53 protein-coding genes (1 of these 53 running past the window's edge) are annotated in these 57671 nt (G+C 46.4%); 26 read left to right on the top strand and 27 right to left on the bottom strand.

Annotated features, from left to right (window positions below; all coding sequences use genetic code 11):
- Together BLU98_RS09020 and BLU98_RS09015 are read right to left on the bottom strand one after the other, a co-directional pair.
- Window positions 1-1370, bottom strand: partial view of a RecQ family ATP-dependent DNA helicase gene (locus BLU98_RS09020; protein ID WP_092723706.1) — the 5' portion only. 538 nt of this gene lie to the left of the window's left edge; only the first 1370 of its 1908 coding nucleotides appear in the window; its start codon is at window positions 1368-1370; its stop codon lies beyond the left edge, outside the window.
- A 2-nt stretch (window positions 1371-1372) separates the two neighbouring features.
- Complete coding sequence (locus tag BLU98_RS09015; RefSeq protein WP_092723705.1) at window positions 1373-3487, bottom strand: heavy metal translocating P-type ATPase; 2115 nt, start codon at window positions 3485-3487, stop codon at window positions 1373-1375.
- Window positions 3488-3607: 120 nt separating this feature from the next.
- On the opposite strand from BLU98_RS09015, the gene tsaE reads away from it, so the two are divergent.
- Complete coding sequence (gene tsaE / locus BLU98_RS09010) at window positions 3608-4042, top strand: tRNA (adenosine(37)-N6)-threonylcarbamoyltransferase complex ATPase subunit type 1 TsaE (RefSeq protein WP_257574851.1); 435 nt, start codon at window positions 3608-3610, stop codon at window positions 4040-4042.
- A 51-nt stretch (window positions 4043-4093) separates the two neighbouring features.
- A complete protein-coding gene (locus BLU98_RS09005; RefSeq protein WP_092723703.1) occupies window positions 4094-5308 on the top strand; it encodes an alanine dehydrogenase in 1215 nt (404 codons plus the stop codon).
- A gap of 120 nt (window positions 5309-5428) precedes the next feature.
- Here the strand turns inward: BLU98_RS09005 and BLU98_RS09000 are convergent, their stop codons facing one another.
- From BLU98_RS09000 to BLU98_RS08950, 11 genes are all read right to left on the bottom strand, one after another.
- Window positions 5429-6547, bottom strand: a complete 1119-nt coding sequence (locus BLU98_RS09000) for an efflux RND transporter periplasmic adaptor subunit (RefSeq protein WP_092723702.1) — start codon at window positions 6545-6547, stop codon at window positions 5429-5431.
- A complete protein-coding gene (locus BLU98_RS08995; protein WP_092723701.1) occupies window positions 6540-9836 on the bottom strand; it encodes an efflux RND transporter permease subunit in 3297 nt (1098 codons plus the stop codon). Before BLU98_RS08995 ends, BLU98_RS09000 begins: the two co-directional genes overlap by 8 nt.
- Before the next feature lie 8 nt (window positions 9837-9844).
- On the bottom strand, window positions 9845-11257 hold the full coding sequence (locus tag BLU98_RS08990; RefSeq protein ID WP_092723700.1) for a TolC family protein: 1413 nt from the start codon (window positions 11255-11257) through the stop codon (window positions 9845-9847).
- Between the two features lie 81 nt (window positions 11258-11338).
- Entirely contained in the window at window positions 11339-12004 is a 666-nt protein-coding gene (locus BLU98_RS08985; RefSeq protein WP_092723699.1) for a FadR/GntR family transcriptional regulator, read from the bottom strand.
- Between the two features lie 89 nt (window positions 12005-12093).
- Window positions 12094-12342, bottom strand: coding sequence for an acyl carrier protein (locus tag BLU98_RS08980; protein WP_092723698.1), 249 nt, complete (start codon window positions 12340-12342; stop codon window positions 12094-12096).
- A gap of 77 nt (window positions 12343-12419) precedes the next feature.
- Window positions 12420-12812: a DUF1634 domain-containing protein gene (locus tag BLU98_RS08975; RefSeq protein ID WP_092723697.1), complete on the bottom strand. Its 393-nt coding sequence runs from the start codon at window positions 12810-12812 to the stop codon at window positions 12420-12422.
- Window positions 12809-13639: a sulfite exporter TauE/SafE family protein gene (locus BLU98_RS08970; RefSeq protein ID WP_092723696.1), complete on the bottom strand. Its 831-nt coding sequence runs from the start codon at window positions 13637-13639 to the stop codon at window positions 12809-12811. Before BLU98_RS08970 ends, BLU98_RS08975 begins: the two co-directional genes overlap by 4 nt.
- A gap of 13 nt (window positions 13640-13652) precedes the next feature.
- Complete coding sequence (locus tag BLU98_RS08965) at window positions 13653-14252, bottom strand: 3-keto-disaccharide hydrolase (RefSeq protein WP_092723695.1); 600 nt, start codon at window positions 14250-14252, stop codon at window positions 13653-13655.
- Window positions 14253-14266: 14 nt separating this feature from the next.
- Window positions 14267-15598 carry a Gfo/Idh/MocA family protein gene (locus BLU98_RS08960; RefSeq protein ID WP_092723694.1) on the bottom strand — a complete coding sequence of 444 codons (1332 nt, stop codon included), beginning with the start codon at window positions 15596-15598 and terminating at the stop codon, window positions 14267-14269.
- Window positions 15599-15622: 24 nt separating this feature from the next.
- Window positions 15623-16606, bottom strand: coding sequence for a formylglycine-generating enzyme family protein (locus tag BLU98_RS08955; RefSeq protein ID WP_092723693.1), 984 nt, complete (start codon window positions 16604-16606; stop codon window positions 15623-15625).
- Window positions 16607-16673: 67 nt separating this feature from the next.
- Window positions 16674-17618 (bottom strand): FAD:protein FMN transferase, encoded by a 945-nt coding sequence (locus BLU98_RS08950; protein WP_092723692.1) that lies wholly within the window; start codon window positions 17616-17618, stop codon window positions 16674-16676.
- 75 nt (window positions 17619-17693) lie between these two features.
- Here BLU98_RS08950 and BLU98_RS08945 point away from each other — a divergent pair, with 75 nt between their 5' ends.
- The 8 genes from BLU98_RS08945 (at window position 17694) to BLU98_RS08910 (ending at window position 27507) form a co-directional block, all read left to right on the top strand.
- Window positions 17694-18623 carry a hydroxypyruvate isomerase family protein gene (locus BLU98_RS08945; protein WP_026769041.1) on the top strand — a complete coding sequence of 310 codons (930 nt, stop codon included), beginning with the start codon at window positions 17694-17696 and terminating at the stop codon, window positions 18621-18623.
- A gap of 57 nt (window positions 18624-18680) precedes the next feature.
- Window positions 18681-19358, top strand: coding sequence for a response regulator transcription factor (locus BLU98_RS08940; protein WP_092723691.1), 678 nt, complete (start codon window positions 18681-18683; stop codon window positions 19356-19358).
- The gene (locus BLU98_RS08935; protein WP_092723690.1) at window positions 19355-20638 is read left to right on the top strand and encodes a sensor histidine kinase; all 1284 of its coding nucleotides are present in this window, start codon (window positions 19355-19357) and stop codon (window positions 20636-20638) included. The genes BLU98_RS08940 and BLU98_RS08935 overlap by 4 nt, the downstream gene beginning before the upstream one ends.
- Before the next feature lie 56 nt (window positions 20639-20694).
- Window positions 20695-21948, top strand: a complete 1254-nt coding sequence (locus tag BLU98_RS08930) for a TolC family protein (protein ID WP_092723689.1) — start codon at window positions 20695-20697, stop codon at window positions 21946-21948.
- Window positions 21949-21953: 5 nt separating this feature from the next.
- Window positions 21954-22892 carry an efflux RND transporter periplasmic adaptor subunit gene (locus BLU98_RS08925; RefSeq protein ID WP_092723688.1) on the top strand — a complete coding sequence of 313 codons (939 nt, stop codon included), beginning with the start codon at window positions 21954-21956 and terminating at the stop codon, window positions 22890-22892.
- Between the two features lie 8 nt (window positions 22893-22900).
- Complete coding sequence (locus BLU98_RS08920) at window positions 22901-25945, top strand: efflux RND transporter permease subunit (protein ID WP_092723687.1); 3045 nt, start codon at window positions 22901-22903, stop codon at window positions 25943-25945.
- 56 nt (window positions 25946-26001) lie between these two features.
- Window positions 26002-26415 carry an EamA family transporter gene (locus tag BLU98_RS08915; protein WP_092723821.1) on the top strand — a complete coding sequence of 138 codons (414 nt, stop codon included), beginning with the start codon at window positions 26002-26004 and terminating at the stop codon, window positions 26413-26415.
- A gap of 63 nt (window positions 26416-26478) precedes the next feature.
- Window positions 26479-27507 carry a YncE family protein gene (locus tag BLU98_RS08910; RefSeq protein WP_092723686.1) on the top strand — a complete coding sequence of 343 codons (1029 nt, stop codon included), beginning with the start codon at window positions 26479-26481 and terminating at the stop codon, window positions 27505-27507.
- Window positions 27508-27513: 6 nt separating this feature from the next.
- On the opposite strand, the gene BLU98_RS08905 is transcribed toward BLU98_RS08910, so the two are convergent.
- The gene (locus tag BLU98_RS08905) at window positions 27514-28713 is read right to left on the bottom strand and encodes an anhydro-N-acetylmuramic acid kinase (protein WP_092723685.1); all 1200 of its coding nucleotides are present in this window, start codon (window positions 28711-28713) and stop codon (window positions 27514-27516) included.
- Window positions 28714-28823: 110 nt separating this feature from the next.
- Between BLU98_RS08905 and BLU98_RS08900 the strand changes: the two genes are divergently transcribed.
- From BLU98_RS08900 to BLU98_RS08875, 6 genes are all read left to right on the top strand, one after another.
- A complete protein-coding gene (locus BLU98_RS08900) occupies window positions 28824-29567 on the top strand; it encodes a DeoR/GlpR family DNA-binding transcription regulator (RefSeq protein WP_092723684.1) in 744 nt (247 codons plus the stop codon).
- Window positions 29568-29587: 20 nt separating this feature from the next.
- A complete protein-coding gene (locus BLU98_RS08895) occupies window positions 29588-32701 on the top strand; it encodes a SusC/RagA family TonB-linked outer membrane protein (protein WP_257574849.1) in 3114 nt (1037 codons plus the stop codon).
- Between the two features lie 18 nt (window positions 32702-32719).
- The gene (locus BLU98_RS08890; RefSeq protein ID WP_092723683.1) at window positions 32720-34015 is read left to right on the top strand and encodes a RagB/SusD family nutrient uptake outer membrane protein; all 1296 of its coding nucleotides are present in this window, start codon (window positions 32720-32722) and stop codon (window positions 34013-34015) included.
- Between the two features lie 85 nt (window positions 34016-34100).
- Window positions 34101-37463, top strand: coding sequence for a response regulator (locus BLU98_RS08885; protein ID WP_257574848.1), 3363 nt, complete (start codon window positions 34101-34103; stop codon window positions 37461-37463).
- A gap of 1 nt (window position 37464) precedes the next feature.
- The gene (locus BLU98_RS08880) at window positions 37465-37719 is read left to right on the top strand and encodes a hypothetical protein (protein ID WP_092723681.1); all 255 of its coding nucleotides are present in this window, start codon (window positions 37465-37467) and stop codon (window positions 37717-37719) included.
- A 3-nt stretch (window positions 37720-37722) separates the two neighbouring features.
- A complete protein-coding gene (locus tag BLU98_RS08875; protein ID WP_092723680.1) occupies window positions 37723-38835 on the top strand; it encodes a sensor histidine kinase in 1113 nt (370 codons plus the stop codon).
- Window position 38836: 1 nt separating this feature from the next.
- Here BLU98_RS08875 and BLU98_RS08870 read toward each other — a convergent pair whose 3' ends face one another.
- From BLU98_RS08870 to BLU98_RS08850, 5 genes are read right to left on the bottom strand one after another with little or no spacing between them, the layout of a single operon-like run.
- Entirely contained in the window at window positions 38837-39448 is a 612-nt protein-coding gene (locus tag BLU98_RS08870; RefSeq protein WP_092723679.1) for an ABC transporter ATP-binding protein, read from the bottom strand.
- Between the two features lie 24 nt (window positions 39449-39472).
- Window positions 39473-40270: an acyl-ACP--UDP-N-acetylglucosamine O-acyltransferase gene (gene lpxA / locus BLU98_RS08865; RefSeq protein ID WP_026773935.1), complete on the bottom strand. Its 798-nt coding sequence runs from the start codon at window positions 40268-40270 to the stop codon at window positions 39473-39475.
- A 52-nt stretch (window positions 40271-40322) separates the two neighbouring features.
- Window positions 40323-41729 (bottom strand): bifunctional UDP-3-O-[3-hydroxymyristoyl] N-acetylglucosamine deacetylase/3-hydroxyacyl-ACP dehydratase, encoded by a 1407-nt coding sequence (locus BLU98_RS08860; RefSeq protein WP_026769058.1) that lies wholly within the window; start codon window positions 41727-41729, stop codon window positions 40323-40325.
- A 39-nt stretch (window positions 41730-41768) separates the two neighbouring features.
- On the bottom strand, window positions 41769-42824 hold the full coding sequence (lpxD, locus tag BLU98_RS08855) for a UDP-3-O-(3-hydroxymyristoyl)glucosamine N-acyltransferase (protein WP_026773934.1): 1056 nt from the start codon (window positions 42822-42824) through the stop codon (window positions 41769-41771).
- 39 nt (window positions 42825-42863) lie between these two features.
- A complete protein-coding gene (locus tag BLU98_RS08850; RefSeq protein ID WP_092723678.1) occupies window positions 42864-44078 on the bottom strand; it encodes an HD domain-containing protein in 1215 nt (404 codons plus the stop codon).
- A 120-nt stretch (window positions 44079-44198) separates the two neighbouring features.
- Here BLU98_RS08850 and porX point away from each other — a divergent pair, with 120 nt between their 5' ends.
- The 5 genes from porX (at window position 44199) to BLU98_RS08825 (ending at window position 48867) form a co-directional block, all read left to right on the top strand.
- Window positions 44199-45758 carry a T9SS response regulator signal transducer PorX gene (gene porX / locus BLU98_RS08845; RefSeq protein WP_092723677.1) on the top strand — a complete coding sequence of 520 codons (1560 nt, stop codon included), beginning with the start codon at window positions 44199-44201 and terminating at the stop codon, window positions 45756-45758.
- A gap of 65 nt (window positions 45759-45823) precedes the next feature.
- The gene (locus tag BLU98_RS08840) at window positions 45824-46093 is read left to right on the top strand and encodes a hypothetical protein (protein WP_026773931.1); all 270 of its coding nucleotides are present in this window, start codon (window positions 45824-45826) and stop codon (window positions 46091-46093) included.
- The gene (locus tag BLU98_RS08835) at window positions 46090-46869 is read left to right on the top strand and encodes an MBL fold metallo-hydrolase (RefSeq protein ID WP_257574847.1); all 780 of its coding nucleotides are present in this window, start codon (window positions 46090-46092) and stop codon (window positions 46867-46869) included. The genes BLU98_RS08840 and BLU98_RS08835 overlap by 4 nt, the downstream gene beginning before the upstream one ends.
- Before the next feature lie 54 nt (window positions 46870-46923).
- Window positions 46924-47580 (top strand): ComEA family DNA-binding protein, encoded by a 657-nt coding sequence (locus tag BLU98_RS08830; protein WP_092723676.1) that lies wholly within the window; start codon window positions 46924-46926, stop codon window positions 47578-47580.
- A 144-nt stretch (window positions 47581-47724) separates the two neighbouring features.
- Window positions 47725-48867, top strand: a complete 1143-nt coding sequence (locus tag BLU98_RS08825; RefSeq protein WP_092723675.1) for an acyl-CoA dehydrogenase family protein — start codon at window positions 47725-47727, stop codon at window positions 48865-48867.
- A 76-nt stretch (window positions 48868-48943) separates the two neighbouring features.
- Here BLU98_RS08825 and BLU98_RS17790 read toward each other — a convergent pair whose 3' ends face one another.
- From BLU98_RS17790 to BLU98_RS08795, 8 genes are all read right to left on the bottom strand, one after another.
- Window positions 48944-49105 carry a hypothetical protein gene (locus tag BLU98_RS17790; protein ID WP_198018829.1) on the bottom strand — a complete coding sequence of 54 codons (162 nt, stop codon included), beginning with the start codon at window positions 49103-49105 and terminating at the stop codon, window positions 48944-48946.
- Window positions 49106-49130: 25 nt separating this feature from the next.
- The gene (gene clpX / locus BLU98_RS08820; RefSeq protein ID WP_092723674.1) at window positions 49131-50372 is read right to left on the bottom strand and encodes an ATP-dependent Clp protease ATP-binding subunit ClpX; all 1242 of its coding nucleotides are present in this window, start codon (window positions 50370-50372) and stop codon (window positions 49131-49133) included.
- A gap of 84 nt (window positions 50373-50456) precedes the next feature.
- Window positions 50457-51080: a ClpP family protease gene (locus tag BLU98_RS08815; protein WP_257574845.1), complete on the bottom strand. Its 624-nt coding sequence runs from the start codon at window positions 51078-51080 to the stop codon at window positions 50457-50459.
- 30 nt (window positions 51081-51110) lie between these two features.
- Complete coding sequence (locus BLU98_RS08810; RefSeq protein ID WP_026769067.1) at window positions 51111-51803, bottom strand: ClpP family protease; 693 nt, start codon at window positions 51801-51803, stop codon at window positions 51111-51113.
- A 151-nt stretch (window positions 51804-51954) separates the two neighbouring features.
- Window positions 51955-53316 (bottom strand): trigger factor, encoded by a 1362-nt coding sequence (gene tig / locus BLU98_RS08805; protein ID WP_092723673.1) that lies wholly within the window; start codon window positions 53314-53316, stop codon window positions 51955-51957.
- Between the two features lie 140 nt (window positions 53317-53456).
- Window positions 53457-53582: a PIN domain-containing protein gene (locus BLU98_RS17785; RefSeq protein ID WP_257574844.1), complete on the bottom strand. Its 126-nt coding sequence runs from the start codon at window positions 53580-53582 to the stop codon at window positions 53457-53459.
- Window positions 53583-53611: 29 nt separating this feature from the next.
- Entirely contained in the window at window positions 53612-53857 is a 246-nt protein-coding gene (locus BLU98_RS17780; protein WP_257574843.1) for a PIN domain-containing protein, read from the bottom strand.
- A complete protein-coding gene (locus BLU98_RS08795; RefSeq protein ID WP_092723672.1) occupies window positions 53851-54096 on the bottom strand; it encodes a hypothetical protein in 246 nt (81 codons plus the stop codon). The genes BLU98_RS17780 and BLU98_RS08795 overlap by 7 nt, the downstream gene beginning before the upstream one ends.
- 134 nt (window positions 54097-54230) lie before the next feature.
- Between BLU98_RS08795 and BLU98_RS08790 the strand changes: the two genes are divergently transcribed.
- From BLU98_RS08790 to BLU98_RS08770, 5 genes are all read left to right on the top strand, one after another.
- A complete protein-coding gene (locus tag BLU98_RS08790) occupies window positions 54231-54806 on the top strand; it encodes an RNA polymerase sigma factor (protein ID WP_257574842.1) in 576 nt (191 codons plus the stop codon).
- The gene (locus tag BLU98_RS08785) at window positions 54803-55510 is read left to right on the top strand and encodes a HEAT repeat domain-containing protein (RefSeq protein ID WP_092723670.1); all 708 of its coding nucleotides are present in this window, start codon (window positions 54803-54805) and stop codon (window positions 55508-55510) included. Before BLU98_RS08790 ends, BLU98_RS08785 begins: the two co-directional genes overlap by 4 nt.
- Window positions 55511-55528: 18 nt before the next feature.
- A complete protein-coding gene (locus BLU98_RS08780) occupies window positions 55529-56398 on the top strand; it encodes a DUF4097 family beta strand repeat-containing protein (RefSeq protein WP_092723669.1) in 870 nt (289 codons plus the stop codon).
- Between the two features lie 10 nt (window positions 56399-56408).
- Window positions 56409-57236 (top strand): DUF4097 family beta strand repeat-containing protein, encoded by an 828-nt coding sequence (locus BLU98_RS08775; RefSeq protein ID WP_092723817.1) that lies wholly within the window; start codon window positions 56409-56411, stop codon window positions 57234-57236.
- 130 nt (window positions 57237-57366) lie between these two features.
- Window positions 57367-57606, top strand: coding sequence for an HYC_CC_PP family protein (locus tag BLU98_RS08770; protein ID WP_092723668.1), 240 nt, complete (start codon window positions 57367-57369; stop codon window positions 57604-57606).
- Window positions 57607-57671: the final 65 nt, after the last annotated feature.

The following is a 57671-nucleotide window of genomic DNA, read 5'->3' as shown; positions in this document are numbered from 1 at the left end:
GATACGCGGTTGTCGATAATGCCTTCATAAGTGCGTAGCAAGACTTTAATAAGCGGATCCAGTTCGGGATGCGCAGTTTCAAATGCTTCAAGCAATTCCCTGGAAGCAGTGAACGCTACCTGCGTGGGTAGAAAAATGGTTTCCTCAAAACTGAGATGGCCCTCCAGTTCCAGCACTTTCAACGTATTCATCACCAATAACGGATCGAGGTTGAAATTGCGCGTAAAAGTGGTGAAATCAAAATCATAATAATTGCCTTCTCCCAACCCAACCGGTATCTGTAAATAATCTGCCAGTGACTGGTAAATTTCTTTGATCACGGCAATGGGCGGAAAACGTTTATCGGGCATGGATTCCAACTGTTCTTTGTCTTCCTGCTGGTACAAAAGTACTGCATAAGACTTTGCCCCATCTCTTCCGGCCCTTCCTGCTTCCTGGTAATAATTTTCCAGGCATTCCGGTATGGTGTAATGAATCACAGAACGTACATCGGGTTTATCGATGCCCATGCCAAAAGCATTGGTGCATACCATCACCCTCAAGTTACCCTCGATCCAAAGTTGCTGTTTATTTTCTCTGTCTTCCTGCGGTAATCCGGCGTGGTAATGATCGGCGCTGATACCCTGTAATTGCAGCAAGTAAGCGAGCTCTTTGGTGAGCCTGCGGCTGTTCACATACACAATGCTGCTGCCATGCACTTTCTGCAACACATCCATGAGTTTATTGAACTTGCTATCGGCCTGGAAGCAACTGTATGATAGATTAGGTCGCTCAAAAGACTGCCTGAAAATTTTAGGCTGACGGAATTTTAATTTATCGATGATATCGTCTTGTACCAACGGCGTTGCTGAAGCTGTAAGGGCTATCACCGGTACATCAGGCAATTCATCCAATAAGTTCGCGATGCGCAAATAAGGCGGCCGAAAATCATAACCCCACTGGGAAATACAATGGGCTTCATCCACTACAACCAATCCAATGTCAAGTGCCGGTAAGTATTCCTTGAAAAGAGTCGATTCCAATCTTTCAGGCGATAAATAGAGAAATTTATATTCGCCATGTACTGCATGCCGCAAAACCCACCTCACAGCTGCCTGATCCAATCCGCTGTGTATGGCCACTGCGGGAATATCTCTTTGCAGCAGGTTGTCTACCTGGTCGCGCATCAGTGCAATAAGCGGACTGATCACAACACAGAGCCCATCTATGAGCATACCCGGTACCTGGAAGCAAATAGACTTGCCCCCGCCAGTGGGCAGCAATGCCAGCGTAGGATTGCCATCCAACACGGAATGTATGATCTCCTCCTGCATCGGACGGAAACCATCATAACGCCAGTAATGTTGCAGAATAGAAAGCGGCGTTTGCATGATCACGCAACCTTTTTAAAATTGAGTCGTACAGAATTGATGGCCAGTACTACATCGCTGAGTCCCATGACCAATGCTCCGAAGGTAGGATTTAAAAAGCCCAGCGCTGCAACTGGTATGGCTACTATGTTATAAGCAAAGGCCCAGAACAGGTTTTCCTTGATAGTAATATAAGTATGCCTGCCCAATCCCAATGCCAGCGGCAGGTTCTTCAGCCCGTGATTCATCAACACCACCTGTGCGCTTTGCATAGCCACATGCGAAGCATCGCTCAAAGAGATACCTACGGTAGCTTTGGCCAGTGCCGGCGCATCGTTGATACCATCACCCACCATGGCAGTAGGCGCTTTTGCGTTGAAAGCCGATATCTGATCGAGCTTCTGCTGCGGTGTTTGTTCTGCGATGACCTGGTCAATGCCAAGCTGTGCGGCAACCTGCTCGCATTTTTCTTTACGATCACCACTGAGCAATATGGTGGTCATGCCCCTGGCTTTCAGGGCCGCAATTACCGATGCCGCTTCGGGCCTGATCTCATCGCTCACATCTATCCATCCCAATAATTCATTATTGCGAAGCAGATAGATATTGTGCTTGTCGTCGCCCGTATGTGCAGCAGCGGCTTTATATGATCCGGCCAGGTACTGGTTACCTTCCTTATCCGTTGCCTGCATGCCCAGTCCCTTTATCTCTTCTATTTTACTCCAACGTATATCGTCTTTTACTTTCCATTCTTTGGTGATGGCACGGGCAATGGGGTGATTGGAATATTTTTCCAATGAAAAAACGATGCGTTTAAAATCATCAGCATCACCTGTTGCATGAAAGCCGGCAATTATAAACTGACCGGTAGTAAGCGTTCCGGTCTTATCAAAGACCACCTGGCGGATGCTCTTGAATAGCTCAAGACTACGCGCATTTTTAAACAATACACCATTGCGCGCCGCACGACCCAACCCTACTGCAATGGCTGCAGGTGTGGCCAGTCCCATTGCACAGGGACAGGCGATGACCAATACGGCAATGCTTCTCAGCAAACTGCTGCTGAAAGGTTGATGTCCGAAGAAATAGTTACCCAAAAATGCCAGCAAAGCAATACTTAATACCGTAGGAACGAAAATGGCACTGATCTTATCGGCCAGTTGTTGAACAGGTGGCTTTTCAGTTTGTGCTTCGCGAACGAGTTTTAAAATATTGGCCAGTACGGTATCTTCTCCTACTGCAGTGATATAAGCTTTGAGCGTGCCCGATTCTACAACGCTGCCACCGATCAGCAGGTCATTCATTTTTTTCTCAACCGGGATGCTTTCACCGGTAACAATGGCTTCGTTGACATTGGCTTCTCCCCATAATATTTTAGAATCCATTGGAACAGGCTCGCCGCTTTTGATGAGTACGAGATCACCCACTTTAAGACTGGCGCTTTCTACCGGAAAAATATGCTCCTGGTGTTGTTCATCGTAAGCGATCATGTTGGCCATCACTTTCTGGCTCACCGCTAATTTTTTCAGCGCCGCCTGTGTGGTCTCAACAGATTTATCTTCCAGCCAGTTGCCCAAGAATACCAGGGTAATGATCGCTGCGGCGGTTTCGTAAAAAAGATATTGCTCTGCTTGTCCGGTCAGCGTGCCATACAAACTGTACACAAACGCTGCGATCGAACCCAGTGCAATGAGCACATTCATATTGGGTATCCCTTTCAACAAGCTTTTAATAGCACTTCGTCCGAAAAAATCCATGCCTATCACAAACACCGGTATGGTAAGCGCCAATTGTACATAAGGATTCATCAGGAAATGAATATGAATGCCCGGTATCATGTGCAACATCAGCGGCGCAGTGAAAATGATACACCAGGTAAAACGCTGTAAATGATTCCTGAATAATTTCTTGCTGCCTTTGCTCTTTGCACCCTCGCCATTCAATACATGGTATCCCAATCCTTCAATGCCTTTCTCCAATTCCTGCTTAGAAGTACCATTACCGATCTCAAAGCTCACATCGCCCCCTACAAAATTCACTTTCACCTGCTGCATGCCTTTGCCCTGTAAGAATTTATCTACCGTGAGGGCGCAGTTGGTGCAACTCATGCCTTCTACTTTCCAGTTCACTTTTTCCATAACGGTCTTAATTAAAATTACCCTGCAAATTTACCACAACTGAATGGGGCTGTTGTTTCGATAAAGGAACTATTTCTACATCTATGTTGCATAGATGGAGCCTGGGTCTATCTTTGCATCATGGATGCTATTTTTAGCCTGGAACAGATCAGGCAGGCGGCAAAGCTCGCATGGAAAGAAGGTAAACAGAAAAGGGTATGGGCATTCCATGCTGCTATGGGATCGGGAAAGACCACTTTCATTCATGCTTTGTGTGAAGAGTTGGGCGTGAAAGATGCGATAGGCAGTCCCACTTTCGCTATTGTAAATGAATACCGGAGTCCGGTGGCGGGAACCATCTACCATATGGACTGGTATCGGTTGAAAGATGAAGAAGAAGCCATACAGGCTGGTATAGAAGACCAATTGTATAGCAAAGCAGTATGCCTGGTGGAATGGCCTGATAAGGCGGCCGGATTATTACCCGATGATACCCTGCATATTGTACTGGAAGTGCTAAACGAAGGCACCCGCCGGATATACAGCCTCCAGGAAAGCCCTGAAACTCTCCATTAAAAAAGTTAACTTTACCTATACTCACTTAAACCCAGCCCGCATTGTCTTTTTATGGCAACTTCAAAACCTGCAATCAGTCCCTCTATCACTTATGAACCCCTGGAAGAAGTGCTCGATGTAAAACCACAGGGCGCTAAACTCAATATCGGCATCCCCAAAGAGATCGCTTTCCAGGAAAACCGGATTGCATTAACGCCCGATGCGGTAGGGGTATTGGTGGCGAATGGTAACCAGGTGGCTGTAGAACACAAAGCGGGCGAGGGTAGTAATTATTCCGATAAAGATTATTCAGAGATGGGCGCCCGTATTGTGTACGACCGGGCCGATATTTTCAAATGCCCCATCCTGGTGAAAAGCGCCCCCCCGGTGGAAGAAGACATGCCGCTGTTGCAGATGAACCAGACCGTCATCTCCCCCATACACTTATCTGCGCTTAAAAAAGAGTATATTGAAAAGATGATGGAGAAAAGGGTTACTGCGCTCAGCTTTGAGAATTTCAAAGACGACAGCGGTACTTATCCCATCGTGCGCAGCATGAGTGAGATCGCCGGTAGTGCGGTGATGCTGATTGCAGGACAATATTTGAGCAGTTTCAATAACGGTAAGGGCGTATTGCTGGGAGGTATCAGCGGTATACCACCCACCAAAGTAGTGATCATCGGCGCAGGGATCGTTGGTGAATTTGCTACACGCAATGCACTGGCACTGGGCGCTTCTGTGAAAGTGTTCGATAGTGATGTGTATCGCTTGAAACAATTGCAGAACAACCTGGGGCAACGCATCTGGACTTCCGTGCTGGAACCGCGCATTTTATCGAAGCAATTAAAAACCTGCGAAGTGGCCGTGGGCGCCCTCAGCAATGAATATGGCCGTGCCCCTGTAGTAGTAACAGAAGCCATGGTAGCGGCGATGCGCAAAGGCAGTATCATCATTGATGTGGCCATTGATCGTGGCGGATGTTTTGAAACCAGCGAGCTGACCAGTTATGAAAACCCCACTTTCATCAAACACGATGTGATCCATTATTGTGTACCTAATATCCCCAGCGGATTTGCGCGTACCGCCAGCCAGGCCATCAGCAATGTGTTGATGCCATTGATACTGGAAGTGAGCGATGAGGGAGGATTGGAAGAAATGGTTTGGCACAATTTCAACCTCCGCGAGGGCATCTATATGTTCAAAGGAGCGCTCACCGATTTTTACATCAGCCAGAAATTCGATCTCAAATACACTGATTTGAACCTGCTCATTGCGAGCAGAAGATAACTTCATTGAGTCGTCATCCTGAGCGAGCGAAGCGAGTCGAAGGATCTGTCTGAATGTTCAGTGAGATCCCTCGACTGCCCCTTCGACTCGCTTCGCTCGCTCAGGATGACGGGCTTAGATTTAATTCTTCAATTGTATATGCACCGTTGAATGATCCCTGATCTCTTCATTCGCTGCTTTAATGAGGGTATCACCGGCGTTAAGCTTTCCGAATAATTCAACATTACCATTTACCTCGTTGCCCTTTTGTACCGGCACCCATTCTGCTTTCTTGCCGTTCACCCTGATCACAAAAGTGCCGGTAGTGGCATTGAGTACAGCTGATTTAGGCGCCGTGAGGCTGCTGTCTTTGTTATTCAGCGGAAGGTTGACATCCGCAATCATGCCGGGCAATAATTTTTTATCTGGATTCAATACATCCATTTCAATCCTTTGCGAACGGAGCTTGGTATCGAGCGCACCTGCGAGACGGTTCACTTTTGCACTGAACACCTGGCCGGGGAATGCTTTCACAGAGAATTTCACCTCGCTGTTGTCGTGCAGGTAACTGCTGTATGCTTCGGGAACAGCGATCACAAGACGTAGTTTTTTCTGTTCCTGTAAGGTAAACATCGGCAGTTCTGATCCTTTACCTGAAGGGCCTACATAAGCGCCGGGGTTTACATTGCGCGCTGTAATGATGCCGTTGAAAGGAGCCCTTATTTCGAGATAGTCTTTGTTGGCAGTAACTTCATGATAAGCTGCTTTGGCAGCCTGCAGTTGTGCATAATCAGACTTCTGCCGGGCCAATGCCAGATCGAGGTCGTTGGGAGAAATGGTTCCCGGTGTTTTGCTTGTTTCCAACAGCCTTTCATAGTTCGCTTTACTGGCGAGGTAGATGGCTTCGAAAGATTTGAGCTTTGATTCGGCCCCCGATAATTGAGAACCGATCTCAGGCGCTTCCATAGTGGCCAGTAACTGACCCTGGGTTACCTGCGTTCCCACATCGGCATGTATCTTTTTTACAAAGCTGCTCACTTTGGCATAGATATCTACCTGCTGAAAAGCAACCAGCTCACCGGGCATCTGAAGCGACGCGGTTAACTGTTGTTTTTGTACCAGCACAACTTCTGCGGCCGGAGGCGCCACCGCATGTGTTTCTTTTTCTTTCTTTGCCTCACCTGAGTTACAACCGGCTACGATCAGGAACGAAAGACCCGCTGCCAGTGATGGATATAGTTTGTTGAATGTTTTATGCATGTTTTGTACGGTTATCGAAAAGTGAACGGATATAGTGTTTGCTTTCTTTGTCTTCCGGATCCAGTGAAACAGATTGTGTGCCCGATTTTTCCTGCGCCCATGCAAATATCACGGGCAATATGAACAACGCAGCGAATGTAGAAGCGATCAATCCGCCGATCACTGCTCTTCCCAGCGGCGCCGATTGATCGCCCGCTTCACCTAAACCGCTGGCCATGGGTATCATGCCTACCACCATGGCCAATGCTGTCATCAATATGGGGCGCAATCGCAGCGCTGCCGCTTCTTTGGCCGATAAGAATGCGTTGCCATTGTGTTTGCGCAACTGTTCGGCATTGGTAATCAGCAGTACGGAGTTGGAAATGGAAACGCCTACCGACATGATGATGCCCATATACGACTGCAGGTTCAGTGTTGAACCCGTTAACATCAATAGCGACAAAGAGCCCAGCAATACAGCCGGCACAGTGGCCAACACCACCAGTGATACTTTGAAAGACTGGAAGTTGGCAGCCAGCATGAGGAAGATTACCACAATAGCTACAATCAATCCAGATTGCAGGCTGTCCAGCGTTTCTGTGAGGGTAGTACTCAAACCGATCGGTTCTATGCTCAATCCACGCGGTAATTCACCCAATGAAGCGATGGCTTTTTTTACATCGTTCGATGCAGCGCCGAGGTCTGTTTTATGAACATTGGCTGTTACAGACAAGGCAGGCATAGCGCCCAGGTTGTCGTTCTCGCCATAAGCAGTACCAGTGGCTAACGTAGCCACATCGCCTAATACAGGGCGGACAGCATTCTTTTGCAATGCGATTTCCTTGAGATCATTGGTGCTGGCCATTTTACTTTCCGGAACCTCCACCTGTACACTGTAACTGTATCCGGCTTTCTCGTCCATCCAGATATTTTTATCAGTGAAGCGGGATGAAGAAGTGGAGGTGATGAGGGACCTTGATACATCATTCATATCGAGACCCAACTGCGCAGCTTTTATACGGTCAACGTTTACACTAATAGTAGGATACTTAGTAGATTGGCTCAACTGTACATCGCGCAGGTAACTGATCTCTTTCAGGCGATCGATGATCTTTGCAGAATAGAGTTCATTGGTCTTTTTATTTCTGCCCGATACCCTTACTTCGATAGGCGTAGGAGAGCCCTGGCTCAATATCTTTTCAGTTAACTCAATCGGTTCAAAAGATGGCTGTACATCCGGTACTTCCTGTTTCATCCGCTCGCGGATCTTGTCTTTCAATTCATCGAGATTGGTTCTGTAACCTTCTTTAAGACTTACTTGTATAACGGCTTCATGCGGACCAGGCATGAAAAGATAAATAGGGCTGGTAGAAAACTGTGAAGGATGCTGACCAACAAAAGCAGAAGTAACATTGATGTTTTCATCTCCCACAATAGACTTGATGATATTGAGCACCTTGATGGTCTTTTCTTCTGTACGTTCTGCCCTGGTTCCTTCGGGTGCACGTAAACGCACCTGGAACTGACCACTGTTTACTTTGGGTAATACATCCCTGCCTATAGAAGAGAGCATCCACCAGGCCAGGCCGGAGATAACGAGCACGTAAGCAATGGTAATGGGTTTGCGATAAGGCATCAATCGTTCGCTGAAACGGATGAAACGATTCCTGAATTTTTCAAAACGTGTTAATGATTTTTTATCACCGCTCTCGCATTGTTCGATGAGTACTTTTTTCTGATCCCAGGTATCTTTCTCCGATTCTTTTGTGAGTGCCGATGTTTTGAACTGGGCTTCATCTTCAGAAAGTCTGCCTTTTTTCTTTTTGCCGGCTTTGTGACTTTTCATGATCCAGTTGGCCATGATGGGCACGAATGTCTGCGCCAGGAAATAAGATACGATCATGGAAAAACCAATGGCCAGCGCCAAAGGCAGGAACAATGAACCGGGAATGCCGCTCATGGTAAATGCCGGCGCGAATACTGCAAGGATGCAGAAAAGGATTAACAGCTTAGGGAATGCGATTTCTTTACAGGCATCCCAGATGGCCAGCGCCTTGGGCTTGCCCATATCGAAGTGTTGGTGAATGTTCTCGATGGTTACCGTACTCTCATCCACCAATATACCAATTGCCAATGCCAATCCGCTCAACGTCATGATATTGATGGTTTGCCCGAAAAGATTCAGGAACAAAACACCAGATATGATGGATGTAGGAATCGTGAGGATCACGATCAATGCACCCCTGCTATCGCCCAGGAATAACAATACCATCAAACCGGTAAGAATAGCTCCGATGGCACCTTCACTCAACAGGCTTTTCACGGAATTGATCACATAAGTAGACTGATCGAATTCGTACGACAATGTAACATCTTCCGGTAATTGCGCTTGTAATCTGGGAAGGGCCTGCTTCAGTTTCTGAACCACTTCCCAGGTAGATGCATCTCCGCTTTTTGCAATACTAAGGTAAACAGAGCGTTTGCCATTCACCAAAGCATATCCTACTGTTACATCGGCGCCGTCTTCTACCGTAGCTACATCACGCAGGTAAAGATTCTGCACACCACCTTTGAATAAAGGAATGTTCTCAAAATCTTTCACTGTTTTAATTAGCGTATTGGTGGGAGAAAGATAATTGGTATCGCCGATGCGAATATTGCCGGAAGGAGTTGTCTGGTTGTTCACCTTCAGGGCTTCCACCAATTGATCGGACGTGAGGTTGTGCGACCGCAACAGGGTGGGGTCCACTTTAACAACGATGGTTCTTACGTTACCGCCAAAAGGAGGCGAAGAAAGCAAACCGGGAATGGCAGTGAATGAGGCGCGCACATAAACGTTGGCCATGTCCATCAGCTCGTTGTTGGTACGCACATTACTGCGCAGTACCAGTTGTCCAACCGGTAAAGTGGAAGCATCGAAACGGATGATGAAAGGCGGCTGCGATCCCTGCGGGAAGATGGCTTGTATACGGTTGGCGCTGGCGCTCAATTCCGCAGAAGCCTGCGCCATATTGGTGCCGGGATAAAAAGTGATCTTGATGAGCGTTAATCCCTGGATGTTTTTGGTCTCAACAGTTTTGATACCATTGACATAAGAAAGGATGTTGATATATTGCTTACCGAAAAGCGCTTCCATCTGGTCGGGCGTATAACCGCCAAAAGGGTGGGCCAGGTACATAACAGGCAAATCGAGCTTGGGAAATATATCGATCTTGATGCTGTTCACGGCTTTGATACCAAAGAAAAACAATCCTGCAACCAGCACCATGATGCTGATCGGTTTACGCAGTGCAAAACGGATCATGTTCATACTAACTATTATTTTACCTGTTTCAGGAATAAATCAAAATCACCCGAGGCTGCTGCCTTCAACAGCAAGGCCTGCCATACATTGATGAAAGCCACTCCGATATCTGTTTCCGCTTTATTTACTGCATACAATGCTTGCTGGAGGTCTACAATATTGGCCAGTCCGTTTTTATACAAAACGCTTTTCTGTAAATAAGCATCCGATGCCGCTTTGTATTGCCGGGGCACTTCGTTGCAAGCCTGCAGGGCGTTTTCAATGCGCTGATCGGAAAGGATCAGTTGGTCTTTCAATTGTGTATTCACCAGGTCGTATTCCGATTGATAAGCCTGGGTAATGAAATGCTGTGCTGCTGCCTGGTGTTTGATCTTGGATGGACTCATCAAGTTCCAGGAAACAGACAAACCTGCAACATAATTGCTGCGAGAAGGGTTGATGCCGCTAAAATAACTTTTCGAATACCTGTCGGGATAATCCGGGGTATAATTATAATCGAAACCAGATCCCCTGCTTTGGAAGATACCAAACAGGTTCACACCAGGCAATATGGTTTTGCGGATGGCTGTTTCTGATAAACTGCTTTGCGTAATACGACTGGCAAAAAACTGTGCCTGTGGATTTTGACGAACGTCGAAATCGGTATGGTAAGCAGCAGGCATATTTTTGAGAAAAGCGCTGTCCAGTACAAAGGGCGCGGGACTGGTGTTGAGTAACTGTGCCAGTTGATTACGCAGTTGCTGTTCGTTACCAGTAGCATCGATCAAAGCGAGTGTAGCCCTTGATACTTCTGCATTGGCAATAGAAGAATCCACACCGGGATTGAGGCCCGATAAGGTCCTGGCCATCACTACTTTCCTGATGGCATTGGCCCTGTCGAGGTTGGATTGTGCGTTCAGGATAAATCTTTGTGCAATGAGCAGGTTGAGATAAGCAGAACTGATCTTTACACTTTGAATGAACTGTTCCTGCAAGAGGTCTGCAGAATCTCTTTTGACCTGTGCATTGGCAGCATCGATCCTCGACTGCTTTCTGCCAAAGCTGAACGCTTCCCAGTTGGTATTGATCACGTAGAGCGCCCCGAAAGCGGCCGCCCAACTCTGTTTGCTGTAAGATGGCCCTGCTGAAGCAACGCCTGTTACAGCGGGTGCCATCGGGCCAAACTGTCCATTTATGGTACCGTAGTTTTGTTGCAATCCGGCAATGACATTGGGCAGATAATCGTTCTTAACGTTTTGTACCAGGGCGCTGGAAGCCTGCAGGTAATGTTGTTTGGCCTGTATGGACTGGTAATTGCCCAGTCCGGTTTTGATGGCATCTGAAAGCCATAAAACAGGCTGCTGTGCAACGACTGTATTGATACAGCATACAAAAGCGATAATAAAATAACAGGCAGCTTTACCGCTGCGATGAGTAGAATGATTCATGCAAAAGAATTGTGACTTCAATTTTCGAAGGCGCGCAGATCGTTTGGGTTTAGTATGGAGGGTTTCTCTAATTATTTTATGTTATTGAACCGGCTGTCCGGTAATCTTCGCGGCACATTGCCAGGATTTTTTCGGGTCCTTATCAATAATATTTTGCAGGAGGTCGGCATGCGCTTCATGTACATTCAGGAATGCACTGGTGTCGCTGAAGACTTCCTGGAAAGACTTTTCGATTTGAGCAGCAATGGTTTTGTAGAGGTCTGCCAGTATATCGTTTTTGGTAGCTTCTGCAATGCTGATATGAAATTGGATATCGGCTGTGATACAAGCGGCAATCTCATTGTTGACAGCAGCTTCGTATCTTTTTTTGAGGAACCGGGTCATCTGGGTAATGTCTTTCTGCGTTCGGTTGAGCGCTGCTTTTTCGGCGATTTTCAATTCCAGCAGTTGCCTTACTTCTTGTAAGTCGGGACCTTTTGCATTTTGCAGGCGTTCATACCAGGGAATACAGGTTCCGTGCTGTAAATCAACGAAAGTACCCAGTCCCTGCCGTACACGCAGCAGCCTGGAATTAACGAGTAACCGGATGGCTTCGCGTATGGTGGAACGGCCAACGCCAAAAAGCTCCATCAGCTCCGGCTCGGTAGGCAGCTGATCGCCAGCCTTGTATTTTCCCGAGGCGATCTGCTGTTGCAGCTTGGAGGCTACTTCATCGCTGAGACAATATTTTTTAACGGGGGTTTGCACTAATCATCATATCATCTGATGATTAAAGGTACGGTATATTTTATAACCAGGACAAGTCATTTCCCTGCAAAAAAATAAATGGTGCTGTGTTAGTTTTTTGGAGGGAGGTATTGTTGGCGTACGATGGCCATCAATTGACCGAGGTTTGCAATATTGGCTGCATCGTTGTCGGATATATGGATATGCCAGTTTTGTTCAACGGCATTCAGCAAATAAGCTTTCTCCCAATCGGTCATGCCGAGGTCTTTCTGAAGATCGGTTTTGTCGGAAATTGAAACCGGGTAGATATTGAGTTTCCTTTTGAGCAAATGCTGGATACTATACACTGGGCTTTTCATGATCTTCCAATTTTGAGTGATTAATAAATACTAGAAGACCAAAAACATTGCCAAGTGTTTATTAACGAGGTGTTAAATTAGCCACCCAGGCCGCTGAACATGCCAAAGAGGATGATGCATAAAACGATCAGTGAGATGATCACATAGCGTTTGTCTTTTTCAATGGCGAAGGCCAGCACAGAGAATGCAATCCTTAAAATGGGTGTTGCAATCAGCAATACAACTGCCAGTTGTATGATGGAAGTGCCATCGAATGCAGCCACTCCATGCAGGATGCCGGGTAAATGCCTGAACTGCGCTGCTGCACCGTGAAATGTTTTATAATCGGGTATTTCGTGAACCTGTTGTAAATACAATATGCCTCCCAATAACGCTACTGTTGCTGAAAGGAACACGCCTGCGCGCAGCCATTTGCCGATCATGCGCTCCATATCGCGTTGCTGCCAGTATTGAGAAGAAAACCAGTTCATAGTTTATGTGTAATGCCGTTATAGATCATTTCAAAAGCCATTAATCCAATAACGATGCTGAATAATATGCGCAACCATTTAACCTGTGCATTCATCAATATCTTTGATCCTGCCATGGCGCCCAGTAAAACACCGATGATCGCCGGCAATGCAAGACCCGGTTGTATATATCCTCTTTGCAGGTAAACAACTGCGCCCGCCGCCGTGGTAACGCCCACCATGAAATTACTGGTGGTGGTAGATACTTTAAAAGGTACGCGCATCATGATGTCCATAGCCACTACCTTAACCGCGCCGGAGCCAATGCCCAGGATGCCGGAAAGAATACCTGCAAGTGTCATGATTAAATATCCTCCGAATACATTCCGGACGCCATAATTTACCATTCCTTGTTTTGAAGGATAAGTTCCGCCCATTTTTAGTTTGGCTGCAAAAGGAGAATTGACGGAGATATGTTCTTCCTGCTTGCGCAGGGTCATCACAGCAGAGAACAAGAGTACCAATCCAAACAGCATGGCAACAAAATGCGTGGGGATCAGTATAGCTACTGCTGCGCCAATGATCGCTCCAGAGGTAGTGGCAATTTCCAGGAACATGCCAATGCGTATATTGGTGATACCTTCTTTGATGTAGGCGGCAGCGGCACCAGAAGAAGTGGCAATGGATGCAATCAACGATGTGCCGATGGCATAACGGATATCATAGCCAAAGCCCAATGTTATCAATGGTATCAATACTACGCCGCCACCAAGCCCGGTGAGCGCCCCCAACATGCCGGCACAAAAAGCGCCTAAGAGTAAAATGAGGGTAAACAATGCCAAACTCATGGATACGAAGGAATTATTTGAATTCTTCGATTTTCAGGTTTCGCCACTTCACTTTGATGCCGCCACCGTCGTGGATTTGCAACGCAATGAATCCTTCGCCTTTGCCTATTTTTTCATCTTTGATGTGGATCATCTCGTGGCCGTTGAGCCAGGTGCTAACCTCATCGCCAATGGCAGTCACTTTCATCGTGTTCCACTCACCCATCTTCAGCCATTGCTCATCTTCCGGTTTGGGTTTGATGAGCCAGCCACGTCCATAAGATTCATAGATGCCGCCGGTGTGCAGGTTGGGAGGCGCCACTTCGGCCTGCCAGCCGCTGATCTTGGTGCCTTCGATAGAAGAACGGAAGAATACGCCGCTGTTGCCATTGGCTTCCTGTTTGAATTCTACTGTTAAAGTGAAATTCTTATACGCTTTGTTGGTAGAAAGATATCCGTATTGTTTATCCGGTCCGCTTTCGCAAATCAGTTCACCATGATCTACGTACCATTTCTCTGTTCCGTGAATGGTCCAGTTGTTGATGTCTTTTCCATTGAAGATGGGAACAGCCTGTGCCTGTGCATGATGAAAGGAAAGGATGGCAAACAATACCAGTATGCTAATTTTTTTCATGATCGGTTTTCTATTTAACTGTATTTGGTTACGCCGGGAATGGCAACGGGATAAAATCCATCTGCATTGGGCAATACAGGAGGTGTGGCGGCGAAATCATATACTTTGGGGTGAAGATCCAATCCTGAATTCAACGCCTTATCCCATTCAATGACCTGGCCGCTGTAAGTAGCCATTCTTCCCAGGATGGAAGTCATGCTGCTTTTCGCGCCATTTTCTGCATCGGCAAATTTGTATTCGCCTTTGGCGATGGCCGCAAAGAGTTCATCGTGCTCGGTCTGGTAAGGATTGTTTTCTGTTTTCCTGTCGAACTGGTAAATGGTATTGCCTTTTGCATCGGTGATCCTGCCGGCGCCACAACGGATACGGCCTTTGGCGCCCACTAATAATTCATCCACGCGGCTCATGGTGCCGGGAATATGCCGGCACTGGCTGTTCAATAAAGAGCCATCGGCGTATTCGAATTCAACATAGTGATGATCGAAAATTTCTCCATTGTCTTTTCCCTTGCGTACCTGGCGGCCACCCATACCCTGGGCTTTCACCGGGTAACCTTCCTTGAACCAGTTGATCACATCGAGGTTATGGATATGCTGCTCGGTAATATGGTCGCCGCAAAGCCATACGAAATAATACCAGTTACGCATCTGGTATTCCATTTCTGTCTGCTCAGGTTTGCGGGGCCTCACCCATACGCCATCATTGTTCCACCAGGCCTGCATAGAAACGATATCGCCTATTTCATCTTTACGCTTGAACAGTTCGCGGTAAGAGTTCTGGTAACGCCTTTGCAGGCCTACCACCACATTCAGTTTCTTTTGTTTTGCAATGGCAGCGGTGGCCAGTACTTTTTGCACACCTGCCGGATCGGTAGCTACCGGCTTTTCCATGAACACGTGTTTGTTCTGTTTGATGGCTTCATCAAAATGAATGGGACGGAAACCGGGAGGGGTGGCCAATATCACCACATCGGCCAATGGAATGGCTTTGAGATAAGCATCGAAGCCGGTGAATTTTCTTTCTTCCGGCACGGTGATACGGTCTTTGATGGCTTTGTTGCCGGATGATTCAGCAGTTTTGATGAGGTTGTTCAAACACCTGTCGAGGTTATCCCGGAAAGCATCGGCCATGGCCACCAGTTGCACATTTTGTTTGCTCATGAGTGCCTGCATGGCGGCACCGGTGCCGCGGCCTCCGCAACCGATCAACACTATTTTAATAGCATCGTCGGAGCCGGAGAAAAAATTGGCATTGGAAAGCAATGGAGCAGCCATCATGGCGCCGGCCAGTGTGGCTGTTTGTTTAACAAATTTTCTTCGTGAGTTCAGGTAAGCATCGTTGTTCATATAGCAATTTTTAAAGGATGATGGTTATTGTGAAAGATAAGTTTTAAAAAAGGTTGCTGCTTGTTCAGGTGTTGGTTGCTGTAATGGCCGCACAATACGGAAACCCACCGCGGCTGCATCGGTAAGCCACCATTTACTTTTGGGTATCTGCGGATCGCGGCGGTTCCAGGACGGATCTGATTTGAAACGCGCAGCGCTGCGTAATGCATCTGCTTCGGTGTCATAACCCCCGCCTTTCAAAGATTTCGGATACACCGATTCGTTCGGCTTTTCAAGGGGATCTTTTTCCTGGTTGTTGATATGTTGATAGTAATCCCCTTCGTAATGATCGAGGGTCCATTCCATCACATTGCCCAGCATATCATAGATACCCCAGGCATTGGGCAGTTTTTGTCCCACTTTATGAAATTTATCATCACTGTTCTCTTTGAACCAGGCATAATCTTTCATCTTGCCTGCATCATTACCATAATAATAAGCGGTATTGCTGCCGGCGCGGCAAGCATATTCCCATTCGGCTTCGGAAGGCAGCCGATAGAAGATGCCGGTTTTCTGGTACAACCACTTGCAATACATGAGTGCGCAGTATTGCGACATACTGTTGGCCGGAAAGCCACCTTCCTTGCCCATGCCCAGGCTGAAATCGATGTACTGCGGACTGGGCCTGGTAACAGCGTCCACATCTGAATTCTGACTGGTGGTCTCGTCTTTGAGGAATACGTCGAACTCATCACGGGTTACTTCGTACACGCCGATCCAGAAAGCAGAAACACCTATTGTATGCTGCGGACCTTCATCGCTATGCCGGTGCGCTTCGGTAGCCGGACTACCCAGTGAAAATTCACCCTGGGGTATCGGCACCATTTTAAACTTGAGTAAAGAACCCGGAACAGGCTGTTCATAAGGTTTGAATGCAACGATATTGTTTTGTGTGCTGGCGGGCAAATAAGAAAGTATGCCCAATACCAGGAATTTTGTTTGCTTGGTTCTGTCTTTTCCTGAATTCATGATGATATGGTTCGCAAAATCGTTTTTTAAGGCCGTTCAAGATAGTCAATTATTTCACGAACAATTGTTAGCTATGGTGCCAAAAATCAGGGAAACGGCCGGCAATATGGGTAATGATTTTTCCTTCTTTCAATTCAGTGATGAGAAAAGAAGCTTCCAGGCTCGTTGCCAGCGCTCTTGCTTCAGGTACCGGCAATATGCTACAGGCGGTGGCCAGCCAGTCGGCCTGAGACGCATCGGTTGCCACCACGGTCACATTCTTTTGTTCGGTAATGGCATAGCCGGTGCGGGGATCGATGATATGTGAATATTTTTTTCCGTTGTGAACGATGTATTGATAAGCATCGCCCGAAGTGGTTACGGCTGCATGGCGGAGCGATAATTTTTTCGGCATCAGCAATGCCGTATGCTCCGGAATGGTAATACCCACGATCCATCCATTTTTACCGGGTGGCGCATCACTCATAACCATATCGCCGCCCGCATCTACCAATGCCTGCCGGATACCTGATTGCGTCAACAATTGCAGTACTTCCCTGGCAATATACCCTTTGGCAATACCTCCGAAATCGAGCTCCATGCCTTTGAGGGTGAGGTTGATAGCCTGTTTGGTTGTATCGATCTGCATTTTATCGAACCCGGTAAGCAACCATTTCTCCCGGATAAGTGTGTCGTTGGGAAGTTTTTTATCTTTTCTTGCCTGCCGCCAGCATTTGGTGAGCGGTCCGGCCGTGATATCGTAGGTCTTCTTGCTTTGCTCCCATGCTTTGGAAGCTTTGAGCAGCAAATCCATCATGGGCGGGGAAACCGGCTGCCAGCCATTGCCGGCATGAGCGCAGAGTTTACTCAACTCACTATTGTCATCGTAATCACTGAAGATCATGTTGTATTTGTCTACCAGCTCAAAGCAGGAATCCGCCAGCTCATGGGCCTTTTGTTCATCATCTGCAAAAAAAACAATCCGGAAAGGAGAACCCATTTTAGGTTGTGTATAAGAAAACTTTTGAAACATATAGCTTTGATAAAAACAACCGGAAGTTTTGTAATTATAAAGTTTCCGGTAAATTTAGCAACAAATATCCATCCCATGCTTCGCAGAAAATTTATGCAACAGGGTTTGCTGGCAAGCGGCGCTTTGCTCACTACCAGTGAAATGTTTGCCTCCGAGAAAAAAAACAATACCAACCAGCCGTTGGAAGAAAAACCTTTCCATTGCAATTATGGTATCCACGACGGCATGTTCCGTAACCATGCCGGTAACGATTTTATCGACCAGATCAAATTCGCGTACAACCTGGGTTTCCGGGCCATTGAAGACAATGGTATGATGAACCGCAGTCCCGAGATGCAGCAAAAGATCGGCGACACACTCGAGAAGCTGGGCATGACCATGGGCGTATTCGTGAATGTGTTCGACAACTGGCCCTTACAAACTTCCATGTGCAGCGGAAAAAAAGAATGGCGTGATAAGTTCATTGAATACTGCAAAACTTCAATAGATGTGGCTAAACGCTGCCGTGCCAAATGGATCACCGTGGTGCCGGGCAATTACGATCGCAGCCTGCCGGAAGGCATTCAAACGGCCAATGTAATAGAAACACTGCGCAGGGGAGCAGAAGTACTGGAACCGCATGGACTGGTAATGGTACTGGAACCCCTGAGCGATACGCCTGATCTTTTTTTACGGCATACAGACCAGACCTATGCGATTTGTAAAGCCGTCAACAGCCCGGCCTGTAAGATACTTTTCGATATGTACCACATGCAACGGAATGAAGGGAATATCATCAGCAATATCAATAAAGTATGGGATGAGATCGGTTATTTCCAGATTGGCGATAATCCCGGACGGAAAGAGCCCGGCACAGGAGAAATGAATTACCACAATATCTTCAAACATATCTATAACAAAGGATACAAGGGGGTGCTGGGCATGGAGCATGGAAATGCGCTGCCGGGAAAAGAAGGGGAACTGGCGCTTGTGAAAGCGTACCGGGCAGCAGATGATTTCCTGTAGCCGTTTCTTCAGTTTTTGCTCAGTATCGGGTATTTACTTTGTTCAAACGAACTGGTTTTGAAAATACTGATCATAGAAGACGAGCCCTCTCTGAACAAGAGCATGGTGGATTACCTTACACAGCAACAATACCTCTGTGAGTCGGTGACACGGTATGCCGATGCGCTTGAAAAAATAGAGCGGCATAACTATGATTGTATAGTATTGGATATTATGCTGCCCGGAGGCAACGGCTTGCAGTTGCTGGAACAGCTGAAAGCCAACAAGAGCGCAGACGGAGTGATCATTATCTCGGCCAGGAATGAATTGGATGATAAGATCACGGGCATACAACTGGGCGCCGATGATTACCTCACCAAGCCCTTTCATTTGCCGGAATTGAGTGTGCGCATTGCTGCCATCATCAGGCGAAAAAACCAGCAGGGTAATAACCAGATGCAGTTTCAAGAGATCTGCATAGATATAAAAGGGAAAACGGTTACTGTTAACAATGACCCATTGATACTTACGAGAAAAGAATACGAACTGCTGCTCTATTTTGTGATCAATAAGAACCGGATACTTTCGAAAAACGCTATCGCTGAACATTTGTGGGGCGATGATATGGACATAGCCGATAACCACGATTTCATCTACACACATATCAAAAACCTGCGCAGGAAAATGATACAGGCAGGCACTGGCGATTATATACGGAGCGTTTATGGGATGGGCTATAAATTTTCGGTGCAATGAAACTGTTTACAAAGTATAACCGGATCGCCATCACCACTTCTGTGATCATTTTCATGGCAGGCAGCTTTGCGTTCTATTTAACGTTGCGCTATGTGATGATCAGGCAACTCGATGACGTGCTGAGGACTGAAAGAGCAGAAATTCTCCAATACCTGAATGAGCACCATGAGCTGCCGGAAATGCTTAACACAAAAGACCAGTGGTCGGTTGTGCGCAGAACAGCACATCCATTGGAACGGATGGTATTTACAACGGAAAAAGGGATCAATCCGCACGAACATGGAAAAGAGTGGTTGAGGAAAATACAGTTCACGCTACAGGTACACGATGAACTGTATGAGATATCCATTTATAAATCGCAGGAGGGTACCGATGATATGATCAAGCTGATCATATTGATCGCCATTGTGATGATCGCCCTCATACTATTGGCAGGTAATCTCATCAATCGAACCCTCCTCAAAAAATTATGGCAACCTTTTTATCATACGATCGACACCATCAAAGAATACCAGCTTACGCAGGACAAAGCATTGCGTCTTCCCGGAACAGGCGTTGAAGAATTTACATTGCTGAATACCAGCGTAAGTAATATGACGGAAAGAGCGCAGCATGAATACCAGGTGTTGAAAGAATTTACAGGCAATGCCGCTCACGAAATGCAAACACCTTTGGCTGTTATTGCTACGCATACAGATGCCCTGATGCAGGATGAACAGTTGTTGCACCGGCATGCTGCATCCATTGCCAGTATCGAGCAATCGGTGGGTAAGCTGGCGAAGCTGAACCAGTCATTGCTGCTGCTGGCAAAGATTGAACATGGCCGTTTTGAACTGAACCAGGAAGTGCGGTGGGATGAACTGTTACAGCAGAAACTGAACGAATGGCAGGAACTGATCACGGGGCAGAACCTGAAAGTGTCACTGAGCATTGTTCCGGTTGCTACGGTGTTTCACGAACACCTGGCAGATATTGTGATCAGCAACCTGTTGAACAACAGCATACGTTATAATATAGCCGGCGGACATATTGCCATTATATTGAACCATGAGGGATTTTCCATTGCCAATACTTCTTCATTACCTGCACTGGATACTTCAAAATTGTTCAACCGTTTTTTCCGTCAATCCGGAACAGGGCCGGATGGCAATGGGTTGGGCCTTTCGATTATTAAACAGGTGTGTGAGCTTGCGCATCACCGGATCACTTATCAGTACACCCATCAACAACATGTATTTACCATTTTTTTCAGCAACTCAGACAGGCCTTCAGATTTTTGACAGAATTGGCTGTGAGATTTGCAGTAAAATGGGATAAATTTTAAATAAATTAGGCAATGCGGGAGAAGATCATACAAAGCCTTTTGGTAGTCATGCTGATAGCTGGTTATCGTAATCTTTCTGCTCAGTCGAAAGACCTGGATTATTATATTGGGTCGGGCATCCAAAAGAGCCCGTTGTTGAATGATCTGAGGAACCAGTCGCGCAGTACTGCTATCGACAGTATGCGCATCAATGCCGGGTACAAGCCACAGGTAATGGGTGTCAGCAACAATTCTTATGCTCCTTCTATTAATGGGTGGGGATATGATAATGCCATTACCAATGGCGGCACATTCAGCCAATTGATCACGGTCAATAAAAGATTGGTGGGTAAAGAGAACCTGCAAAACCAATACGAGGCCATTCGATTGGCAAAAGAATCACTCGCCATATCCGGAAAAGTGACAGAGCAGGATATCAGGAAAGCGATTACCAGCCAGTATATTGTGGCTTACGGTATTTACCTGCAATACAGCTTCAATAAAGAAGTATTGGAATTATTGGGTAGTGAAGAGGCCATCCTGAAAAAACTCACTGAACGAAATATTTACAGGCAGACCGATTACCTCAGTTTCCTGGTGACCATGCAGCAACAGCAACTGCAGCTCAATCAACTCAAGGTGCAGTTCCAGAATGAGTTTGCATCATTGAATTACCTGAGTGGCTTACAGGATACCGGTTTTGTTGCTGTCCCAGCGCCGAACATCAGCCTGGCGCCTCCTCCGGAAATTGAACAGACGGTCTTTTATCAGCAATTCAGATTGGATAGCCTGAAGCTGAAGAACAGCGATGCGCAGATCAATTTTTCGTACAAACCTAAATTGAGTTTGTATGCCGATGCCGGTCATTCCAGTACTTTTGCAGTGAACCCGTATAAGAATTTCGGAACCAGCTTTGGCATTAACCTTTCTGTTCCCATTTACGATGGTAAGCAGAAAAAAATGCAGCATGATAAGATCGCTATTGCGCAACAAACCAGGCAGCAATACCAGCAGTTTTATAAAACGCAATTCGATCAGCAGTTACTGCAATTGCTGCAACAGCTGCGGTCGGCGCAGGAGCTCATTAATCAAACCAGTACCCAGATCAGGTATACCCAGGCGCTGATAGAAGCCAACAGGAAATTACTGGAAGCCGGCGATGTGCGAATGTCGGATTATATCATTGCCATCGGTAATTACCTCGCAGCCAGGAACAGCAGTACCCAGAATATGATCTATAAACTTCAATTGATTAACCAGATCAATTACTGGAACAGAAAAACCTAATCAAGATGCGTCATAGAATTGTTCATTTGATGTTGATCGTTGCCTTAACGGCAGGCTGCCATGCCCAGCAGGATACACGGGATAAGAAAGAAGCGCCGGCTGAAGCCCCTGCGGTAGCAGAAGGTACACCGGCTACTGTTACAAGCGTTACCGTTGGCGCGATGGAGGAAACGGTGGAAGTAAATGCCGTATCGGCTTTTCAACTCAAAACCTATATCAAAGCGAATACCAACGGTTATTTGCAAACAGTGAATGCACGCCTGGGCAGTTATGTTGAAAAAGGACAGGAGCTTTTTGTACTCAAAACAAAAGAATCGCAAACCCTGGGCAATACCATCAGGATACTCGACAGCACTTTGCATTTTACCGGTAACATGCACATCAAATCGCCCGGCAGCGGTTATATCACACAACTCAATTACCAGGCAGGAGATTATGTGCAGGACAATGAACAACTGGCAGTGATTACCGATACCAGGAGTTTTGTTTTTCTGCTCGACCTTCCTTATGAATTAAAACCATACCTGGCCGCGAACAAGAACCTCAAGTTGCGGTTGCCCGATGGCACCGTGCTGGATGGTTATGTTGCTAACGCCATGCCTACTGTAGATGCAGTTTCGCAAACGCAGAGTTATGTGATCAAAGTGAATACCAATAAATCCATTCCCGAAAACCTGATAGCCAAAGTGAGCCTGGTGAAATCGGCGAAAGGAAATATTACCTCGCTTCCTAAAGCTGCTGTGCTGACCGATGAGGTACAAAGTCATTTTTGGATCATGAAAATGATCGACAGTGTTACGGCGGTAAAAGTGCCGGTGCAGAAAGGAATGGAGAATGCAGACCGGGTGGAGATCATCGCTCCGCGTTTATCACCAGCCGATAAAGTGTTGCTCACTGGTAATTACGGGTTACCCGATACCGCAAAAGTCTCCATCGTTAAATAACAGTTTGTATGCGCAGTTTTTTCATCAGCTATAAGAACCCGCTCAGTGTGATCATGGTGATCATCCTGCTGGGAGGCATGTTTGTTTACAGTAAAATGCAGACTGCGCTTTTCCCTGAAATTACTTTTCCCAAGATCAAGATCATCGCAGATGCCGGCCAGCAACCGGTAAAGAAAATGATGATCACGGTTACCCGGCAATTGGAAAATGCGGTGAAACAGGTGCCCGATCTGCAAAGCATCAGGAGTACTACCAGCAGGGGTAGTTGTGAGATATCGGCTTTTATGGACTGGAAGGCCAATATCGATATCAGCCAGCAACGCATCGAATCAAAGATCAACGAGATACGCAATAACCTGCCGCCGGATATACAGATATCCGTTGAGCGGATGAACCCTTCCATCCTGCCGGTTATCGGCTATTCACTGGAAAGTAAAACGCGGTCGCCGATAGACATGAAGCTGCTGGCCATGTACACCATCAAACCTTTTTTATCGCAGGTGGAAGGTGTATCGGAGATCAGGGTCATTGGCGGTAAGATGAAAGAATACTGGCTGGTGCTGAATGTACAAAAGATGAGCACATTGGGTATTACACCCGATATGGTTGCCACATCATTGAACCAAACGAATTTTATTAAGTCGAACGGTTATTTGTCCGATTACCGGTTGCTGTACCTCACTGTTACCGATGCTTCTGTAAGTTCGAAAGAGCAATTGTCGAACCTGGTGATCAGTAACAACGGCAAACGGATCGTGTTGCTGAAAGATATTGCCGATGTGCAGATACAGGAAGCCAAAGAGTATATCAAGATCAACGCCAACGGACATGACGGCATCTTATTAGCAGTGATCAAACAACCGAATGCCAACCTGGTAGACCTGTCTGATAAAATGGATGCCAAACTCAAAGCGTTGCAAAAAATTCTTCCGCGTGATGTATCGATACAACCTTATTATATACAGGCCGATTTTGTAAAAGACTCCATTAAAAGTGTAACAGATAGTTTGTGGATAGGGCTGGCGCTGGCCATATTCGTGGCAATCATTTTCCTACGATCGCTGAAAGCCAGTACGGTCATTCTCTTCACCATACCCGTTACTTTGTTGCTTACCCTGATTGTATTGTATGCAACTGGTCAAACCCTGAACATCATGACACTTGGCGCCATAGCTGCAGCCATCGGTTTGATCATTGACGATGCCATTGTGGTAATGGAACAAATACACCGGACGCATGAAGAACATCCGGAAGAGCCCAGCGGACCGCTGGTGCAAAAAGCTATTCACTACCTGCTCCCCGCAATGGTGGGTTCTTCGCTCAGCACGATTGTTATATTTCTTCCGTTTGTATTGATGAGCGGCGTAGCAGGCGCTTATTTTAAAGTGATGACAGACACGATGATTATCACATTGATCTGCTCTTTCTTTGTTACCTGGCTCATACTCCCGGTGATCTACCTGCTGTTTACACGAAATCCTTTTGAGGTGAGCGCCAATCAACGAAAGATCAAACCACATTCGGTGAAGAACCAGCGATGGGTGGGCTTTTTTATTACCAGGCCTTACCTGAGTCTTGTGATCGTGGTTATGCTGGCAGCATCTGTCCTTTATATTTTTCCCAGGCTGGAAACGGGTTTCCTGCCAGAGATGGATGAAGGCAGTATTGTGCTGGATTACAGTTCTCCGCCTGGTACTTCGTTAGAAGAAACGGACCGGCTATTGCATGAAGTGGAAAAAATACTGGTAAAACAGCCCGAAGTAGCAGCGTATTCCAGGCGAACCGGTACGCAGATGGGCTTCTTTATCACCGAACCCAATCGCGGCGATTACCTGATACAGTTAAAGAAAACGAGAGACCGGTCAACCGAAGACGTGATCAGCGATATCAGAAAAAAAATAGAAGCCACACAACCTGCACTGCGTGTTGATTTCGGACAGGTGATCGGTGATATGCTGGGCGACCTGATAACCTCCGTGCAACCCGTTGAAGTGAAAATATTCGGTAACGACCAGCTCAAATTGCAGCAGTTGTCCAAACAGGTAGCGGGCATTGTGGGAAAAGTGGGCGGTACCGCCGATGTATTCGATGGCATCGTGATCGCGGGCCCGTCTATTGATGTTACACCTAACTCCACACAACTGGCGCAGTTTGGTATTACACCTGCGAGCTTGCAATACCAGTTGCAAACTTCACTGGAAGGAAACACGGTGGGCACTGTGTACGACAAAGAGCAGTTCACCAATATCCGTTTGTTATATCCCGGAAGCAGGCGGTTAAGTGTAGATGATATGCATAAAATACCGGTATTCCTGCCGAATGGAAAACTGAAACCCATTCATTCACTTGCATCTGTTGCCCTGAACACAGGCGAAGCAGAGATACAAAGGCAGGATCTTCAGTCGATGGGTGTGGTAACAGCCCGGCTGGAAGGGCGCGACCTGGGAAGTGTGATCAAAGACATCCAACAGGCAGTGGGACGCCAGTTATCATTACCACAAGGATACGCTATCGTATACGGCGGATCTTATGCAGAACAACAGCAATCATTCAAAGAGTTGCTGGTGATATTGATCACAGCAAGCCTGCTGGTATTCGGCGTGATCCTGTTCCTGTTCAAGGATTTCTGGATTTCGCTCATCATTCTGCTGATTGCTGTATTGGGCATATCGGGTAGTTACATGGGACTTTATTTCACACATACAGCGCTGAATGTAGGCAGCTACACAGGCTTGGTAATGATCGTAGGTATCATAGGTGAAAATGCCATCTTTACTTTTTTACAGTTCAGGGAATCGTATAAGCATACACACAATGTGAATGAATCACTGATCTATTCCATCTCCACCAGGCTGCGCCCTAAACTCATGACGGCGTTGGGGGCCATTATTGCACTGATGCCTATTGCACTGGGCATTGGCACAGGTGCGCAATTGCACCAACCGCTGGCCATTGCAGTGATCGGCGGCTTTATTGCAGCATTGCCTTTGTTGCTGATTGTATTACCCAGTCTCATCAGGCTACGGTATTATAAGACGCCGCAAAAAATCTGAGCCGGCCCGGAACAAAAAGGATGAAACTGTTTAACTTACTATTCAAATCGAATAATATGTGGTGGGTCTATGCATTATTATCCGCCTTGTTTGCGGCATTGACGGCCATTTTTGCCAAGATAGGCGTCAGTAACATGAATTCCAACCTGGCTACTGCCATCCGCACGGTGGTTATATTGCTGGTGGCCTGGGGTATTGTACTGGCCCGGAATGAAACCAAGGGGATCACTACTTTGTCCAGGCAAAATCTTTTGTTCCTGGTGATATCAGGTATCACCACCGGCTTGTCGTGGGTATTCTATTTCAAAGCATTACAAATGGGAAAGGTTTCACAGGTAGCGCCGGTAGATAAACTGAGTATCGCGCTCACCATCATCTTATCCGCCGTTTTTCTAAAAGAAGTAATGACTGCGCGGGTACTGGCCGGCGCCCTGCTCATCATTGCCGGCACGCTGGTACTGATCAAATAAGCGGCTTCAGAATTGCTTCAGAAAGGTGTATTTATTTTATGCTTCAACTAAATCAATACAACCATGAAACAATCACTGGCAAAAGCAACGGTTATCGGAATGATAACCCTGGCCACTTTTCAGCAAGCGGCCAATGCCCAGGCTGGCAAAAACCTTCATATCCTTTCCACTTACCATATTGCCAGTAATGGCGGATGGGATTACATTGCCATTCAACCCAATTCGAACAGGGTTTTTGTTTCACATGGTACACAGGTGAATGTGCTCGACAAACAAACGGGCGATTCACTGGGTTATATTCCCAACACAGAGGGCGTGCATGGTATTGCATTTGTACCTGCTTTGAACAAAGGCTATACCAGCAACGGAAGAGCAGGTAACGCCACTGTCTTCAACCTGAAAACCCTCGCTGTTACAGGCACGGTAAAAACAGGTGAAAACCCCGATGCTATATTTTACGATGCACATAGCAAAAAAATAGCGATCTGCAATGGAAGGAGCAAGGACCTTACATTCATCGATCCCGCAACCGATAAAGTGGTGGCTACTGTTCCCGTAGGAGGAAAACCAGAAACTGCAGTGAGTAATGAGGCAGGAAAAATATATGTGAATGTGGAAGATAAAAATGAGATCGTAGTGGTGAATGCGAACACTTACAAAGCAGAAGCACACTGGTCTTTATTGCCAGGTGAAGCGCCAACCGGTTTGGCCATCGACACAAAAACCAAAAGATTGTTCGCAGCTTGCGGCGATAATAAATTATTGGTTGTGATGAATGCAGAGAATGGAGCAATCGTTGCCAAATTGCCTATTGGCGATGGTTGTGATGGCGACTGCTTCGACCCTCAATTACATAACATCTATACATCGAATGGCGAAGGAACCATTACGGTAATACATGAAGGTTCAAAAGATCAATTCACTGTAACAGCGAACATACCTACTAAAAAAAGCGCCCGCACCATTGCACTGGATGAAGTTACACACAAGCTTTACCTGCCCGCTGCAGATTTCGAAGCGCAGGCTCCGGGAGCAACAGGAAGGCCTAAGATGAAACCAGGCAGCTTCCAGATACTGGTAGTAGGAAACTAATTTAAACTAAGACGGAAAGCTGATCTTCCCCATGCTTACATGGGGAATTCCGTTTTGCAGGGAACCCATCTGTGTTTGCCCGCCGCAAACCGTTTCGTTGGCCAGTACAGCAAACAATACCGCTTCTTTTGCATCGGGATGGATATGAAGTTCACTCGTATTCCTGAAAATAATACCAGGCAATTGTTCCTGCATGTGTTGCATGAGCAAAGGGTTGTGCATGCCACCACCGCTTACATACACAACATACGCTTTGTTACGCATACAGCGAAGCAGGGCATCTACGATCATATCCGCAGAAAAACGGTTGAGTGTTGCCATGGTATCTGCATGCGAAAGATGATCAACGCCGGCGCGGCTCATCGCACTGTTGAGATAGAGCAGGTTGAATAATTCGGGACCGATGGTTTTAGGAAATTCCAAGGCAAAGAATATATGTTGCTTTAACTCGTGCAAAAGCCCCTGGTGAATATTACCCTGCCTGGCGATGTTCGCATTTTCATCGAAATGATGACCGGGAAAATGTTGTTGTATGTATGCGTCCATCATTGTATTACCTGCTCCTATATCGCTGCAGAATACTTCAGCGGCATTGCGGTTCGAGGGCAGGTAGGTAAAATTGGCAATACCGCCGATATTCAGCATGATGCGGTCTTCAGTATCACTGCTGAATATCAGGTAATCGCCGAAAACCGCCAGTGGAGCGCCTTCTCCGCCGGCAGCAATATGCTTCTGCCTGAAATCACTGATGGTAATAATGCCGGTGCCCACTGCTAAATGATCTCCATCGCCGATCTGTAAAGTGGCATTGCCAAACTGGTCTTGCGGGTGCAGCAATTTAGGTGCATGGTAGATGGTCTGCCCATGACTCGCCAGCAGGTCTACCTGCGCTGCGTTTATTTGCCATTCCTGTAAACACCGGTTTACCAGCCGTGCATGTTCCTGCGCCACCCATGCATTGAGCACGCATATTTTTTCCAGGTCCACCGAACGCTTCGAAAAAACCGATCTGATCTCTTCCCTGAACCCGTTTTCGTAAGGAATGGTCTGGAATGCCTGCAATGCAATATTGGTATGGAGACCGCTACCCGAAAAGCGGCATAATGCCAGGTCCAGTCCGTCTACAGAAGTGCCACTCATCAGTCCGAGGATAAGCCGCTCTTCCTTTCCTGCTATATGATATAGTTTCTTAATATTTGGATTCATTCGCCTATTTTTTACGCTAAAAAACGCATATTTTATGCGCTAATTTGCATATTTTTTTGTTTTTACGCGCTATTATGCATTATTTTTAAAAGCCCAATTACCATACTACTATGCTGAAAACAGAACGACAGGCTTATATCCTGAGAAAAATCGACCTCCATAACAGGGTATTATCCTCCGATCTGAGTATTGAAATTAATGTATCCGAAGATACTATCCGCCGTGACCTGAACGAGTTGGCAGAGCTGGACAAGATCGTCAAAGTGTATGGAGGAGCTTTATCCAAGTCTTTCCATAGCTCTTTTTTGCGATCCGATGTATACAAAGCCGATGGTAAAAAGATCATTGCCGAAAAAGCGGTATCGCTGGTGCAGCATGATATGTTTATCCTTACCACGGGCGGCACCACTGTTGTAGAAATGGCGCGGATATTGCCGGCGGGCCTGCAGGCCACTTTTTTTACGGGGAGCATTCCTGCCGCTTATGAATATGCGCAACATCCGAACATACAGGTCATTTTCATGGGTGACAGGATATCCAAAAGTTCACAGATAGCGGTTGGAGGAGAAGCCATTTCCAGAATAAACAGTATCAAAGCCGACTTGTGTTTTCTGGGCATCAACGCGATAGACGGTGCAGGTGTGTCTGACAATGATTGGGAAGTGGTGCAGGTAAAGCAGTCCATGATCAAAGCCTCGAAGAAAACGGTGGTCTTGTCGATCACTGAAAAGATCAATACACGCCAGCGTTTTGCGGTATGCGGACTGGATGAGATAGACACCATCATTACGGATTCAGGGCCTGGCAATCCTTTATTCGAAGGTTTTGTGGCAGCCGGGGTTAAACTTTTGTAAACTTAAACACTGCAATAATTATGAACATCACACTTTCAGGCAAATGGGCCATGCCCTGCGTGTTGCTACTGCTGTGTCTGGTGACGTCAGTCACTTACGCGCAGGTTCGCATCAGCGGCAAGGTAACCAACAAAAGAGGCGCCGGTATTGAAGCGGCCTCGGTTGTTATCAAAGGAACCAGCAACGGTATTGCTACCGATAACAGTGGTGCTTATCATTTTTCCGCACCATTGAAACCGGGAAAACATACAGTGGTATTTTCAAGCACAGGATATCTTCCCCAGGAAATATTGCTTACTGTTTCAGAAAGCAATAATAATTATACCCTCAACGCAGAACTGAATGAAGACATTGGCAAACTCGATGAAGTGATTGTTACCGGTACATCCCAGGGAACCACCAGGAGACAATTGGGTAGTTATATCAGTTCGGTTTCGGCTGACGAACTCACCAAAGGCGCTACCGGTAATGTACTGGCAGCACTGCAAGGAAAAACAGCGGGTGCGCAGATATCGCAGAACTCCGGCGATCCGGCAGGTGGGTTGTCGGTACGGCTGAGAGGTATCAGCTCTATCTCATCCGGTTCTGATCCTTTGTACATTGTTGATGGTGTGATTGTAAACAACGCCACTACCCGCGTAACCAATACGTCGGGCAATTACGATGGCGGTAATTTTGTGGGATCGATTGGCCAAAGCAGGCTCACAGATATCAACCCCGAAGACATTGAGCGGATAGAAGTGCTGAACGGAGCTGCTGCAGCTGCCATCTATGGTAGCCGGGCTAACGCAGGTGTGGTGCAGATATTCACTAAAAAAGGTAAGAGCGGCGCACCGAAAGTTAGTTTCTCTACCAGTTATATTTCGAGCAGTCTCCGCAAGAAGCTCGACGTGAACCAATCGCCCACCAAATTCGGTGGACCTACCGATGGACCTGGTGCACAAACACAGGATGTGCTCATTCCAACACTCACCAATACTACACCTGTAACGCGTTACGATTACCAGGATTATATTTTCAGGAATGCCGGTGGAACCGATAACAATGTTTCGGTGAGCGGTGGTACCGACAAAACCAAATACTATGTATCGGGCGCTTATTTTTTCAACCAGGGCATCGTGCGTAATACCGATTACCAACGGTTCAGCTTTCGCAGTAATATCGACCAGGTGCTGAACAAATGGGCGACTTTTAACATCGGACTGAATTATATCAACAGTACATCCAATGAAAAACCCGATGGCAACTCGTTTTTCTCACCCACCAACTCGGTTACCATCATTGGTAATTTTCACAACATCTGGGCCAGGGACGCATTGGGCAATATACAAGCTGTGGGTGAAAGAGGACGTGTTAACCCGGTTTCAGTGATCGAAGACATTAAACAGAAACAAACCACCAACCGCATCATTGCAAATCTGGGACTGAAATTGAAGCCCATCAAAATGCTTACGGTAGACTATACCATGGGTATCGATAATTATACGCAAAACGGTACTACCTATATCCCGCCGTTTGCCTATAATGTAAATACGGCTTTCTACGGCGGCGGCCCATCGCTCGATGCTACTTTGAATGGGTATGCGAGCACCGGCAACGATAATTTCTTTGCCATCAACCACGATCTCAACGCCACTTATAATATTGATATCACCCCTAAGATCAATTCTGTAACACAAGTAGGGTTCTCTCAGCAATACGAGAAGAACAGCTATTCCCTCTTACAGGGTCGCGGGTTGGCGCCTTTTGTGCAAACCGTTAGCGGTGTGAGCACGAAGATGGATGGAGTAGATAGCAGATCGGAATTATCGGTATACGGAACATACATTCAACAAAATTTCAAATACCGTAACCAGTTCTTTGTAACAGGAGCGGTTCGGGTAGACGGATCTTCTGTGTTTGGTGAAAACCAACGCAACCAGACTTACTATAAAGCCAGTGGAAGCTATGTATTGTCGGGCGCCGATTATTGGAACAAATGGGGCGTATCCAAATGGTGGAACCTGATGAAACTGCGGTTGGCTTATGGACAAAGCGGTAACCTCACCGGGATAGGTGCGTATGACCGCTTCAATACTTACCTGCCTTCTTCTTACCTGGGCAGGACCGCTTTGAATTCACAATCGGTGCTGGCCAATGAAAATATAAAACCCGAGCGGCAGGAAGAAACAGAACTGGGTATGGACCTTTCTTTCTTTTCAGGAAGGCTGGGCCTTACAGTGAATGTTTACAACAAGAAAGTAAAGGACCTGTTGATCGATCGTTTTATTGCACCTACTTCGGGCTTCTCCAGTCTGCGTGACAATTTTGGCTCTTTGGAAAATAAAGGATATGAGTTGGTGCTGACCGGCAAACCTGTTGTGAAGAAAGATTTTAACTGGGACCTGACCGCTATCTTTAACCATAACCGTAACAAGGCGGTGAGCATTGGCCAGGCGTTGATACTGCTCAGCACCAATGCAGGTGCACCCGTTGCCATTATTCAGGGGCAGCCGATCGGTGTTTTTTACGGAACCTTCTTTGCAACGGACCCCAATGGTGCATTGGTAAAGAACGGCAGTGGTTTCCCTCAAACAGAAAGAGGCACACAGCATTCCGTGTTGAGCTATACTACTGGAAGAGATGCAACAACCGGGTTGCCTGTGGGAAGTGTGCTGCGTAAAGTGATCGGTAATCCCAACCCGGATTATACAGGAAGCCTGGTGAATGAGTTCTCTTATAAAAAACTCAGCCTGCGCGTGCAGGTAGATGTGGTGCATGGTATGAATGTTTTCAATGCCGATTTCCGTACCAGGCAGGGTGTAGGTAATGGTAAAGTGGCAGAACAGGAACAAAGAGGTCTTCTTCCACGAGGTTATGTCAGCAGCATTTATGCCATTGAACAATGGCGCATCGATGATGGATCGTTTACCAAACTGCGCGAGGTATCGCTGGCGTATCATCTCGGTAAGGTGAAATGTTTCAGCGACCTGAGCCTCAGCCTCAGCGGCCGTAACCTGATCAGTTGGGACCACTACAACGGATACGATCCGGAAGTAAATGCCGGCGGACAAAGTACCATTCTCAGAGGAATTGATTTTGGTTCAACGCCCATACCCAGGACTTTCAGTTTTGGTATACAGGCAAAATTTTAATTCCTAAAAACTAATTACATGAAAAAGATAATTCACATTACCATATACAGCAGCCTTGCAGCCTTATTGATCCAGGCAACGGGTTGTAAAAAAGATTATACAAACCCCAATGCGGCTACGTCAACACAGGTATTGAGTTCGGCAAAGGGATTGGTTGGCGTAGTCGTTGGTATTCAAAAAACATATACGGCGAACGTAGCTTACGGGATGTCTGATGCAACAGGATTAGTTACCAATGAAACTTTCCTGCTCAATCCGGGTAATACTTCCGAACTGCAGTTTTCAACCGGCGGCACGGCAGTGGATGGTACCAATGGTTTGTTGAGTAATGTATGGACATCGGCGTCTAAAGTGATTTACGATGCCAATAATGTGATCACTGCCGCCTCACAGTTGAGTGATAAAGGATATGCCAGCGGACTGATCGGCTATGCTTCGATCCTGAAAGCGCTCTCTATCGGATGTATGGCTGGTTATTGGGAGAAAGTACCCGATACCATTGGCATCAACAATGCTACTTTCTCTGATCGCATGACAGGTTATGCACGCGCTATCGCTGCGATCGACAAAGCGATCACTACCATCAATGCCAACGCGATCAGCAACACTTTTCTTACCGATTTACCTGCGGGCGTTGACATTGTAAATACCCTTTACGCACTCAAAGCCAGGTACCAGTTGTTCAGTAATAATTATACCGGTGCATTAGCTGCCGCCAACATGGTGGATCTGAGTAAAAAATCGGTCTTTAATTTTGAAGCGGCCAATCCGAATCCGGTTTTCAATGCAGTCACTTCTACCAATAACGTGTATCAGCCGGTAGATTCCACGTTGGGGTTGCCTGCTTCCGTTGCGCCTGATCTGAGCGATAAGCGGGTTCCATTCTATACTACCATCAATGCTATCATCAATCCACGTTTCCGTCTCAATGGCTTCTGGAACAGCGCCACTACGGCCATACCATTGTATTACCCGGGTGAAATAAGCCTCATCAAGGCAGAAGCTTATGCCCGCCAATCGACCCCCGACCTGGTCAATGGTATCGTTGAGTTGAACAAGGTGGTTACCAAGAAGCCGGCTAATGATGCGTTGGGTATAGGGGCAGACCTTCCCCCGGTAGCGCCTGTAACGGCGGCCGACCTGTTGCTGCAGATATACCGGAACCGTTGTATTGAGTTATACCTCTCGGGTATGAAGCTGGAAGATATGCGGCGTTTTGGAAGACCCACCAGTGAACGTAAACGCAACCTGTTCCCTTATCCTTTCCGTGAAAGGGACAGTAATGCGAATACGCCGGCTGACCCGGTATTCTAAACGAAACAGGAAGAATCATAATAAAAAGAGCCCTTTAAAGGGCTCTTTTTATTATTTGAAGTATTTTTCCTCTATGTTTAGATCAATGCCGTTTAAATTATACTTAGGCCTGGGTATAGCCGTTTTACTCGTGCTGATAGTAGGATATGTTTCCATTACTTCCATGCAACGGGAAGAAAAGGAAACAACATTGGTGACCCATTCCAATAAGGTGATCAATTTGGTAAGACAGATCCGCCACGAAATATCCCAACTGAAGAGCGCGCGCAGGCTTTACTGGGCAACCGGCAACTACCATTATATGGAACCCTGGGAGAAAGTAAGTACTACTATCCCAACGCAATTGGACCAACTGGCAGAAATGGTTTCCGACGATGCAGTACAGACTCGGAATGTACAACGCCTCGATGCCCTGATATCCCATGTATTGACTTATTGGGCTCATGAAGGGAAAGTGGATCTGAATGCCGGAAAAGAAGCTGAAGTGCGATTATTGGTAGAAGAAGAAAAAAGACTGGATGATGTATACGCACAGTTCGAGTTGACGCAAGGAGAAGAGCAAAGGATACTGTTGATGAGAGAAAATGAAGTAATCCAATACAACCGGCAAACAAGAACGATCCTGTATGTTGGGGTCGCTATACTGTTGCTGGTTGTATTGCTACTGGTTAATTCCATCCTGCAAGTACTCAGGAGCCGTTACAAGGCGAGTAAAACACTGCAAAGCAACCTGGATGAAATGGAAAAACTCAACCAGGTGGCATACGATAAAAACTGGACACTCGAGGGCTTCAGTTATGTGAACAACAGGATACAATGGGTTGAGTCCACACAGGTGCTGGCTGATAAAATCATTCATGCACTTGTTGAATACCTGGAAGTGCCTGCCGGCGCTATTTATTTTTTCAAAGAAGAAGAGCAGGAGCTGGAGATGGTGTCTGCCGTATCTGTAGGAAGGGCTTCCATCAAAAAATTCAAACTGGGCGAAGGCATTGTAGGAAATGCCGCCATGCAGAAAATGCCCAGTCTCATCAAACATATCCCTCCTTCTTATTGGCGGGTGGTTACCGGTTTGGGCGAGATCACCGGTAACGGGCAGATCATGTGTGTTCCCTTATGGGTAAATGGAGAGTTGAAAGGATTGATTGAACTGGGTTGTTTCGATAATTTCACACCGCTTCAACAAACCTTTCTGAATAATATTGGCGATATGCTGGGAACTGCCATCAACTCTGCCCAGGCCCGCGATAAAATAGAGACCCTTTTACAGGAAGTGCAGGAGCAACAGGAAGAATTACAGCAAGCCAACGACGAATTGAGCCGGCAAACCGAAGAGTTGCTGGCTTCTGAAGAAGAACTACGAGCGCAGGAAAACGAGCTCAAGCAGGTCAATATTGAACTGAATGAGCGCAACAACTTAATAGAAGAAGCCAGGAAAAACCTGTCGGTCAAAGCAAAAGAACTGGAAGCATCGAGCCGGTATAAATCGGAATTCCTGGCCAATATGTCGCACGAACTGAGAACCCCATTAAACAGCATCCTGATACTGGCCAAGCTGATGTCCGATAATAAAGATGGTAACCTTACCAACAAGCAGGTAGAATACGCTATGATCATTGGTAAATCGGGTAAAGACCTGCTGGCGCTGATCAACAACATACTGGACCTGTCGAAGATCGAAGCGGGTAAAATAGAGTTGGAAATAGAAGATGTAGAATTGGAGGATGTAAAGTCAGACCTGGAACAACTGTTCAAAGTAGTGGCTTCGGAGAAAAAAGTGCAGCTGAGCATTGAGATGGCTAAAACAGCGCCTAAACAAATCCGTTCCGATAAACAAAAACTGGAACAGGTATTGAAAAACCTGCTCTCCAATGCCTTCAAGTTTACTCCGGCAGGCGGATCTATTTCGGTTGCTATCGGAAACAAGAACCAGTTCCAGAAAGATTGGCTGGAGATCAGTGTATCAGACACAGGTATAGGCATATCAGATGATAAACAACAACTGATATTCGAAGCTTTCCAGCAGGCAGACGGTTCTACGAGCAGGAAATACGGTGGTACCGGATTGGGATTGTCGATCAGCAAAGAGCTGGTAAGACTGCTGGGCGGTAAAATTGAAGTGTTCAGCGAAGAAGGGAAAGGAAGCACTTTTACCTTGACGCTTCCGCGCGTATTTGAAATGAAAAACGAAGAAAAAGTTCCTGAAGAAGTAGCGCTGTTGAAGGCTTATGAAGCCAGTGAGGAGTCTCAACTGGAAGACGATAAGGCCCATATCGGTTCAGATGATAAAGTGATGCTCATCATAGAAGATGATGTGAATTTCGCAACCATCACCCGCGATTTCGCCCGTGCGAAAGGATACAAAGTGATCATGGCATTGAGAGGTGATATTGGGTTCTTATATGCCAAGCAATTCAAACCAACGGCCATCATACTCGATATCCAGTTGCCGGTTATGGATGGATGGACCCTGCTTAAAAAACTCAAAGCAAATGCCGAACTGAAAGATATTCCTGTTCACATCATTTCTGCTTTTGATGATAACAGGCTCAAACATGCCGGCGTACTGGCTTACCTGAAAAAGCCGGTAGATATGGAAGGCCTGGAGCAGGCTTTCGGATTGATATCCAAACACATTGATGCGGACGAGAAAAAAATACTGATCGTATCTGACAATCATTTCCATGAAGAAAGACTTGAGCACCTGTTCAGGGAAAAAGACCACCAGGTTTCCTTTGAGCAGGTACGCTCAATACAATCGGCTGCTGAGAAGATTGCAGCTGGCAAGTACGATTGCGTGATTGTGAATGTAGAGCAAAGCATCAATATCCATGCAGCACAGCAGATGAGCGAACAACTGCATAACAAGGAACTGCCACTGATCATTTACCTCGATGAGGACATCAGCTCGGAAGAAGAACTGCAATTGCGCAAAATATCGGATGTTATTGTAAGGCATTCCGGAACAGCCAACAGCAGGCTGATCGATGAGCTTGAGTTGTTCCTGTATAAAATGCATGAGTTAGACCATAAAACAACGCCGGCTGTGCACACTTCCGTTGCTGCGAATGTTTCCCTGCAACAAAAAAAGATATTGGTGGTAGACGATGATATGCGCAATGTATTTGCATTGAGTACGGTGCTGGAATCGAACCAGATGGAAGTGGTCATTGCCAGTGACGGTAAAGAGTCGCTCGACCAATTGAAAAAACATAAAGACATTGACCTGGTGTTGATGGACATCATGATGCCGGAAATGGATGGCTATGAAGCGATGAAATTGATCAGGAACGATTTGAAATTGACACTTCCCATCATAGCGGTTACCGCTAAAGCCATGGTGGGCGACAGGGAAAAATGTATTGCAGCAGGTGCATCGGATTACATAGCCAAACCATTGGATATGCAAAAACTGCTTTCACTCATGCGGGTTTGGTTAACCAAATAATATGCTATCCAAACTGCAGATAACCCATACAGAGATAAAGACCGTACTCGACCTGCTGTACCGGCAGTATGGGTACGATTTTTCGAATTATACCAAAGCATCTTTGCGCAGGCGATTACAGAAATTGATGTACGATAAGAAAACGGTTACGGACGGCTCTTTCAACGAGTTCCAGCTCATTTTCTGCAGGACTGCTTTGAAATGGTTGATGCGGGAGTTAAAATATTCAGGAAGCAATAACTATTTTATGTTTTGAAATATGCAATCAAAAGAAACCTTGCAAGCATTCACTATCCTGTTGGTAGACGACCGGCCGGAAAACCTGATCTCACTGGAAGAGTTACTCATACAACCCGGACGGCGCTTCATCAAAGCGCAATCGGGCAATGAGGCTTTGCGACAGGTCTTGAAACACGAAAATATCGGCCTGATCATGCTCGATGTACAGATGCCTGATATGGATGGGTTTGAAGTAGCACGTATTCTCAAATCGAATGCAAAAACAAAAGATATCTCTATCATCTTTGTAACGGCTTTGAGCAGGGAAGAACATTTTATACTGAAAGGTTTTGAAGAAGGTGCTGTTGATTATCTACCCAAGCCACTCGATATTAACGTGGTAAGGGCTAAAGTGAATGTATTCGAACAACTGTATTTGCACCAGGTAGAACTAAAGTCTACCCTCTCGGAACTCAAACGGATCAATAAACAACTGGAACAATTTGTTTACATAGTTTCCCATGACCTCAAATCACCCCTTTCTTCCATGATGCTCCTGATGGAACTGATTAGGGAAGACGAACTGGTAATAGCCAATCCCGAACTAAAAGAAAACATTGACCTGTTGCATGGCGCATCCGGACGCTTATCGAATATGATCGCTTCCTTGCTGGAACATTCACGTACCAGTCTGGCAAATCATGCAATCGAGAAAGTAAACACCAGCGAGTTGGTGCGGGAAGTAGTGGCGCTCCTGTTCCCACCTGATCAGATGACTATTAACATACGGGAACCCTTGCCTGTGATCAATACCCATAAGATCGGCTTGCAACAAGTATTCCAGAACCTGCTGAGCAACGCCATCAAATACAACGACAAAGAAAAAGGACTCATCGAAATAGGCGCGTCTGACAAAGGACATTGGGTAGAATTCTATGTCAAAGACAACGGACCGGGCATCGCTGATAACGACCAGGAACGGATATTTAAATTATTTGAAACGACGGCGCATCATTCTTCGCGCGACAGCAGCACGGGCATTGGATTGAATCTCTTGAAAGTATTGGTAGAAGGGCAGGGAGGAAAGATCTGGGTCGACTCGGTGAAAGACGAAGGCAGCACTTTTTATTTTGAATGGGAAAAGAACCACTGATCTACTTGTAATCAGACATCTGCAACCGCTCATTACAAAAATCATATTCCAGTGGATCGTTACTACTTACAATAACGAGTTTGTTACCGGCATATTCGTCAATCAACCTGTGATATAATGCATAGCCGGCCTTGTCGAGATTGGTACAAGGCTCGTCGAGCAACAGCAGCGGAACATCGGAAAAAAAAGCCTGCGCCAGTTTGATACGTTGTTTCATGCCACTACTGTAATAGCGGATCTGTTTGTGTGACGCGTGTGGTAATTCCACTTTGTCCAGTATCGTTGCTGCATCCAGTGCCATGGGTTTGAAAGACGCATGAAAAGAAAGAAATTCCAACGCCGTCATTTCTTCTATCAATTCCAGGTAGGGTGCTGCCATGGCCAGTTGCTGGTAGATGGTTTCACCGGCTATGTTTTTGTTCTGCTGTGTATAAACGCAATCGCCGGTGCTGAGGGTGATGCTTCCGGCAATGGATTGCAGCAAGGTACTTTTACCACTTCCATTAGCGCCGGTAATCGCATAAGCATTACCGGTCTCGAACCGGTAGTTGACGCCACGAAATATCCAATCCCGGTTAAACCTTTTTCCAACATTGGATAATTCAATGATCATATCTGTATTTGCTATTTTCTAACGTTAGTCTTCGTCGCTACCACCTTTCACATAACGTTTGATGATACCTCTTCCGCTTTCCCGGATAAATGTTACGATCTCGTCGCGCTCATCGCTGGCTGTCACTTCTTCTTCAATGAATTCGAGCGCCTGTGTGGTATTGAAACCTTTGTTGAAAATAATGCGGTAGATATCCAGTATATGGTTGATGCGTTCCAGTTCAAAGCCGCGGCGCTTGAGGCCTACGCTGTTTACACCACCATAACTGAGCGGGGTGCGTACAGCTTTGATATAAGGAGGTACGTCTTTACTAACAAGACTACCACCGGCAATATAAGCGTGCTGACCAATGTTCACGAACTGGTGAACCGCACTCACACCGGCAATCCACGCCCAGTCGCCCATTACCACATGGCCTGCGAGCTGAACGCTGTTGCTGAGTATACAGTTATCGCCGATGTTGCAGTCGTGCGCAATATGACTGTAAGCCATGATAAGGCAATTGTTGCCTACCCTGGTTTTCCAGCGGTCGGTAGTGCCGCGGTTGATGGTCACGAATTCACGTATGGTAGTATTGTCGCCTACCTCGGCCGTTGTTTTTTCACCACTGAATTTCAGGTCCTGCGGAATACCGCCGATCACAGCGCCGGGAAAAATACGGGAGTTCTTTCCAATCCTCGACCCATCCATGATGGTAACATTGCTTCCAATCCAGGTGCCTTCTCCGATCTGCACATCACCATGTATCACAGTGAAAGGATCTATTTTCACATTAGGAGCGATCTTGGCATTAGGGTCGATGTAAGTATAAGGATGGGTCATTATTGTTGCTTCTTGTTTTGGGCAGGGCAGATTTAAAAATTTGATAAAACCATTAAGGGCGTTTCACTACCTGTGCCACCAGGTCGGCTTCAGTGGCTACCTTACCTCCCACATAAACAGTTCCCCTCATTTCACAAATACCTCTGCGAATGGGGCCTGCAAATTCCATTTTTAATACCATGGTATCACCTGGTCTTACCATCTGTTTGAATTTGCAATTGTCTATTTTCAGGAAATAAGTATCGTATTGTCCTTCCGGCATGGAATTGATGCAGAGGATGCCACCGGTTTGTGCCAGCGCTTCTATCTGCAATACACCCGGCATAACAGGGTTGCCGGGAAAATGTCCGGGGAAGAACCATTCATTGAACGTAACATTCTTCACACCCACTATATAAGTATCGGTAAGTTCAATGATCTTATCCACTAGCAGGAAAGGGTGGCGGTGTGGTAAGGTTTTCTCGATCTTTTCCAGCGTGAAAACAGGCGGCATGGTATGATCGTACACCGGCACATTCTTAACGTGCTTATTCTTTTTGATGTATTGTTTGATCTTTTTCGCAAACTCCACGTTGGTACTGTGGCCGGGCCTGTTCGCAATGATCCGCGCTTTGATGGGATAACCGATCAGTGCCAGATCACCTACTACGTCGAGCAGCTTGTGACGGGCAGGTTCATTGGGGAAACGCAGCTCCAGGTTATTGAGATAACCTTCACTCTTCACTTCTATCTTATCGCGCTTGAACACTTTGGCCAGCCGGCCCATTTCTTCATCAGTCACCGGCTTGTCTACCACCACGATGGCGTTATTGATATCGCCACCTTTGATGAGGTCGTTGTCGAGCAACATTTCCAGCTCATGCAGGAAACAAAAAGTGCGACAGGGCGCTATTTCTGTTTTGAAATCTTTGATGGTTTTCAGTCCGGCATGTTGGGTACCTAATACCGGGCTGTTGAAATCGATGAGGGTGGTTATCTGGTAGTCGATCGAAGGAAGGGCTACCATTTCAACGCGCTTGGCTTCATCGTAATGATAAATATTCTCATCGAGACTGTACCATGCTTTGGTGGCTTCCTGTTCTACCACCCCTGTTTCGGCAATCAATTCTATAAACGGACCGGAACTGCCATCCATGATGGGGATCTCGGGGCCGTTGAGTTCAATCAAAGTATTATCAATACCCATACCTACCAGGGCCGCCAGTACATGCTCCACCGTGCTCACTTTGGCATCGCCCACTTGCAAAGTAGTACCGCGACTGGTATCGGTTACCAGGTCGCAATCGGCTTTGATGATAGGCTGGTTAGGAAGATCAATACGCTGAAACTGGATACCAAAGCCGGGATTGGCTGGTTTGAGGGTCATATCAACGGTAATTCCGGTATGTAATCCGGTACCACTGATATTGATAGAACTATTAAGGGTATGTTGCTTATCCGGGTTGAAATGATTATCCATAGTCCGCAAAAATAGTACTTCATAAGCGTTTAATGCACCTTAAGGCACATTAACACGTTCAGCGAGCAACTGTTGTACCAGTTTTTCGAGTTCTTTTACCCTTTTTTCCAGTTGAGGGAGGTTGCGGCTGATGGCCTGGCTGCGGATGGTACTGGCGTATTCATAGGCAGGGGTGCCGGTAACAGCGGTATTGGGTTCTTTGATCGATTTGGTTACCCCGCTTTGTCCGTTGATGCGCGCTCCATCGGCAATGTTCAGGTGGCCTGCGATGCCTGACTGGCCGCCCATCATCACATTCTTACCCAGCTTGGTGCTGCCGCTCACGCCTGACTGCGCTGCAATAACCGTGTTATTGCCTACTTCCACATTGTGTGCTATCTGTATGAGGTTATCCAGTTTAGCGCCCGAGCGGATGATGGTAGAACCCATGGTAGCCCTGTCGATGGTAGCATTGGCGCCGATTTCCACGCAGTCTTCCACTACTACATTGCCTATCTGTGGCACTTTTTTAAAACTGCCGTCTTCCTGTGGCGCAAAACCGAATCCATCGCTTCCAATGATGGTTCCGGCATGGATGGTAACGTTATTACCAATAACACAGTCGTGATAGATCTTCACCCCTGCATGCAAAATGCAGTTGTCGCCTACCTGTACATTATTGCCCAATACTACACCCGGGAACAGTTTTACATTGTTGCCAATGTGTACATTCTCACCAATATGCACGAAGGCCGCTACGAATATGTTGTCGCCCATTTTGGCAGAAGGAGCAATATAACTGGGCTGCTGGATACCAATCAATTGCTGGGTCATCAGCTCCTGGTATTTGGCCAGCAGGGTGGCAAAAGCAGAATAAGCATCGGGAACGCGGATCAGGGTAGCATTCACCGCCTGCTTCAGTTCCAGCGATTCATTCACGATCACAATGGATGCCCGTGTCTGGTATAGGTATTCTTCATATTTAGGGTTGGCAAGGAAGGAAAGCTGGCCCGCGCGGGCCTCTTCTATTTTTCCGAAACTACCCACCTGGGCATCGGCATTACCCTCCAGTTTGCCATTGATAATCAATGCTATTTGTGCGGCGGTAAACTGCATATAGAGATAGGGTTTATGGATTCAGCGGCAAGGTTCGAGCTATCTGAACAGGCAAATGTAATTTTTTTTAACCGGGGCGGAAAGATTTTGATGGATGAGCGTATTATCCACCTCCGAAATATCCCGTACCGATCCATCCTTGAACAATATGTTTATTTTTTCGTCGATGGTCTTGTAAAGGGTATTAGTGGCTTCGCCGGTAAAACAGAGGTAACTGCTTTCTTCGGCGCTGATATGGAAGCGTTTGCTTATCTGTTCCAACTGGCTGGCAATATAAGCAGGTTCAAAAGGAGCGGTCTGTATCCTGGTCTTATACAGTTGCCGGTTGAGCATGCCGTGGCAGAGTAATGACAATGCCTTATCGGGATGCAGGCTCCATCGTTTGATGGCGTGCATGATGTCGTGATCATCGAGCGAGCAGAATTTGTCCAGCGCCGCTGCATTCATCACCCCATTGAATTCACCCAGGAAAAAGTCAACAGCCGATTGGGTATAGAGGGCATCATCTCCCGGCCGGTAAATGGCCCGCACCCTTTCCAATATCTTCACCAGCATTTTTTCGGCAGCCAGCACGGTTTTGTGCAGGTACACCTGCCAGTACATCTGCCGGCGGGCTACCAGGAATTTCTCCACGCTGTAAATGCCTTTTTCTTCGATCATCAGTTGACCATTGTGCACCACCAGCATTTTTAAAATGCGATCATAACCAATCACGCCCTCACTCACACCGGAATAAAAACTGTCGCGCGTGAGGTAATCCATGCGGTCTACATCGAGTTGTCCGCTGATGAGCTGATGCAAAAAAGGCTTGCGGTATTGATCGGTAAAAATTTCTATGGCCAGGGTCAGCTCACCGTTGAATGTTTCATTCAGCGTATGCATGATCTGTAAGGAAAGCTGCTCATGGTGCACATCGGGCACCAACACCTGTTCCAGGGCATGTGAATAGGGGCCATGTCCCACATCGTGGAGCAGGATGGCTGCTTTTACAGCCACTTCTTCTTCCGGACTGATATCCACTCCCTTGCTTTTAAGCTCGATCACTGCATTGTTCATGAGGTGATAAGCACCCAGCGAGTGATGAAGGCGGGTATGCACGGCCCCCGGGTACACCAGTTGGGCCATGGCCATTTGTTTGATGCGTCGCAGGCGCTGGTAATAAGGATGTGAAATGATGGAAAAGATCAATGGGTGATTGATGGTGATAAAACCATATACCGGGTCGTTGATGATCTTCCGCTGGATAGCCGCCATGCCTGTTGTTGAATTGTTAAATCCTGGCAGATGCCAGAAGCAAAAGTACAAAGAGAACCCCGATCGGGCAGAATTGAAATAGATTTACAGACAGTTTTCGCATTAAAATCCCAATTCCCTATGCCTATCGCCAAAATTTTATGGATAGACGATGAAATCGAGAGTCTGCAGTCCCAGAAAATGTTCCTGGAACACAAAGGCTATGAAGTGCAAACCCTTACCAATGGGTTCGATGGCATCGAATATGTAAAAGACAATTTAGTAGATGTTGTGTTGCTGGATGAAACCATGCCTGGTATCTCCGGATTGGAAACCTTATCAGGTATCAAAGAAGTGAATATGAGCATTCCCGTAGTGCTCATCACCAAGAATGAAACAGAGAACCTGATGGATGAAGCCATCGGCAGCCAGATCAGCGATTACCTGATCAAGCCGGTGAACCCCAACCAGGTATTGCTGAGTCTGAAAAAAATCATCGACAACAAAAGACTGGTGGCCGAAAAAACCACCACTGCGTACCAGCAACAGTTTCGTGAATTATTCATGGCATTGAATGATGATCCGGATTACAATGGCTGGATGGACATTTATAAAAAACTCGTGTACTGGGAGCTGGAAATGGAAAAGAGTGATAGTCCCGAAATGCGCGAGATACTGCAATCGCAGAAACAGGAAGCCAATGCCGCGTTCTTCAAATACGTGAGCAAACATTACAGTTCCTGGGTAGATCCGAAAGCCACTTCGGCGCCCATCATGAGCAACCAGTTGTTCCGTTTCAAAGTGTTGCCGCACCTGGAAAAAGGGAAGCCTGTGTTTTTCATCCTCATCGATAACCTGCGTTTCGATCAGTGGAAAGCCATCCAACCCATCTTTGCAGAGAGCTTCCGCATTTTAGAAGAAGAAACTTTTTATTCTATTCTGCCTACAGCCACGCAGTATTGCCGAAATGCCATTTTCGCGGGACTGATGCCGGTAGAAATAGAAAAACTGTTTTCAGAACAATGGCGTAATGATGATGATGAAGGAGGCAAGAACCTGTTTGAAGAAGAATTCTTCCGTGCGCAGTTGAAGCGGATGAAGCGTGAAGACATCCGCTTCAGTTACCACAAAATTTTACATCACCAGGATGGACAACAACTGGTGAACAACATACACAACCTGCTCGAAAACGATCTCAACATCATCGTGTATAATTTCGTAGACATGCTGAGCCACGCACGCACGGAGATGGAAGTGTTGAAGGAGTTGGCCAGCGATGAAGCGAGTTACCGGAGTATCACGCGCAGCTGGTTTGAGCACAGCCCGTTGCACCAGGCGCTGAAAAAAGTAGCTGATAAGGATGTGAAACTGGTGCTGGCCACCGACCATGGCAGCGTGCGGGTAAAGACGGCGCATAAAGTGGTGGGCGATAAACAAACCACTACCAACCTGCGATACAAGCACGGCCGGAACCTCGCTTTTGAAGCCAAAGATGTATTGGCTTTCCGGGATCCGCGGGAGGCCGGCTTACCGGTACCTACGGTGAATTCTTCTTTCATTTTTGCAAGGGAGGATGGATACCTCTGCTATCCCAATAATTACAACCATTATGTGAACTATTACCGCAATACTTTCCAGCACGGCGGGGTAAGCCTGGAGGAAATGATCGTGCCCATTGTTAAAATGGTGAGCAAGGGCTGAAGATGTGAATAACTACTGCCATCCGGCACCCGCCGTGGGTGGCAGTTTCGGTATATTTGCTTATTATGAAGTATACGCAAACGACATTAACGAAACTGGAAGCCGTGTTGGGAGAGAGTGGTTATGTACTCCGTTATGAAAGGGGCACTTTTCAAAGCGGATGGTGTGTGCTGGAAGCGAAAAAAGTGGTGGTGCTGAACAAGTTTCTCAACGTGGAAGGGCGCATCAATACTTTATTGGAACTGATCCCGCAACTTCCCATCGATTTCGATAAATTGACCCTTGAGTCGCAGAAGCTTTACGAAGAAGCAGTAAAGAAACTGGAAACCGCGTGAGTAGTCATGTACCACTGACGATTACTTTTTTGGGAACAGGAACGAGTACGGGTGTGCCCATGATCGGATGTACCTGCGCCGTTTGCACTTCACCCGACCCGCACAATAAACGCCTCCGGAGCAGCATACTGGTTCAATCACCCACTACAGCTATTGTGGTAGATACCACGCCCGATTTTCGCTACCAGATGTTACGCACGCATACCAACCACCTCGATGCAATATTGTTCACGCATTCGCACAGGGATCATTTAGCGGGACTGGACGATGTACGGGCTTTCAATTTCTTTACCCGCAAAGCGATGGATATATATGCCAGTCCGCAAACCGCCGAAGCCATCTACCGCGATTTCTATTATGCTTTTGCCGATACCCGCTACCCGGGCGTGCCGGAACTGAACATGATCACCATCGAGGATGTGCCTTTCACCATTGGGGATATTGAAGTCATTCCTATTGAAGTGATGCACCATAAAATGCCGGTGTATGGTTTTCGCTTTGGACAGTTCACTTATATCACCGATGCGAATAAGATAGCGCCTGCATCCAAAGAAAAGATCAAGGGCTCATCGGTATTGGTGTTGAACGCACTGCGCAAAGAAGCGCATATCTCGCATTTCACGCTCGATGAAGCGGTGGACCTCTCACAGGAACTAGGCGTGCCGCAGGCTTACTTCACGCATATCAGTCACCAGTTGGGTACACACGAAGCCGTTAACAAAGAATTGCCCCCGAACATACGCCTGGCTTATGACGGGCTGGAGCTGCATATCTAAATTGGGTATAAACACCTGATCGGCATAGCGGCTGCATGCATTTGCTTTGTATGCATGAAAAAATTACGCAGCGATTATTTCAGTTTCAGTAAAAAAGAACGTATAGCAGTAGTGGTGTTATTAACGCTTACGGGCATTTTCCTTGTATTGCCGTATTTTTTCAGGAAGGATGTATCGCCGCCTGCGTCGATTCCGGTTCCTGCAAAAGACTCGGTATTGGCGAATGTAATAGTAGGTAAGCCGGCGCCAGGAAAGCTTTTTTATTTCAATCCGAATACGATCACTGCAGAAGAATGGAAGGCACTGGGATTGCGGAATCGGACAGTGAAAACGATTTTGAATTACCGGGAGAAAGGCGGCCGGTTTCGGCAGGCAAATGATATCCGTAAAATATGGGGACTGACACCGGCAGAAGCAGAAATATTACTTCCTTATGTGCGGCTTTCAGCTTTGTCTTCAAAGCAGGAAAAAGAAATCGTTGTTGTCTCCAAGCCGGGAAAACTGTTGCACAACATCGACGTGAATAAAGCTACTGTGGAAGAATGGAAAACATTGCCAGGTATCGGGGAAGTACTGGCCAACCGGTTAGTGCGTTTCAGGGAGAAATTGGGTAGATTTAACGCAGTAGAACAGGTAGGGAAAACTTATGGATTGTCCGATTCTGTATTCCGGCAACTGAAGCCATACCTGCACATGGATACCCTGCATTGACGTGGTGAAAGATTATTTGGTGGCGAATCGAAAAGGGCTATTTTTGTTTTAAATACTAACAAACGGTAGTTTTGTTTATAAAGGAGGCTGCCCGAATTCGATTGCTCGGTAAAGGCAGCCTCCGTCTATTTAAAAAAACAGGATATGAACTTTCAGCCGAGTGAGGTTACACTAGAAGTGGCCCGTGCAGCGCGGGACTTCGCTGCACGGGAGATCAGGCCTTATGTGATGGAATGGGATGAACAACAGCATTTCCCATTGGAAGTACTGCAATCATTGGGCAAACTGGGTATGATGGGGGTGCTGGTACCAGAACAATATGGCGGTGCCGGGCTGGGATATTTTGAATACAATGCCGTGATACAGGAGATTGCCAAAGTATGCGGCTCTATTGGATTGAGTGTGGCGGCGCATAATTCACTTTGCACCAATCATATCCTCAGCTTTGGCTCGGAAGAACAAAAAAAGCAATGGTTGCCTAAGCTGGCAACTGCAGAATGGATAGGGGCCTGGGGGCTCACCGAGCCCAATACAGGCAGTGATGCCGGTAACATGAAAACTACGGCCGTAAAAGATGGCGATCATTGGATATTGAACGGTACCAAGAACTGGATCACACATGGCAGAAGCAGTCACCTGGCAGTGGTCGTTTGCCGCACGGGCCAACCACGTGCCCGTTCCAACGCAACAGCTTTTGTGGTAGAGAGAGGTACGCCGGGTTTTACAGGCGGAAAAAAAGAAAATAAGTTGGGCATGCGTGCCAGTGAAACGGCCGAAATGATTTTTGAGAACTGCCGTATTCCCGATTCACATCGACTGGGTGATGTAGGTGATGGGTTCAGGCAGGCATTGACCATACTGGATGGCGGACGTATTTCCATTGCAGCTTTATCTGTAGGGATTGCCAAAGGCGCGTATGAAGCGGCCAGGCAATATGCGCAGGAACGTCACCAGTTCGATCAGCCGATCGCGAACTTCCAGGGTATCAGTTTCAAACTCGCCGATATGGCTACGGAGATCATGGCGGCAGAGTTGCTGGTAGCGCAATGCTGCGATCTCAAGGAGCGGCATGAAAAAGTGACGAAGCAAAGCGCCATGGCCAAGTATTATGCGAGTGAAACAGCGGTTAAAGTGGCTACCGATGCGGTGCAGGTATTTGGCGGTTATGGTTATACCAAAGATTTTCCTGTAGAGAAATATTACCGCGATGCCAAGCTCTGCACTATTGGCGAAGGAACTTCAGAAATACAAAAAATAGTAATTGCTAGAGAAGCCCTGGGTTTGTAAGTCCAGGTAAGATAATTTTCTTTTTTGCCTTTGTTTGCCCCGGGCTTAAGCCCGGGGCAAACAAAGGCAAAGATTTTTATTGATTGTCTTTACTGCCAGCGGCAAAGATTTGGTCTACCGCCCCACCCAGCATGGGAAATTTTTCTTTTACAAACCCGGCGATGGTTTCAATAGCTTTCTGAGCTTGCTCAGGGCTTAGTCCGGCTTCTGCAGTGAGGCGTTGAATTAATTCGTTCATAGAGTTGCTAGTTGTGAGTCATTATTTAAGCTACTTTGAGTATGCCCATTTTACTCTTACCAAACATACGCTTTGCATAATCAAGCGTGATATGCAGTTTTTTGGTATCGGTTCCAGGCAGTTCAAACATGGCATCAGTGAGGATGCTCTCACAGATGCTGCGTAAACCGCGGGCGCCCAGTTTATATTCGAGTGCTTTCTTCACCATAAAGTCCAGTACTCCATCGTCTATCTTCAACGCAATATTTTCCAGTTCAAACAAACGGGTGTATTGTTTGATCAATGAGTTCTTTGGCTCGGTGAGAATGCTTCTCAGCGTTTCTTCGTCGAGCGGATCGAGGTGGGTAACTACCGGCAAACGACCCAGCAATTCAGGTATCAGGCCAAAGCTCTTAAGGTCGGTAGCGTTTACGAACTGTAACAGGTTTTTGCGCTGCATTTCCTGCTCTTCTTTGTTCACGCTGAAACCAATGGCATTGGTGTTCACACGGCGGGCAATCACTTTATCAATACCATCGAATGCACCTCCACAAATAAAGAGTATGTTTCTGGTATCTACCTTGATCATCTTTTGCTCGGGATGTTTACGCCCGCCTTGCGGAGGAACCAGCACTTCAGTGCCTTCGAGCATCTTCAACAATCCCTGTTGTACACCTTCTCCGCTTACATCGCGGGTGATGGAAGGATTATCTCCTTTGCGGGCGATCTTGTCTATCTCATCCACATATACAATACCTCTTTCTGCAGCAGCTACATCGTAATTGCAGTTCTGCAACAGACGGGTGAGCATGCTTTCTACGTCTTCACCTACATAACCGGCTTCGGTAAATACCGTAGCATCCACGATGGCAAAGGGAACATTCAACAAGCGGGCAATGGTTTTGGCCAGTAAGGTTTTACCGGTACCTGTTTCGCCCACCATGATGATGTTGCTCTTTTCGATCTCCACTTCATCGGTCTGGTTTTTATTGGTAACCCTTTTGAAGTGGTTGTAAACGGCAACAGACAATACCCTTTTGGCATCGTGCTGACCGATCACATATTCGTCGAGGAATTTTTTAATTTCTGCCGGGCGGCGCACATTCAGCTTAAAGCCCGAATTGGTTGCATTGCTCTCCTGCTTCAGGTTCAACTCCTGCGCAATGATCTCCTGTGCATGCTCCACGCAATTTTCACAGATATGACCTTCCTGGCCGGCAATAAGGATCTTTACCTCATCGCGGCTACGCCCACAAAATGAACAATGTAAATGAGTCTGTTTAGCCATTTTTTGCTGGTTTTCTTCTTTCGCACTGACTTCCTTACATAGACAGGTTTCAGCAGCAATCTGTTGCAAAGGTACTAAAAGGCGCTATAAAACAGTATCTACTATACCGTAAGCCACGGCTTCCTTGGCATTCATCCAGTAGTCACGGTCAAAATCACGCATGATCTGGTCTACCTTTTTGCCGCAGTTCTCGGCCAGTATTTTGGCGCCAATTTCCTTGGTTTTACGCATTTGTTCGGCCTGGATCTCAATATCGGCACTGGTAGCCTGGTAATAACCACCCAGGCTGGGCTGGTGGATCATCACTTCGCCATGCGGATAAATGGATCGCTTGCCTTTGACCCCTGCACTCAGCAGGATAGAGCCCATGCTGGCGGCCAGTCCCATACAAATGGTGGAAACAGGGCTTTGTATCAATCTGATGGTATCGTACATAACCATGCCGCTGGTAACACTGCCACCCGGACTGTTTATATAAAACTTGATCTCTTCGCCGGGTTTGTCGGCATCCAGCAACAACAGTTTACCTACGATGTCTTTGGCCGATCTGTCGTCTACCACGCCCCAGAGATAAACCGCTCTTTTTTCAAAGAACAGTTTCTCCATTTTCTTCGCCATGAAACCATGCTCTTCTTTACCATTCTTCGGTTCGTTCTCTTCTTCCTCATCCATTCTGAAAGGGTTCACAATGTATTTTGTATGCGTCATAATGATATTGTATTGATGTTTTGCTAATGATTAGTCTTTCCTTTCTTTTCTTGGATTGGTGAGCAATACTTCGTCTACCAGTCCATATGCTTTTGCATCTTCTGCAGTCATCCAGAAATCACGGTCGCTGTCTTTGGCAATGATCTCCGGTGTTTTGCCGGTGTGGTGTGCAGTGATGGCATAGAGTTCCTGCTTTACTTTTTTGATCTCCCGCGCAGTGATCTCGATATCAGAAGCCTGTCCGCCGATAGCGCCGCTGGGCTGGTGCATCATAATACGACTGTGTTTGAGCGCGGTGCGTTTGCCTTTAACGCCTGCGCAGAGCAATACCTGTCCCATGCTGGCCGCCATGCCTGTACAGATGGTTGCTACATCCGGACCAATGAATTGCATGGTATCGTAAATGCCGAGTCCTGCGTAAACGCTGCCACCGGGACTGTTGATGTACATCTGTATATCCCTGCTTCTGTCGGTACTTTCCAGGAACAGCAATTGTGCGGTAACGATATTGGCTACATAATCGTTGATGCCTTCACCGAGAAAAATGATGCGGTCCATCATCAACCGGCTGAATACATCCATGCTGGCCACATTCAAAGGCCTTTCTTCAATAATATAAGGTGTGAGGTTGGTCACGTGGTGTTGTTGGTAATTGTGCAGGGTACCGCTGCTGATGCCCCTGTGTTTTACCGCGTATTGCTCAAATTCTTTTCCAAGGTTCATATTTAGCTAATTTTCGCTTTGAAGATAAGTGATTTATGACCGTCAAATATTGTGCAAAGGATGAATTGCGACAATCAGTCAGTTCCGCCATATGAAAAAACCGGGCCTTCAGGCCCGGTTTCCCGTTTATCGTTATCAACCCATTACCAGATTAGTGGTGATGGTGGTGCAGTTTCTCGGCAAAATCTTCGGCACTAATGGCTTCTTCTTTGGCGCTTACCTGGCTTTCCAGCAGGCTGAACATTTTGTCGGTGCTGATGCGGTGGTAACTGTCTTCCACAAACTTCCTGTCCTGCATCATGCGGTTGGCATAGTCTTCCACCCATTGCTGGCTATCGCCCAAAGCTGTCAACTGACCGCCCATATAGCTGAACAATTGCTGCTTGGCAAAGTCGCGGATATCATCGGGCAACACTTCAATTTTATTGTCCTGGATCACTTTGCTGCTTACCAGGGTCCACTTCAACTGGTTGGCGAAAGTAGGATAGTCCTGCTCTGCCTCTTCGGCAGTCTTGGGCTGTTCGCCACCGGTCTGCAACCAGCGTTTCAGGAAGCTCTCGGGGAACTCCATGGTAGTATGGTCTACCAGGTGGTGGTAGATCTGGTCGTGTACCTGGTTGCGTGATTGCTGTGCATAATAAGCTTCGATCTCTTTTTTCACTTCTGCACGAAACTCTTCTTCTGTTTTAATCTCTTTGTTAGGGAAAGCAGCCAGGAAGAATGCTTCATTGAGTTCGGATTTCTCTACCAGCCCAACTTTGGTGATTTCCAGTTTGAAATATTTATCACCATCTTCATTGGTCAATCCCAGGTCGGCCAGGATGGCTTCTTTTTCTTTGTCTTCAAAAGCTTTGGAAGGCTGCAACACTACAAAATCGTCTTTCTTTTTACCAGTCAGCTTTTTGCGGAAGCTTTCCTTAAAGTATTTCACCAGCAAAGAATTGTCTTTGTTGATGCCACCTTCTACAGGATTACCGTCTTTATCGCTTTCAACAAATTTTACATTCAATACATTGTCATCACCAGTTACTTCTTCGGGCTCGGTCATTTTACCGTTGCGCACCTGCTGGCGCTCGATCTCTTCCTGTACCATTTCATCGGTTACCGTAACATTGTAACGGGTGACTTTTATTTTTTTCACATCCAGGTCAAACGCGGGTTTCAGGCCAATCTCAAAAGCAAATGCGTAGTCAGATGGGTTGTTCATGTCCAGTGCACGTGCATCATTGTCGAGCGGCAGGGGCTGGGCGAAGATCTCCAGTTGCTCTTTGCCGAGATAAGCGTTCAGTTCTTTCTCCACGCTGCGCAATACTTCATCGGTAAATACACTCTGACCATACATTTTCTTTACCAGTCCGGCCGGTACCATTCCTTTACGGAATCCAGGGATATTGGCGGTTTTGGCATATTTCTTCAGGCTTTGTTCAAAGCCGCTATAATAATCTTCTTTGCTCAGGTTCACGGTCAGCTTATCGTTCAGCAAACCAATGTTCTCGCGCGTAACACTTGCCATGTTGATGTTTTTAATGCTTGAAATTTGGGCTGCAAAGGTAAGGGATTATAAGAAATTGTGTGAATGCAGTGGAAAGAGCAGGTCAATTTAAAAAATAATATTATGTAATACCCTAATTATCTTGAAGGCTGTATTACGCTTTAGGAAGTCCAGTCTTCCAATACAATACCTTTCAAGCGATCAAAATCACTTGTATTTCTTGTTGCCAAAACCAGATCATTGGCAATCGCTGTTGCTCCAATGAGTAAATCGAAATCATCAAGCATTTTTCCTTTTTCTTTCAGTCGGGCTTTTTCTACTGCAAAATATCAAGCGCTGTAAAGATGGGAAGAATGGTAAATTTTTCCTGAAACTTCCCAAGTGTAAAACGGTTCTTTTCTTTTTGAAGGCTTTTTTCGACGCTGTATTTCAGTTCAGCAATGGTTATTTCTGAAACAAAACAATTCTCAATGCCTACCGTTTCAATCTTTTCGTCTAAATCAAATTGCCCTTTCAGAAAGTAAATGCAGATATTGGTGTCTAAGAGGCATTTCTTCACCATTCTGCTCTTTTGCGTGTAAACGTCCTTGCTTTTTTGATATCATCAATCAATTCGTCGGCGGACTGTTCGGATAAGAATGCTCCATAAAGTGATTTTAGTGACTTGCCCTTTACTTTTTTGGACGTTTTCATGGAATCGGACAGTCGGGTGATCAACTCTAGTTTGGCATCACTATTCAGGTTTTTCAGTAAACCGAAATAGCTGTCAATCAAATGAATATTTATATCTGCGGCTTTCATTTTTAATATTTCGAAGTACTTTAAAGACAACAAATAAGGTAGTAACAGCAGCCCTCTATACTAAACCTTAGAAATCCTGTAACCTTTTCCGTTAACTTGGGTTTATACTAGCAATCAACACAACTACCAACAGCTTGAGTACGATTACATTGACAGATAACGCACTGATGTTCAAGGTGAAAGAGGGCGATCTGGACAAAATGGGCCTGCTCTTTGAAAGGCACCACCGTGCGCTCTACGGTTTTTTCGTACAGATGCTGCGGCAGGGTGAACAGAGCAAGGACCTGGTGCAGACCGTTTTTTTCAAGATGCTGAAGTCGCGCCACACATTTACCGGATCGGGGCCCTTTGTTACCTGGATGTATCATATCGCCCGGAATGTACTACGCGATCATTACAGGCAGGTGAAACGAAAAGGCTTGCATACAGAACTGGCCGATGATGTGCAGCAAGATTTGGAGGGCGGCGCCCTGGCCGATGAACGGATAGAAAAGAAACAGGAACTCCAGGCATTGGCGATGGCGATGGACCAGTTGAACGGGCAGGACCGGGAATTACTGATCCTCTGTCGTTACCAGGAACTGAAATACAGCGAGATCGCCCATTTGCTGCATATTACGGAAGGGGCGGTGAAAGTAAGGGTGTTCAGGGCATTGAACCAGTTGAGGGAACATTATTTGAAAGTATCAACCGAAAAAAATTGTGCATGAAATCTAATTACGATAAAGAAAACGAGCAATTGTGGAACCTGATGGGTGAAGTGCCTGCACCGGAAGCGCCAGCGGGCATGCGCGCAGATTTCGATGCCATGCTCGATAATTACAAAGCTTCGCTGCGTGAGAAGCCCCGGCGATTACATGCATTCTTGCAACACCTCAAAGATCTTTGGCATATACAACCGCGCTTGCAATTGGGTTATGGCATAGCCCTGGTGTTACTGGCATTCGGTATAGGATACATCACGCATCGCAGTTTCAGTGGCAGCAATGAACAGATCAGCCAATTGTCGAAACAGATGCAGGAGATGCGCAACATGGTGACACTCTCTTTGCTCGAGAATCCATCGGCTTCAGAGCGCATGCGTGCAGTAGAGTATGTGAATGAAGCCAAAAAAGTAGATCATAAAGTAGCTGAAGCTTTGCTCACCACACTCAACAACGATCCCAATGTAAATGTGCGGCTTATCACGCTGGAAGCATTGGCGAACCTGGCAGTGGATCCTTTTGTACGGGAAGGATTGGTACAGTCTATCGTTCAGCAGGAATCGCCATTGGTGCAATCGGCGCTGGCCGATGTGATGGTGAAATTACAGGAAAAGCGTTCTGTGAAGCCATTGCAGAAGCTATTGCACAAAGAAGATACCAACGAAGCCATTAAAAACAAAATACAACAGAGCCTGCTCAAGCTCAGTTAAACGATTCAAACCCTATATATGAAAACAAAATGGACATCCTTTGTACAAGGAGCGCTACTCTTATGCCTGGTGCAGCCGGCTGCAGCACAGGACCTCAAAGAAAAAACGCATATCAGCAAGAGCTTCCCGGTTCAGCAAGGCAATACTTCGGCGGTGCTGGCGGTTTACAATGTCAACGGCTCTGTGAAAGTAGAAGGCTATGCAGGCAACCAGGTACAGATAGAAGCAGACCAGGTGATCAGCGCAGATGATAAAGAAACACTGGAAGAAGGAAAAAAAGAATTCAAACTGGGGTTCGAGCAAGTGGGTGATAGTGTTGTGGTATACATTACCAGTCCGTTCGACTCAAGGCCCGACCGCTGGCGGAATAATAACGGATACCATCGTATCGACTACCATTACAATGTCAACTTCACCATAAAAGTACCCATGCAGATGAACCTCGATGTGTCTACTGTTAACCAGGGAGAAGTTACAGTGAAAGATATTGCGGGAAATAAACTGAAAGTGCACAATGTCAATGGTGGCGTTCAGCTCATACATGTGAAAGGAACCACGGTGGCGGGAACAGTAAATGGCGATGTGGAAGTGGAGTATGCTTCAAATCCTACGGCAGCTTCTACCTATAATACGATCAACGGTAATATCAAGGTAAATTACCAACCTGGTTTCTCCGGTGATCTGCAATTCAAAAGCATGCATGGTGATTTCTACACCGATTTCGATAATACAGTATTGCCGGCCAGTGTAAGCCGTAATGAAGAACATCGCGGAAACGGAACGGTGTATAAACTAAACAAACGCTCTTCCATCCGCATTGGTTCGGGAGGAACACTATTCAAATTTGAAACATTAAACGGTAATGTTTATATTAAAAAGCAATCTTAAACAAACAGGTATGAAAAAGATGAAAGTAGCGGTATTGGGAATGATGCTGTTGGCTACCGGCACACATCTCTTTGCACAGTCCGATGCAAAAGAACAACTGACGATACCATTGAGCAATCCCGGCAAACCCTATACATTAAAACTGAACCAGGTGAGCGGATCTATCAAAATCACAGGCTACACAGGCAAAGAAGTGATTATTGATGTGACGCCTGAATCGAAGAGCAGGAAAGAAAAGGAAGGAAGTGAGAAAGGGGCGGGAATGAAAAAGATACCCCTTGGCAATGGTTTTGAAGTGAAAGCAAAAGAAGATAACAACACTGTGCGTATTGAATCCGATAACCCTATGCGTACGCTGAATTATGAACTGAAGATCCCGCAGGATGTAACACTGAAATTGTCTACCGTAAACAATGGCAATATAGAAGTGAGTAACCTGAAAGGAGAAATGGAGATCAGTAACGTGAACGGGAGCATCAAAATGACCAACGTTTCGGGCAATGTGGTGGCCAATACGGTGAATGGCACTGTCACGGTTACTTTCAATTCAGTAGAAGGCAAGGCGCCGATGGCTTTCACAACACTCAATGGAAATGTAGATGTTACTTTCCCTGCCAGTACGAGAGCCAACTTCAAAGTGAAATCAGACCAGGGTGAAGTGTACAGCGATTTCGATATGGACATCGATAAAAGCCAACCCAAGCGAGACAAGAGCAGCCAGTCGGGCTTATACAAGATCAGTATGGACAAATGGGTATATGGAAAGATCAATGGCGGCGGACCGGAAGTGATGATGAAGAATATGAACGGCAATATCTACATCAGGAAAGCCAAATAACAGCCTCTCATGTTGTATCTATCAGATCGGGCCCGGTATTTACCGGGCCCGACTTATTATATAAACCCGGACGGAAATTTTATAAAAGGATTGACATACCAATTGTAAAAAATAGTGATAGCTTTGTCTTGTGAAAAAGCTCGTTGTAGCCATAATATCCATTTTTTACCTGGTTTCTGCTTCCGGAGCCACCGTGCAGTTACACTATTGCATGGGCAAGCTGGTGGAAGCGGGTATCTGGCATCATTCGCAGTCGGACAAATGTTCTTCCTGCGGCATGAAGAAGAAGGCCGGTAAGAAAAACAACTGCTGCCGCGACGAGCAAAAGAAACTAACACAGTATAATGTACCCTTAAAAAAGGGCAGGTAGTTAAGAATGAATTTTTCATCCTAAATTACCGAATATGACAAAGAAAACCAGGCGCAAGTTCAGCG

Source organism: Hydrobacter penzbergensis (assembly GCF_900106985.1).
GTDB classification, from domain to species: domain Bacteria; phylum Bacteroidota; class Bacteroidia; order Chitinophagales; family Chitinophagaceae; genus Sediminibacterium; species Sediminibacterium magnilacihabitans.
This window is presented reverse-complemented; position numbering and strand designations above follow the sequence as displayed.

What these genes read in the sequence shown, in the direction of transcription:
- BLU98_RS09015 (WP_092723705.1), bottom strand. Translation starts at nt 3,487, where the DNA reads ATGGAAAAAGTGAACTGGAAAGTAGAAGGCATGAGTTGCACCAACTGC.
- tsaE (WP_257574851.1), top strand. Translation starts at nt 3,608, where the DNA reads ATGGATGCTATTTTTAGCCTGGAACAGATCAGGCAGGCGGCAAAGCTC.
- BLU98_RS09005 (WP_092723703.1), top strand. Translation starts at nt 4,094, where the DNA reads ATGGCAACTTCAAAACCTGCAATCAGTCCCTCTATCACTTATGAACCC.
- BLU98_RS09000 (WP_092723702.1), bottom strand. Translation starts at nt 6,547, where the DNA reads ATGCATAAAACATTCAACAAACTATATCCATCACTGGCAGCGGGTCTT.
- BLU98_RS08995 (WP_092723701.1), bottom strand. Translation starts at nt 9,836, where the DNA reads ATGAACATGATCCGTTTTGCACTGCGTAAACCGATCAGCATCATGGTG.
- BLU98_RS08990 (WP_092723700.1), bottom strand. Translation starts at nt 11,257, where the DNA reads ATGAATCATTCTACTCATCGCAGCGGTAAAGCTGCCTGTTATTTTATT.
- BLU98_RS08980 (WP_092723698.1), bottom strand. Translation starts at nt 12,342, where the DNA reads ATGAAAAGCCCAGTGTATAGTATCCAGCATTTGCTCAAAAGGAAACTC.
- BLU98_RS08975 (WP_092723697.1), bottom strand. Translation starts at nt 12,812, where the DNA reads ATGAACTGGTTTTCTTCTCAATACTGGCAGCAACGCGATATGGAGCGC.
- BLU98_RS08970 (WP_092723696.1), bottom strand. Translation starts at nt 13,639, where the DNA reads ATGAGTTTGGCATTGTTTACCCTCATTTTACTCTTAGGCGCTTTTTGT.
- BLU98_RS08965 (WP_092723695.1), bottom strand. Translation starts at nt 14,252, where the DNA reads ATGAAAAAAATTAGCATACTGGTATTGTTTGCCATCCTTTCCTTTCAT.
- BLU98_RS08960 (WP_092723694.1), bottom strand. Translation starts at nt 15,598, where the DNA reads ATGAACAACGATGCTTACCTGAACTCACGAAGAAAATTTGTTAAACAA.
- BLU98_RS08955 (WP_092723693.1), bottom strand. Translation starts at nt 16,606, where the DNA reads ATGAATTCAGGAAAAGACAGAACCAAGCAAACAAAATTCCTGGTATTG.
- BLU98_RS08950 (WP_092723692.1), bottom strand. Translation starts at nt 17,618, where the DNA reads ATGTTTCAAAAGTTTTCTTATACACAACCTAAAATGGGTTCTCCTTTC.
- BLU98_RS08945 (WP_026769041.1), top strand. Translation starts at nt 17,694, where the DNA reads ATGCTTCGCAGAAAATTTATGCAACAGGGTTTGCTGGCAAGCGGCGCT.
- BLU98_RS08935 (WP_092723690.1), top strand. Translation starts at nt 19,355, where the DNA reads ATGAAACTGTTTACAAAGTATAACCGGATCGCCATCACCACTTCTGTG.
- BLU98_RS08930 (WP_092723689.1), top strand. Translation starts at nt 20,695, where the DNA reads ATGCGGGAGAAGATCATACAAAGCCTTTTGGTAGTCATGCTGATAGCT.
- BLU98_RS08925 (WP_092723688.1), top strand. Translation starts at nt 21,954, where the DNA reads ATGCGTCATAGAATTGTTCATTTGATGTTGATCGTTGCCTTAACGGCA.
- BLU98_RS08920 (WP_092723687.1), top strand. Translation starts at nt 22,901, where the DNA reads ATGCGCAGTTTTTTCATCAGCTATAAGAACCCGCTCAGTGTGATCATG.
- BLU98_RS08915 (WP_092723821.1), top strand. Translation starts at nt 26,002, where the DNA reads ATGTGGTGGGTCTATGCATTATTATCCGCCTTGTTTGCGGCATTGACG.
- BLU98_RS08910 (WP_092723686.1), top strand. Translation starts at nt 26,479, where the DNA reads ATGAAACAATCACTGGCAAAAGCAACGGTTATCGGAATGATAACCCTG.
- BLU98_RS08905 (WP_092723685.1), bottom strand. Translation starts at nt 28,713, where the DNA reads ATGAATCCAAATATTAAGAAACTATATCATATAGCAGGAAAGGAAGAG.
- BLU98_RS08900 (WP_092723684.1), top strand. Translation starts at nt 28,824, where the DNA reads ATGCTGAAAACAGAACGACAGGCTTATATCCTGAGAAAAATCGACCTC.
- BLU98_RS08895 (WP_257574849.1), top strand. Translation starts at nt 29,588, where the DNA reads ATGAACATCACACTTTCAGGCAAATGGGCCATGCCCTGCGTGTTGCTA.
- BLU98_RS08890 (WP_092723683.1), top strand. Translation starts at nt 32,720, where the DNA reads ATGAAAAAGATAATTCACATTACCATATACAGCAGCCTTGCAGCCTTA.
- BLU98_RS08885 (WP_257574848.1), top strand. Translation starts at nt 34,101, where the DNA reads ATGCCGTTTAAATTATACTTAGGCCTGGGTATAGCCGTTTTACTCGTG.
- BLU98_RS08880 (WP_092723681.1), top strand. Translation starts at nt 37,465, where the DNA reads ATGCTATCCAAACTGCAGATAACCCATACAGAGATAAAGACCGTACTC.
- BLU98_RS08875 (WP_092723680.1), top strand. Translation starts at nt 37,723, where the DNA reads ATGCAATCAAAAGAAACCTTGCAAGCATTCACTATCCTGTTGGTAGAC.
- BLU98_RS08870 (WP_092723679.1), bottom strand. Translation starts at nt 39,448, where the DNA reads ATGATCATTGAATTATCCAATGTTGGAAAAAGGTTTAACCGGGATTGG.
- lpxA (WP_026773935.1), bottom strand. Translation starts at nt 40,270, where the DNA reads ATGACCCATCCTTATACTTACATCGACCCTAATGCCAAGATCGCTCCT.
- BLU98_RS08860 (WP_026769058.1), bottom strand. Translation starts at nt 41,729, where the DNA reads ATGGATAATCATTTCAACCCGGATAAGCAACATACCCTTAATAGTTCT.
- lpxD (WP_026773934.1), bottom strand. Translation starts at nt 42,824, where the DNA reads ATGCAGTTTACCGCCGCACAAATAGCATTGATTATCAATGGCAAACTG.
- BLU98_RS08850 (WP_092723678.1), bottom strand. Translation starts at nt 44,078, where the DNA reads ATGGCGGCTATCCAGCGGAAGATCATCAACGACCCGGTATATGGTTTT.
- porX (WP_092723677.1), top strand. Translation starts at nt 44,199, where the DNA reads ATGCCTATCGCCAAAATTTTATGGATAGACGATGAAATCGAGAGTCTG.
- BLU98_RS08840 (WP_026773931.1), top strand. Translation starts at nt 45,824, where the DNA reads ATGAAGTATACGCAAACGACATTAACGAAACTGGAAGCCGTGTTGGGA.
- BLU98_RS08830 (WP_092723676.1), top strand. Translation starts at nt 46,924, where the DNA reads ATGAAAAAATTACGCAGCGATTATTTCAGTTTCAGTAAAAAAGAACGT.
- BLU98_RS08825 (WP_092723675.1), top strand. Translation starts at nt 47,725, where the DNA reads ATGAACTTTCAGCCGAGTGAGGTTACACTAGAAGTGGCCCGTGCAGCG.
- BLU98_RS17790 (WP_198018829.1), bottom strand. Translation starts at nt 49,105, where the DNA reads ATGAACGAATTAATTCAACGCCTCACTGCAGAAGCCGGACTAAGCCCT.
- clpX (WP_092723674.1), bottom strand. Translation starts at nt 50,372, where the DNA reads ATGGCTAAACAGACTCATTTACATTGTTCATTTTGTGGGCGTAGCCGC.
- BLU98_RS08815 (WP_257574845.1), bottom strand. Translation starts at nt 51,080, where the DNA reads ATGACGCATACAAAATACATTGTGAACCCTTTCAGAATGGATGAGGAA.
- BLU98_RS08810 (WP_026769067.1), bottom strand. Translation starts at nt 51,803, where the DNA reads ATGAACCTTGGAAAAGAATTTGAGCAATACGCGGTAAAACACAGGGGC.
- tig (WP_092723673.1), bottom strand. Translation starts at nt 53,316, where the DNA reads ATGGCAAGTGTTACGCGCGAGAACATTGGTTTGCTGAACGATAAGCTG.
- BLU98_RS17785 (WP_257574844.1), bottom strand. Translation starts at nt 53,582, where the DNA reads ATGCTTGATGATTTCGATTTACTCATTGGAGCAACAGCGATTGCCAAT.
- BLU98_RS17780 (WP_257574843.1), bottom strand. Translation starts at nt 53,857, where the DNA reads ATGGTGAAGAAATGCCTCTTAGACACCAATATCTGCATTTACTTTCTG.
- BLU98_RS08795 (WP_092723672.1), bottom strand. Translation starts at nt 54,096, where the DNA reads ATGAAAGCCGCAGATATAAATATTCATTTGATTGACAGCTATTTCGGT.
- BLU98_RS08785 (WP_092723670.1), top strand. Translation starts at nt 54,803, where the DNA reads ATGAAATCTAATTACGATAAAGAAAACGAGCAATTGTGGAACCTGATG.
- BLU98_RS08780 (WP_092723669.1), top strand. Translation starts at nt 55,529, where the DNA reads ATGAAAACAAAATGGACATCCTTTGTACAAGGAGCGCTACTCTTATGC.
- BLU98_RS08775 (WP_092723817.1), top strand. Translation starts at nt 56,409, where the DNA reads ATGAAAAAGATGAAAGTAGCGGTATTGGGAATGATGCTGTTGGCTACC.